The organism is Amycolatopsis australiensis (genome assembly GCF_900119165.1).
Taxonomy (GTDB): domain Bacteria; phylum Actinomycetota; class Actinomycetes; order Mycobacteriales; family Pseudonocardiaceae; genus Amycolatopsis; species Amycolatopsis australiensis.
In genome coordinates, this window is sequence record NZ_FPJG01000006.1 from 4,168,068 (window position 1) to 4,222,481 (window position 54,414).

58 protein-coding genes (2 of these 58 running past the window's edge) are annotated in these 54,414 nt (G+C 73.0%); 25 read left to right on the forward strand and 33 right to left on the reverse strand.

Annotated elements, in window-relative coordinates:
* Positions 1-1,350: the 3' portion of a vWA domain-containing protein gene (locus BT341_RS20810; RefSeq protein ID WP_072477881.1), read on the forward strand. 18 nt of this gene lie to the left of the window's left edge; 1,350 of the gene's 1,368 nt are visible here — the last part of the coding sequence; its start codon lies off the left edge, out of view; its stop codon occupies positions 1,348-1,350.
* On the opposite strand, the gene add is transcribed toward BT341_RS20810, so the two are convergent.
* Positions 1,328-2,299 carry an adenosine deaminase gene (gene add / locus BT341_RS20815; RefSeq protein ID WP_072477882.1) on the reverse strand — a complete coding sequence of 324 codons (972 nt, stop codon included), beginning with the start codon at positions 2,297-2,299 and terminating at the stop codon, positions 1,328-1,330. The genes BT341_RS20810 and add overlap by 23 nt on opposite strands.
* 162 nt (positions 2,300-2,461) lie before the next feature.
* On the opposite strand from add, the gene BT341_RS20820 reads away from it, so the two are divergent.
* Complete coding sequence (locus BT341_RS20820) at positions 2,462-2,668, forward strand: antitoxin (protein ID WP_425426394.1); 207 nt, start codon at positions 2,462-2,464, stop codon at positions 2,666-2,668.
* Positions 2,669-3,190: 522 nt separating this feature from the next.
* Here BT341_RS20820 and recQ read toward each other — a convergent pair.
* Positions 3,191-5,026, reverse strand: coding sequence for a DNA helicase RecQ (gene recQ, locus BT341_RS20825; RefSeq protein ID WP_072477884.1), 1,836 nt, complete (start codon positions 5,024-5,026; stop codon positions 3,191-3,193).
* Between the two features lie 67 nt (positions 5,027-5,093).
* Here recQ and BT341_RS20830 point away from each other — a divergent pair, with 67 nt between their 5' ends.
* Entirely contained in the window at positions 5,094-5,525 is a 432-nt protein-coding gene (locus BT341_RS20830; protein WP_072477885.1) for a DUF6314 family protein, read from the forward strand.
* Here the strand turns inward: BT341_RS20830 and BT341_RS20835 are convergent.
* Positions 5,522-6,262 carry an SDR family oxidoreductase gene (locus tag BT341_RS20835; RefSeq protein WP_072477886.1) on the reverse strand — a complete coding sequence of 247 codons (741 nt, stop codon included), beginning with the start codon at positions 6,260-6,262 and terminating at the stop codon, positions 5,522-5,524. The two genes, BT341_RS20830 and BT341_RS20835, sit on opposite strands and share 4 nt — an antisense overlap.
* 244 nt (positions 6,263-6,506) lie before the next feature.
* Between BT341_RS20835 and BT341_RS20840 the strand changes: the two genes are divergently transcribed.
* From BT341_RS20840 to BT341_RS20850, 3 genes are all read left to right on the forward strand, one after another.
* The gene (locus tag BT341_RS20840) at positions 6,507-7,187 is read left to right on the forward strand and encodes a hypothetical protein (protein ID WP_072477887.1); all 681 of its coding nucleotides are present in this window, start codon (positions 6,507-6,509) and stop codon (positions 7,185-7,187) included.
* Between the two features lies 1 nt (position 7,188).
* Complete coding sequence (locus BT341_RS20845; RefSeq protein WP_072477888.1) at positions 7,189-7,734, forward strand: hypothetical protein; 546 nt, start codon at positions 7,189-7,191, stop codon at positions 7,732-7,734.
* A 71-nt stretch (positions 7,735-7,805) separates the two neighbouring features.
* Positions 7,806-8,315, forward strand: a complete 510-nt coding sequence (locus tag BT341_RS20850; protein WP_072482086.1) for a mycothiol transferase — start codon at positions 7,806-7,808, stop codon at positions 8,313-8,315.
* A gap of 1 nt (position 8,316) precedes the next feature.
* On the opposite strand, the gene soxR is transcribed toward BT341_RS20850, so the two are convergent.
* Positions 8,317-8,796: a redox-sensitive transcriptional activator SoxR gene (soxR, locus tag BT341_RS20855; protein ID WP_177328867.1), complete on the reverse strand. Its 480-nt coding sequence runs from the start codon at positions 8,794-8,796 to the stop codon at positions 8,317-8,319.
* Positions 8,797-8,894: 98 nt separating this feature from the next.
* On the opposite strand from soxR, the gene BT341_RS20860 reads away from it, so the two are divergent.
* Positions 8,895-9,488 (forward strand): NADPH-dependent FMN reductase, encoded by a 594-nt coding sequence (locus tag BT341_RS20860; RefSeq protein WP_072477889.1) that lies wholly within the window; start codon positions 8,895-8,897, stop codon positions 9,486-9,488.
* A gap of 17 nt (positions 9,489-9,505) precedes the next feature.
* On the opposite strand, the gene BT341_RS20865 is transcribed toward BT341_RS20860, so the two are convergent.
* The 3 genes from BT341_RS20865 to BT341_RS20875 all read right to left on the reverse strand — a co-directional run bounded on the left by BT341_RS20865 (position 9,506) and on the right by BT341_RS20875 (position 12,077).
* The gene (locus BT341_RS20865; RefSeq protein WP_245805044.1) at positions 9,506-9,994 is read right to left on the reverse strand and encodes a hypothetical protein; all 489 of its coding nucleotides are present in this window, start codon (positions 9,992-9,994) and stop codon (positions 9,506-9,508) included.
* Positions 9,991-11,325, reverse strand: coding sequence for a sensor histidine kinase (locus BT341_RS20870; RefSeq protein ID WP_084743241.1), 1,335 nt, complete (start codon positions 11,323-11,325; stop codon positions 9,991-9,993). Before BT341_RS20870 ends, BT341_RS20865 begins: the two co-directional genes overlap by 4 nt.
* A 62-nt stretch (positions 11,326-11,387) precedes the next feature.
* On the reverse strand, positions 11,388-12,077 hold the full coding sequence (locus BT341_RS20875; protein WP_072477892.1) for a response regulator transcription factor: 690 nt from the start codon (positions 12,075-12,077) through the stop codon (positions 11,388-11,390).
* Positions 12,078-12,187: 110 nt separating this feature from the next.
* Here BT341_RS20875 and BT341_RS20880 point away from each other — a divergent pair, with 110 nt between their 5' ends.
* Both BT341_RS20880 and BT341_RS20885 read left to right on the forward strand, forming a co-directional pair.
* Positions 12,188-13,093 carry a phosphatase PAP2 family protein gene (locus BT341_RS20880; protein WP_425426395.1) on the forward strand — a complete coding sequence of 302 codons (906 nt, stop codon included), beginning with the start codon at positions 12,188-12,190 and terminating at the stop codon, positions 13,091-13,093.
* A gap of 90 nt (positions 13,094-13,183) precedes the next feature.
* Positions 13,184-14,569 carry a pyridoxal phosphate-dependent decarboxylase family protein gene (locus BT341_RS20885; protein ID WP_072477894.1) on the forward strand — a complete coding sequence of 462 codons (1,386 nt, stop codon included), beginning with the start codon at positions 13,184-13,186 and terminating at the stop codon, positions 14,567-14,569.
* Here BT341_RS20885 and BT341_RS20890 read toward each other — a convergent pair.
* The gene (locus tag BT341_RS20890) at positions 14,566-16,236 is read right to left on the reverse strand and encodes a thiamine pyrophosphate-dependent enzyme (RefSeq protein WP_177328868.1); all 1,671 of its coding nucleotides are present in this window, start codon (positions 16,234-16,236) and stop codon (positions 14,566-14,568) included. The genes BT341_RS20885 and BT341_RS20890 overlap by 4 nt on opposite strands.
* Positions 16,237-16,238: 2 nt before the next feature.
* Between BT341_RS20890 and BT341_RS20895 the strand changes: the two genes are divergently transcribed.
* Both BT341_RS20895 and BT341_RS20900 read left to right on the forward strand, forming a co-directional pair.
* On the forward strand, positions 16,239-16,913 hold the full coding sequence (locus tag BT341_RS20895; protein WP_072477895.1) for a GntR family transcriptional regulator: 675 nt from the start codon (positions 16,239-16,241) through the stop codon (positions 16,911-16,913).
* Between the two features lie 276 nt (positions 16,914-17,189).
* Positions 17,190-18,035, forward strand: a complete 846-nt coding sequence (locus BT341_RS20900; protein ID WP_072477896.1) for an alpha/beta fold hydrolase — start codon at positions 17,190-17,192, stop codon at positions 18,033-18,035.
* Here the strand turns inward: BT341_RS20900 and BT341_RS20905 are convergent.
* From BT341_RS20905 to BT341_RS20920, 4 genes are all read right to left on the reverse strand, one after another.
* A complete protein-coding gene (locus BT341_RS20905) occupies positions 18,009-19,019 on the reverse strand; it encodes a pirin family protein (protein ID WP_072482088.1) in 1,011 nt (336 codons plus the stop codon). The genes BT341_RS20900 and BT341_RS20905 overlap by 27 nt on opposite strands.
* A 431-nt stretch (positions 19,020-19,450) precedes the next feature.
* Positions 19,451-19,738, reverse strand: a complete 288-nt coding sequence (locus BT341_RS20910; RefSeq protein WP_072477897.1) for a hypothetical protein — start codon at positions 19,736-19,738, stop codon at positions 19,451-19,453.
* 130 nt (positions 19,739-19,868) lie between these two features.
* Complete coding sequence (locus tag BT341_RS20915) at positions 19,869-20,303, reverse strand: single-stranded DNA-binding protein (RefSeq protein WP_072477898.1); 435 nt, start codon at positions 20,301-20,303, stop codon at positions 19,869-19,871.
* Positions 20,304-20,604: 301 nt separating this feature from the next.
* Complete coding sequence (locus BT341_RS20920) at positions 20,605-20,967, reverse strand: zinc ribbon domain-containing protein (RefSeq protein WP_072477899.1); 363 nt, start codon at positions 20,965-20,967, stop codon at positions 20,605-20,607.
* Positions 20,968-21,068: 101 nt separating this feature from the next.
* Between BT341_RS20920 and BT341_RS20925 the strand changes: the two genes are divergently transcribed.
* Positions 21,069-21,494: a nitroreductase/quinone reductase family protein gene (locus BT341_RS20925; protein WP_072482089.1), complete on the forward strand. Its 426-nt coding sequence runs from the start codon at positions 21,069-21,071 to the stop codon at positions 21,492-21,494.
* Here the strand turns inward: BT341_RS20925 and BT341_RS20930 are convergent.
* From BT341_RS20930 to BT341_RS20945, 4 genes are all read right to left on the reverse strand, one after another.
* Positions 21,491-23,515 carry a transglycosylase domain-containing protein gene (locus tag BT341_RS20930; protein ID WP_245805333.1) on the reverse strand — a complete coding sequence of 675 codons (2,025 nt, stop codon included), beginning with the start codon at positions 23,513-23,515 and terminating at the stop codon, positions 21,491-21,493. The two genes, BT341_RS20925 and BT341_RS20930, sit on opposite strands and share 4 nt — an antisense overlap.
* A 126-nt stretch (positions 23,516-23,641) precedes the next feature.
* A complete protein-coding gene (locus BT341_RS20935; RefSeq protein WP_072477901.1) occupies positions 23,642-24,463 on the reverse strand; it encodes an ABC transporter permease in 822 nt (273 codons plus the stop codon).
* Positions 24,423-25,229 (reverse strand): ABC transporter ATP-binding protein, encoded by an 807-nt coding sequence (locus BT341_RS20940; RefSeq protein WP_072477902.1) that lies wholly within the window; start codon positions 25,227-25,229, stop codon positions 24,423-24,425. The genes BT341_RS20935 and BT341_RS20940 overlap by 41 nt, the downstream gene beginning before the upstream one ends.
* Entirely contained in the window at positions 25,226-25,666 is a 441-nt protein-coding gene (locus BT341_RS20945) for a MarR family winged helix-turn-helix transcriptional regulator (RefSeq protein ID WP_072482090.1), read from the reverse strand. Before BT341_RS20945 ends, BT341_RS20940 begins: the two co-directional genes overlap by 4 nt.
* Before the next feature lie 290 nt (positions 25,667-25,956).
* Here BT341_RS20945 and pspAB point away from each other — a divergent pair, with 290 nt between their 5' ends.
* From pspAB to BT341_RS20960, 3 genes are all read left to right on the forward strand, one after another.
* Positions 25,957-26,514, forward strand: coding sequence for a PspA-associated protein PspAB (gene pspAB, locus BT341_RS20950; protein WP_072477903.1), 558 nt, complete (start codon positions 25,957-25,959; stop codon positions 26,512-26,514).
* Between the two features lie 182 nt (positions 26,515-26,696).
* Positions 26,697-27,341 carry a hypothetical protein gene (locus BT341_RS20955; RefSeq protein WP_072477904.1) on the forward strand — a complete coding sequence of 215 codons (645 nt, stop codon included), beginning with the start codon at positions 26,697-26,699 and terminating at the stop codon, positions 27,339-27,341.
* A gap of 60 nt (positions 27,342-27,401) precedes the next feature.
* A complete protein-coding gene (locus BT341_RS20960) occupies positions 27,402-28,079 on the forward strand; it encodes a GNAT family N-acetyltransferase (RefSeq protein ID WP_072477905.1) in 678 nt (225 codons plus the stop codon).
* Here BT341_RS20960 and BT341_RS20965 read toward each other — a convergent pair.
* The gene (locus BT341_RS20965; protein ID WP_072477906.1) at positions 28,076-28,492 is read right to left on the reverse strand and encodes a DUF2269 family protein; all 417 of its coding nucleotides are present in this window, start codon (positions 28,490-28,492) and stop codon (positions 28,076-28,078) included. The genes BT341_RS20960 and BT341_RS20965 overlap by 4 nt on opposite strands.
* Before the next feature lie 125 nt (positions 28,493-28,617).
* Here BT341_RS20965 and BT341_RS20970 point away from each other — a divergent pair, with 125 nt between their 5' ends.
* Positions 28,618-28,980 (forward strand): hypothetical protein, encoded by a 363-nt coding sequence (locus tag BT341_RS20970; protein WP_072477907.1) that lies wholly within the window; start codon positions 28,618-28,620, stop codon positions 28,978-28,980.
* 531 nt (positions 28,981-29,511) lie between these two features.
* Here the strand turns inward: BT341_RS20970 and BT341_RS20975 are convergent.
* The 6 genes from BT341_RS20975 to BT341_RS21000 all read right to left on the reverse strand — a co-directional run bounded on the left by BT341_RS20975 (position 29,512) and on the right by BT341_RS21000 (position 37,580).
* Positions 29,512-30,942, reverse strand: a complete 1,431-nt coding sequence (locus tag BT341_RS20975; RefSeq protein ID WP_072477908.1) for an APC family permease — start codon at positions 30,940-30,942, stop codon at positions 29,512-29,514.
* A gap of 93 nt (positions 30,943-31,035) precedes the next feature.
* Complete coding sequence (locus tag BT341_RS20980; protein ID WP_072477909.1) at positions 31,036-32,313, reverse strand: sensor histidine kinase; 1,278 nt, start codon at positions 32,311-32,313, stop codon at positions 31,036-31,038.
* A gap of 104 nt (positions 32,314-32,417) precedes the next feature.
* Entirely contained in the window at positions 32,418-33,848 is a 1,431-nt protein-coding gene (locus BT341_RS20985; protein WP_072477910.1) for a carboxylesterase/lipase family protein, read from the reverse strand.
* A gap of 159 nt (positions 33,849-34,007) precedes the next feature.
* Positions 34,008-36,182, reverse strand: coding sequence for a xanthine dehydrogenase family protein molybdopterin-binding subunit (locus BT341_RS20990; RefSeq protein WP_072477911.1), 2,175 nt, complete (start codon positions 36,180-36,182; stop codon positions 34,008-34,010).
* Positions 36,179-37,141, reverse strand: coding sequence for an FAD binding domain-containing protein (locus tag BT341_RS20995; protein WP_072477912.1), 963 nt, complete (start codon positions 37,139-37,141; stop codon positions 36,179-36,181). The genes BT341_RS20990 and BT341_RS20995 overlap by 4 nt, the downstream gene beginning before the upstream one ends.
* Positions 37,128-37,580 carry a (2Fe-2S)-binding protein gene (locus tag BT341_RS21000; RefSeq protein WP_072477913.1) on the reverse strand — a complete coding sequence of 151 codons (453 nt, stop codon included), beginning with the start codon at positions 37,578-37,580 and terminating at the stop codon, positions 37,128-37,130. The genes BT341_RS20995 and BT341_RS21000 overlap by 14 nt, the downstream gene beginning before the upstream one ends.
* Before the next feature lie 189 nt (positions 37,581-37,769).
* Between BT341_RS21000 and BT341_RS21005 the strand changes: the two genes are divergently transcribed.
* Positions 37,770-38,336, forward strand: a complete 567-nt coding sequence (locus BT341_RS21005; protein WP_072477914.1) for a TetR/AcrR family transcriptional regulator — start codon at positions 37,770-37,772, stop codon at positions 38,334-38,336.
* On the opposite strand, the gene BT341_RS21010 is transcribed toward BT341_RS21005, so the two are convergent.
* From BT341_RS21010 to BT341_RS21020, 3 genes are all read right to left on the reverse strand, one after another.
* On the reverse strand, positions 38,333-38,683 hold the full coding sequence (locus BT341_RS21010) for a hypothetical protein (RefSeq protein ID WP_072477915.1): 351 nt from the start codon (positions 38,681-38,683) through the stop codon (positions 38,333-38,335). The genes BT341_RS21005 and BT341_RS21010 overlap by 4 nt on opposite strands.
* 77 nt (positions 38,684-38,760) lie before the next feature.
* A complete protein-coding gene (locus BT341_RS21015) occupies positions 38,761-40,254 on the reverse strand; it encodes a CoA-acylating methylmalonate-semialdehyde dehydrogenase (protein WP_072477916.1) in 1,494 nt (497 codons plus the stop codon).
* Between the two features lie 32 nt (positions 40,255-40,286).
* Positions 40,287-41,147 carry a Cgl0159 family (beta/alpha)8-fold protein gene (locus tag BT341_RS21020; protein ID WP_072482091.1) on the reverse strand — a complete coding sequence of 287 codons (861 nt, stop codon included), beginning with the start codon at positions 41,145-41,147 and terminating at the stop codon, positions 40,287-40,289.
* A gap of 133 nt (positions 41,148-41,280) precedes the next feature.
* Here BT341_RS21020 and BT341_RS21025 point away from each other — a divergent pair, with 133 nt between their 5' ends.
* Entirely contained in the window at positions 41,281-42,075 is a 795-nt protein-coding gene (locus BT341_RS21025; protein ID WP_072477917.1) for a GntR family transcriptional regulator, read from the forward strand.
* Positions 42,076-42,261: 186 nt separating this feature from the next.
* Entirely contained in the window at positions 42,262-42,759 is a 498-nt protein-coding gene (locus BT341_RS21030) for a flavin reductase family protein (RefSeq protein ID WP_072477918.1), read from the forward strand.
* Here the strand turns inward: BT341_RS21030 and BT341_RS21035 are convergent.
* Positions 42,720-43,904 (reverse strand): MFS transporter, encoded by a 1,185-nt coding sequence (locus BT341_RS21035; RefSeq protein WP_245805045.1) that lies wholly within the window; start codon positions 43,902-43,904, stop codon positions 42,720-42,722. The genes BT341_RS21030 and BT341_RS21035 overlap by 40 nt on opposite strands.
* A 79-nt stretch (positions 43,905-43,983) precedes the next feature.
* Between BT341_RS21035 and BT341_RS21040 the strand changes: the two genes are divergently transcribed.
* Entirely contained in the window at positions 43,984-44,391 is a 408-nt protein-coding gene (locus BT341_RS21040; RefSeq protein ID WP_072477919.1) for a MarR family winged helix-turn-helix transcriptional regulator, read from the forward strand.
* 13 nt (positions 44,392-44,404) lie between these two features.
* Here the strand turns inward: BT341_RS21040 and BT341_RS21045 are convergent, their stop codons facing one another.
* Complete coding sequence (locus tag BT341_RS21045; RefSeq protein WP_072477920.1) at positions 44,405-45,001, reverse strand: TetR family transcriptional regulator; 597 nt, start codon at positions 44,999-45,001, stop codon at positions 44,405-44,407.
* 91 nt (positions 45,002-45,092) lie between these two features.
* Here BT341_RS21045 and BT341_RS21050 point away from each other — a divergent pair, with 91 nt between their 5' ends.
* Positions 45,093-46,028 (forward strand): zinc-binding dehydrogenase, encoded by a 936-nt coding sequence (locus BT341_RS21050; RefSeq protein ID WP_072477921.1) that lies wholly within the window; start codon positions 45,093-45,095, stop codon positions 46,026-46,028.
* Between the two features lie 328 nt (positions 46,029-46,356).
* On the opposite strand, the gene BT341_RS21055 is transcribed toward BT341_RS21050, so the two are convergent.
* From BT341_RS21055 to BT341_RS21070, 4 genes are all read right to left on the reverse strand, one after another.
* On the reverse strand, positions 46,357-48,648 hold the full coding sequence (locus BT341_RS21055) for an FtsX-like permease family protein (RefSeq protein ID WP_072477922.1): 2,292 nt from the start codon (positions 48,646-48,648) through the stop codon (positions 46,357-46,359).
* Positions 48,645-49,334 carry an ABC transporter ATP-binding protein gene (locus BT341_RS21060; RefSeq protein ID WP_072477923.1) on the reverse strand — a complete coding sequence of 230 codons (690 nt, stop codon included), beginning with the start codon at positions 49,332-49,334 and terminating at the stop codon, positions 48,645-48,647. Before BT341_RS21060 ends, BT341_RS21055 begins: the two co-directional genes overlap by 4 nt.
* Positions 49,331-49,855, reverse strand: a complete 525-nt coding sequence (locus BT341_RS21065; RefSeq protein WP_072477924.1) for a PadR family transcriptional regulator — start codon at positions 49,853-49,855, stop codon at positions 49,331-49,333. The genes BT341_RS21060 and BT341_RS21065 overlap by 4 nt, the downstream gene beginning before the upstream one ends.
* A gap of 127 nt (positions 49,856-49,982) precedes the next feature.
* Positions 49,983-50,390: a winged helix-turn-helix transcriptional regulator gene (locus BT341_RS21070; RefSeq protein ID WP_072477925.1), complete on the reverse strand. Its 408-nt coding sequence runs from the start codon at positions 50,388-50,390 to the stop codon at positions 49,983-49,985.
* 134 nt (positions 50,391-50,524) lie between these two features.
* Here BT341_RS21070 and BT341_RS21075 point away from each other — a divergent pair, with 134 nt between their 5' ends.
* From BT341_RS21075 to BT341_RS45440, 3 genes are all read left to right on the forward strand, one after another.
* On the forward strand, positions 50,525-51,478 hold the full coding sequence (locus BT341_RS21075; RefSeq protein ID WP_072482093.1) for an NADP-dependent oxidoreductase: 954 nt from the start codon (positions 50,525-50,527) through the stop codon (positions 51,476-51,478).
* 18 nt (positions 51,479-51,496) lie between these two features.
* Entirely contained in the window at positions 51,497-51,745 is a 249-nt protein-coding gene (locus BT341_RS21080) for a putative quinol monooxygenase (protein WP_218177752.1), read from the forward strand.
* A 276-nt stretch (positions 51,746-52,021) separates the two neighbouring features.
* Entirely contained in the window at positions 52,022-52,168 is a 147-nt protein-coding gene (locus tag BT341_RS45440) for a hypothetical protein (protein WP_177328869.1), read from the forward strand.
* 73 nt (positions 52,169-52,241) lie between these two features.
* Here the strand turns inward: BT341_RS45440 and BT341_RS21085 are convergent, their stop codons facing one another.
* The gene (locus tag BT341_RS21085; protein WP_072477926.1) at positions 52,242-53,042 is read right to left on the reverse strand and encodes a lysozyme; all 801 of its coding nucleotides are present in this window, start codon (positions 53,040-53,042) and stop codon (positions 52,242-52,244) included.
* A gap of 213 nt (positions 53,043-53,255) precedes the next feature.
* Between BT341_RS21085 and ggt the strand changes: the two genes are divergently transcribed.
* Positions 53,256-54,414, forward strand: the 5' portion of a protein-coding gene (gene ggt / locus BT341_RS21090; RefSeq protein ID WP_072477927.1) for a gamma-glutamyltransferase. Its footprint extends 641 nt past the window's final position; 1,159 of the gene's 1,800 nt are visible here — the first part of the coding sequence; it begins with the start codon at positions 53,256-53,258; the stop codon falls past the right edge of the window.

Consider the following 54,414-nt stretch of genomic DNA (forward strand, 5'->3'; position numbering starts at 1 on the left):
GAGCGGCTCGCGGCGTTCGTCAAGGCGCTGCGGGCGCAGGGCATCCCGGCCGGCCCGAGCGAGACGGTCGACGCCGCGGCCGCGCTGGAGGTCCTCGGCCTCGACGACCGCTCGCTCGTCCGCGAAGGGCTGGCCGCGGCGCTGGTCCGCCGCGGCGGGCAGCGCGCGGTGTTCGACGCCGCCTTCGACCTCTACTTCCCGGCCGGGATCGGCGCGCCGGAACGGGCGCGCGAAGACCCGCCGTCCACACTGGACGAACTGCGGGACGAGCTGGCCGCCGCGTTGGCCGACGGCGACCGGGAGGCCCTGTCCCAGCTGGCCGGGCTCGCGGTCGAGATGCTGGGGCAGTACGGCTCGTCGTCGGGTCCCGGTGGCGGGTTCTCGGCCCACCAGACCCTGGAGCGGCTGCAGCCGCAGACCCTCATCGCCCGGGTGCTGGCCGCGGTCCGCGGCGGCGGCGCGCGCGGCGCGTTCACCGACCGGCTCGACCGCGACGAGATCCGCCGCCGGGTCGAGAGCTTCCGCGGGCAGGTCCGCACCGAGGCGCGCCGCCGGGCGGCCGAGGTCCGCGGCCGCGAGCGGGTCGCCCGGCACGCCATCGCGCCCGCGCCCGACCGCGTCGACTTCCTCATCGCCAGCCGCACTCAGCTCGCCGAGCTGCGGCGCACGATCCAGCCGTTGTCCCGCAAGCTCGCGACCCGGCTCGCCGCGCGCCGCAAGCGCACCACGCGCGGGCAGATCGACCTGCGCCGCACCCTGCGGCGGTCGTTGTCGACCGGCGGGGTGCCGTTGCGGCCCGCCTACCGCCACCGGCGGCCCGGCCGGCCGGAGATCGTGCTGCTGTGCGACCTTTCCGGGTCCGTGGCGGGGTTCGCGAACTTCACGATGCTGCTGGTCCAGGCGCTGCGCGACCAGTTCAGCAAGATCCGCGTGTTCGCCTTCGTCGACAGCGCCGACGAGGTCACCCACCTGGTCACGACCGGCGCGGCCGACCCCGAGCACCTCGGCGCGCGCATGCTGTCGGAGGCGGCGCTGGTGCGCTGGGACGGTCACAGCGACTACGGCGGCTCGCTGGCGCAGTTCACTTCGCGGTGGCTCGACGCGGTCGGCCCGCGCACGTCGGTGCTGATCCTCGGCGACGCCCGCACCAACGGCGGCGACCCGAACCTCGACGCCGTCCGCGAGATCAAGGCCCGCGCCCGGCACGTCCACTGGCTCAACCCGGAGCGGCGGTCGCTGTGGTCGACCGGCGACTCGGCGGCGCTGGAGTACGCCGAGGTCGTCCAGATGCACGAGTGCCGCACGGTGCAGCAGCTCAGTGCGCTGGTCACCCGCCTGCTGCCGGTGTGAGCCACGCGTCGATGCCGCGCAGCAGCCGTTGCTTGGTCTCCGCGGGCGCGAAGGACGCCCGGACACCGGCCCGCGCGAAGTCCGCCATCGCGGCGTCGTCGTAGCCGAAGGCCCGTTGGACGCGGGCGTATTCCTCGGCCAGGTTCGCACCGGTGACCGAGGGGACGTCGGTGTTCAGCGTGACCGTCAGCCCGGCGTCGACCAGCCGGGGGAGCGGGTGCCGGGGCAGCGACGGCACCAGCCCGAGCGTCACGTTCGACGACGGGCAGACTTCGAGGGCCAGGCCGCGCTCGCGGACCTCGGCGACGAGCGCCGGGTCCTCGAGGACGCGGATGCCGTGCCCGAGCCGTTCGGTGCAGCCGATCGCCAGTGCTTCGCGGATGCTGTCCGGGCCGGCGTCCTCACCGGTGTGGTGCAGCAGGTGGATGCCGGCCTCCCGGGCCCGGTCGAAGACCGTCGCGAATGGACGGAGAGAGTGGTTTTCCTCACCGGCCATGCCGATCGCGAAGACTTCGTCGTACTTCAGCGCGAGCTCGAGGGTCCGCTCGGCGCGCCCGACCGAGCGGCGCCGGGAGTGGTCGAGGACGACGCGCCGTTCGAGGTCGCTCGTGGACAGTCCCTCGAGGACGGAAGCGAGCGGCATCTCGAGGTCGCCGAGGCGTTCCCCGTGCGAGGCGGCGGTGAACGTGACTTCGGCGTAGCGCGTGCCTTGGGCGAGTTCGTCCTCGCAGTACTCGCGGGCGATGCGCTCGAAGTCCTCGGGACGTCGCAGACACGATCGGATGAGGGCGTTGTAGTCGGCGAAGGCGCGGAAGCCGTCGAACACCGGGGGCTCGCCCGGCACGTCGACGCCGTTGGCTTCGCCGAGTTCCCGCAGCGTGTCCGGCCGGATCGTGCTCTCCAGGTGGACGTGCAGGTGGGCTTTCGGCAGGGCGGCCAGGTCGCGCATGATCGCGAGCCTAAAGGGGCGCGGCGGCCGCTCGCGCGGCATTTTCGGACGTCGCTGGCGGCGCCGCCAGGTTTGGGTCCGGTCACACGGGGAACCTCCGGGTGGTTCGTCCGCGTTGTCAGGATGACCGGAACCCGATGAGGGAGGACCACCGTGCCGTTGATGCGCAAACTGACCGTGCTGGCCGGGGCCGCGGGCGCGGCCCGCGCCTACGCCAGGAAGAACCCCGAAAAGGTGAACCAGGTCGTCGGCAAGGCGGCCAAGTTCGTCGACGACAAGACCAAGGGCAAGTACCACCAGCAGATCGCGGGCGCGGTACGCAAGGTCAACTCGGTGACGGGCCAGCCGGGGCCGGCCGCCGGGCGGTAATTCGCCCGGTTGCTGGCTGGTGGCTCGCCTGGCTGGTGGCTCGCCTGGCTGCGGGCTACCGGCGTGCGGGCCACGGCCGGTGGCTCACCCGGCTGGTGGTCGCGAGCTGGCGGCCCCGGCCGGCTCGCCGGGCTGGCTCGCCCGGCCGCAGGCCCGGCCGGCGGCCCGGTGGCTCGCCCGGCTGCTGGTCGCTTACTCACCCCGCCTACTGGCGGGCCCGGCTGCTGGTCGCTGGCTCACCCCGCCTACTGGCGGGCCCGGCTGCTGGTCGCTGGCTCACCCCGGCCATTCGCGGCTGGCTCGCCCGGCGCCGGGTGCCAGCTCACCCGCCACCGGGCCGCTAACTGCCCGGCTGCGGGCTGCTGGCGCATCCGGGCCCGGGCCGTCGGCCGTTGGCTCACCCGGCGCTGACGGCCAGCTCGCCCCGGCTACCGGCTGCTGGCTCGCCTCGGCCGACCACCGCGGCTCGTCCCGGCCCGCCCCGGCTCATCCCGGCCCTGGCCCCGGGCCCGCGGCGCCGGCTCAGCCGGCCGCCAGTGCCTCGAGGACGCCCTCGCCGTACTTGGCGAGCTTGTTCTCGCCGACGCCGCTGACCGTGCCCAGCTCGGCCAGTGACGACGGTCGTTGCGTCGCGATCTGGCGCAGCGTGGCGTCGTGGAAAATGACGTACGCGGGCACCCCTTGTTCCTTCGCCACCCCGGCCCGCCAGGCACGCAAGCGCTCGAACAGCGGGGCCGCCTCCGCGGGCATGTCCGCCGCGGCCGCGGCGCGCTTGGCGCTGCGGGCCTTCGCGGCCGCCGGACGCTCGGGCTCCCGGCGCAGCATCACCTGGCGGTCGCCGCTCAGGACCTCCGCGCTGGCTTCGGTGAGCACCAGGGAGCCGTAGTCGCCTTCGACCGCCAGCAGGCCCTGGGCCAACAGCTGCCGCACGACCGCCCGCCACTCCGGCTCGCGCAGCTCGGTGCCGATGCCGAACGTCTTCAGCGTGTCGTGCTGGAACTGCGTCACCTTCGGTGTGGCCTTGCCGAGCAGGATGTCGATGACCTGCCCGGCGCCGAACTTCTGGCGCCGCTCGTTGCGCAGCCGGACGACCGTCGACAGCAGCTTCTGCGCCGGGATCGTGCCGTCCCACTTCTCCGGCGGGCTCAGGCACGTGTCGCAGTTGCCGCACGGCTCGCCCTGCTGGCCGAAGTAGTTGAGGATCTGCACGCGCCGGCATTCCACCGTCTCGCACAGTGCGAGCATCGCGTTGAGGTGCGCCGTCTGCCGCCGCCGGTGCGCTTCGTCGCCCTCCGACGTGTCGATCATCTTGCGCAGCTGCACGACGTCCTGCAGCCCGTACGCCAGCCAGGCGGTGGACGGCAGCCCGTCCCGGCCCGCGCGGCCCGTCTCCTGGTAGTAGCCCTCGACCGACTTCGGCAGGTCGAGGTGCGCCACGAACCGGACGTCCGGTTTGTCGATGCCCATCCCGAACGCGATCGTCGCCACCACGATCAGGCCGTCTTCGCGCAGGAACCGCGCCTGGTGCTTCGCGCGGGTCCGCGCGTCGAGCCCCGCGTGGTACGGCACCGCCGGAATCCCGTTCTGCACCAGGAACTCCGCGGTCTTCTCGACCGAGTTCCGGGACAGGCAGTAGACGATCCCCGCGTCGCCCTGGTGCTCGGTGCGCAGCAGTTCCAGCAGCTGGCGCTGCGGCGAGCTCTTCGCGACGATCCGGTACTGGATGTTCGGCCGGTCGAAGCTCGCGACGAAGTGGCGGGCGTCGTCGAGCCGCAGCCGCGCGGAGATCTCCTTGTGCGTGGCCTCGGTCGCGGTCGCGGTGAGCGCGATCCGCGGCACGTCCGGCCAGCGCTCGTGCAGCGCCGAGAGCTGGAGGTAGTCGGGCCGGAAGTCGTGGCCCCACTGGGCGACGCAGTGCGCCTCGTCGATCGCGAACAGCGAGATCTTGCCGCGGTCGAGCAGCCGCACGGTGGATTCGACCGAAAGCCGTTCCGGCGCCAGGTAGAGCAGGTCGAGCTCGCCGGACAGGAACGCCGATTCGACCTCCTGCCGGGCCGCGTAGTCCTGCGTCGAGTTGAGGAAACCGGCGCGGACACCGGCGTTGCGCAGCGCGTCGACCTGGTCCTGCATCAGCGCGATCAGCGGCGAGACCACCACGCCGACACCCGGGCGCACCAGCGCGGGAATCTGGTAGCACAACGACTTCCCGCCGCCGGTGGGCATCAGCACGAGCGCGTCGCCGCCGGCGATCACGTGCTCGACGATCGCCGCCTGGTCGCCGCGGAAGCTGTCGTAGCCGAACACGCGCCGGAGGGTCTCCAGCGCTTCGGACGCGGTTGTGAGGTCGGTCTCTGCCACCCGCCCGACTATAGAGCGGGGGTCCGACAGTCCCGGCCCGGCCCGGCGCGGATGGCACACTGGGCGGGTGGAGTACTGGCCGGTTCCCGATCTCACCGCCTATTTCGGCGGCCGGTGGCGGCTGGAGCGGGAAATCCGCACCGCGGACGGCGATCCGGCGGGCGAGGTCACCGGCACCGCCACCTTCACCGAAGCCGGCGGTGTCCTCGTCTACCGCGAAGAGGGTGAGCTGCGGCTCGGCGGCTACATCGGCCCGGTCACCCGCACCCTGCACTACCGCCCGGCGGGACCGGGCCGCGCGTCGGTGCACTTCGACCACGGCGGCTTCTTCCACGACCTCGACCTGCGCGAAGGCCACTGGACGGCGGACCACCCGTGCCGCGCCGACCACTACCGCGGGGAGTTCCGGGTGACCGGTGCGGCGCGCTGGCGGCAGGAGTGGGCGGTGCGCGGCCCGGCGAAGGACCACGTCATCGTCACGCGGTTCACCCGTGCTTAGACGATGCCGCCGTTGGCGCGCAGCACCTGGCCGTTGACCCAGCGGGCCGGTCCGGCGAGGAACGCGACGACCTCGGCGATGTCCTCGGGCCTGCCGAGCCGTTCGAGCGGCGGCTGCTTGGCCATCCGGTCGATCGTCTCCGCGTCCTTGCCGTCGAGGAACAGCGCGGTCGCGGTCGGGCCGGGCGCGACGGCGTTCACGGTGATGTCGCGGCCACGCAGCTCGCGCGCCAGGATCATGGTGATCGCCTCGACCGCGCCCTTGGTCGCGTTGTAGATGCCGTAGCCGGGCAGGTTCAGCCCGATCACCGACGTCGACGTCGTGATGATCGCGCCGCCCTCGCGCACCCGCCGCGCGGCCTGCTGGGCCACCGCGAACGTGCCGCGGACGTTGGTCCGGTGGACGCGGTCGAGGACCTCGAAGTCGGTGTCGGCGATCGGCATGGGCGGGTTCATCACCCCGGCCAGGTGGGCGACGACGTCCACGCCGCCGTAGGTGCGTTCCGCGGTGTCGAACAGCTCCGCGACCGCGACCGGGTCGGCGACGTCGGCACGGACGGCGATCGCCCGGCCACCCCGCGCGGTGATCGCGTCGACCGCGGCCTGCGCCTCCTTCTCGTTGCCCGCGTAGTTCACGACGACCGCCATGCCGTCGGCGGCCAGGCGCTCGGCGACCTGGCGGCCGATGCCGCGGGAGCCGCCGGTGACGATCGCGACGCGAGTCTCGGTGGTGCTCATCGGTCCTTCTTTCCGCTCGGGCGGTATCGCCGCCGCTGTTGTTCTGTTATCAACGATAGTACTTCGGTGGTAACAATGCTAGCGACCGAGTGTTATCGCCGTTACACTTTGACGGCATCCGGACGCATCCACGCCGCCGGTCGGCCGAATCGCGAGGTCAACGGCGTGCCCGCCGTTTTCGGGTGCCCGATGCGGGCACCCAAGCACGCATCGGGGGGCTCGACATCCGTGAAGGAGTTGTGCGATGCCCACATGGCTGATCGTCGTGATCGTCGTCGTGGCCGTCGCGGTGCTCGGCGCCGTGATCTGGCTGGTGACGCAGGAAATGCAGCGAAAACGGCTGCGGCAGCGGTTCGGCCCGGAGTACGACCGGGCGGTCCAGGAGAGCGACAACCCGCGCGCCGCGCAACGCGAGCTCGCCGAGCGGGAACGCCGGCACAAGGAGCTCGACATCCGCCCCCTGTCGGCGTCGGCGCGCGAGCGCTACACCCGGGAATGGGCGCAGGTACAGGAAAAGTTCGTCGACCAGCCGTCCGCCGCGGTCGCCGAGGCGGACCGGCTCCTCGTCGCGCTGATGGGCGAACGCGGTTACCCGACCGAGGGGTACGAACAGCAGGTGGCCGACCTTTCCGTGCGGCACGCCAAGACCCTGGAGCACTACCGCGCCGCGCACAACACGCAGCAGAAGCGTGACGGAGCGTCCACAGAGGACCTGCGGGACGCGATGGTGCGCTACCGGACCGTCTTCGAGGACCTGCTGACCGACGGTGCCGACGACGATTCCCACCACGACCGCCGCAACGGCCACGACCACAACACCGGGCCCGACGGGCACGACCGCGACCGCACCGGCCGGCACGCCGGCACCGAGCCCGAGCACCAGGCGTCCGCGCAGCCGCGGACCGAATGGAACGGAGGACGCTGACATGACCGAGCACCTGACCCGGCACGGCAGCGAGCAGGACGAAGAGCACACCGGCCGCGCGATCGCCGGCGAACCCGGCACCGCCGAGGTCCCCGGCCAGGACCGGGACGGCTTCCACGACTCGGCCGCCGCGGACGACCGCGACGACAACCGCGACGACGACCGGACGCTCAGCACGGCCGATCTCGCGTCCGCTTCGGCGCAGCAGCGCACCGAAAGCGGCAGCGACACCGCCGAGACCACCGGCGCCGCCCCGGACCGGTCGGGCGGGGACGTGGAGACGCCACAGCTGATCGACGAAGAGAAGATCACCGGTTTCCGCGACCGCTGGCAGAACGTGCAGACCGGGTTCGTCGACGACCCGAAGCAGGCGGTCCGCGAGGCCGACGAGCTGGTCGCGGCCGTCATCAGCGCGCTGGCCACCACGTTCGCCGAGCACAAGAGCGAGCTGGAAGCCCAGTGGCAGCAAGGGGAACCGGCCACCGAGGAGCTGCGGATCGCGCTGCGCCGCTACCGCTCGTTCTTCGACCAGCTGCTGCCGCGGTAGCGGGATCCGTTTGCCGGCGGGCATGATCGGGTAGCACGCCGGTGAACGGCTTCAGCAACGGGAGGCAGCCGATGAACGTGGCCGATCTGCTCGTCGACGGATTCAGCCGGGTCCGGGAAACGGTGCACGCGGCGGTGGACGGACTCACCGCCGAGCAGCTCCGGGCCCGGCTGGACGACGAGGCCAACTCGATCGCCTGGCTGGTCTGGCACCTGACCCGCGTCCAGGACGACCACGTCTCCGACGTCGCCGGGATCGAGCAGGTGTGGACCGGCCAGGACTGGCTGTCGCGGTTCGGCCTCCCGTTCCCGGCCGCCGACACCGGCTACGGTCACCGCCCGGCCGACGTCGAAGCCGTCCGCGTCGACAAGCCGGACCTGCTCACCGGCTACTACGACGCCGTGCACGAGCAGACTGTCCGGTTCGTCCGCGGCCTCGGCGGCCCGGACCTCGACCGGATCGTCGACGAGGCGTGGGACCCGCCGGTGTCGCTGGGCGTGCGGCTGATCAGCGTCCTCGACGACGACATCCAGCACGCCGGGCAGGCGATGTTCGTCCGCGGCGTGCTGGAACGCCGCTGACTCAGTCTTCGTAGCCCTCGCCGCGGTGGTCGGCCAGCCGCCGCGGGCCCGGGCCGTCGGCGCCGAGCCGGTCGGCCGGGTTGGCGAGCCGGCACTTCGCCAGTGACATGCAGCCGCAGCCGACGCAATCGGTGAGCTGGTCGCGCAGCTGTTCCAGCTGCCGGATCCGCGCGTTGAGATCCTCCTGCCAGCACTTCGAGATCCGCGCCCAGTCGGCGCGCGTGGGCGTGCGGTCGTCGGGCAGCAGGGCGAGCACTTCGCGGATGGTCGACAGCGGCATGCCGACCCGCTGGGACATCCGGATGAAAGTGACCCGCCGCAGCGCGTCGCGGCAGTAGCGGCGCTGGTTGCCGGCGGTGCGGCGGCTGCGGATGAGGCCTTCGTCCTCGTAGAACCGCAGGGCCGACGCGGGCACCCCGCTGCGCCGGGAAAGTTCGCCGACGGTGAGGTCGGGCAGCGTCCGGGCCGTGGCGTTCACCATGCCGCCCAGCCAACCACAGTCCCGCGCTTGACTTCAAGCGAACTTGAAGTCCCATCCTGACGCGGACGGCAACAACGCCGCTGTGCCGAGGAGGAAGCGTGTCCGAAGTTCCCGTGCGGGTCGCGGTGATCGTGGGAAGTGTCCGGGAAGGACGGTTCGGACCGGTGGTGGCGGACTGGCTGGCGAGCGTCGCGGCCGACCACGGCGGGTTCCAGGTCGACGTCGTCGACCTGGCCGAGCCCGAGCTGCCGATGGCGTTGCCGGCGTTCGGGACCACCCCGCGGGCGGAGGTGCTCGCCGAGGCCGGAAAGGTGACCCCGCGGCTCGCGGCCGCCGACGCGTTCGTCGTGGTCACCCCGGAGTACAACCACAGCTTCCCGGCCTCGCTGAAGAACGCGATCGACTGGCACCGGACGGAGTGGATCGCCAAGCCGGTCGCGTTCGTGTCCTACGGCGGCATGTCGGGCGGCCTGCGCGCGGTCGAACACCTGCGTGCGGTCTTCGCCGAGCTGCACGCCGTCACGGTCCGCGAGACGGTCAGCTTCCACGGCGCCCACACGCGCTTCGGCCCCGACGGCCTGCCGAAGGACGACGCCGCGGCCGTCGCGGCGAAGGCGATGCTGGACCAGCTGGGCTGGTGGGCCCGGTCGCTGGCGGAGGCCAAGGCGGTCCGGCCCTACCCCGTCGCCTGACGCGGTGACGGGGCGCCTCAAATGGCCTGGCAGCTCTGCCCGGGCAGCTTCGTGTCGGTCCCGACGAGCGTGATGGCGCCGTCGACGACGGGCGAGCCCACGGCGGCCAGCGCCGCGAACGCGGTGCAGACCAGCTGGTTGACCGCCAGCGCGTTGAGGTCCCGCAGCGGGAACGAGAACGTGATCTCGGCGGGTGAGCCGGGGGCCAGGGCTACCTGCCCGCCGCCGGGCGGCAGCATCGTCGTGTAGCCGTCGGCCGCCTCGGCGTAGGACGGGCCGCCCAGCAGCAGCGCGAGCGCGGTGTTGACGCCGGCCGACGAGCCGGTCGGCCGCGTCACGGGCGCCAGCCGGCCGTCCAGGACGAAGTAGAGGATCACGTCGGCGCCGCGGCCGCCCGGCGCCGGGTTCCGCAACGTCGGCGCCGGGCCGGCGGCCACCACCGGGGTCGGCTGGATCCCGCAGGCGCTCACCAGCAGCAGCACGGCCAGGACGAGGAGCCTCTTCACCACGCCTCCCGGGGCAGTCGCAGCTCGAAGCGGGCACCGGTGCCGGTATTGGCCGCGACGATGTCGCCGCCGTGCAGCCGGGCGTTCTCGCGGGCGATCGACAGGCCGAGCCCGCTGCCTTCGGACCGGGCGCGGGCGGTGTCGGCCTTCGTGAACCGGTCGAACACCGTGGGCAGCACCGCGTCGGGGATCCCGGGCCCGTGGTCGGTGACGGTCAGCACGACGTCACCGCCCTCGGCCCGCAGCGTCACTTCGACCGGCGGCGCGCCGTGCCGCAGCGCGTTGCCGACCAGGTTCGCCACGACGATGTCGAGCCGCCGCCGGTCGAGCGCCGCCGTGACGTCCGGCGGCAGGTCCGTGACGATGCCGGCACCGGGCGCCCAGCCCCGCGCGGCGAGGCTGCCGGCGACCGCCGCGCCGACGTCCAGGTCCTCCCGCCGCAGCTCCGCGCGCCCGGCGTCGAACCGGGAGATCTCGATGAGGTCCTGCACCAGCCGGGTCAGCCGCTTGGTCTCGGCCGACACGAGCCGCGCGGCGACCGCGGTGTCGGCGGGCAGCTGGCCGGCGTCCTCGTCCAGCACGTCGGTGACGGCGTTCATCGCGGCGAGCGGGGTGCGCAGCTCGTGCGAGACGTCGGCGACGAACCGCCGCGCGTCGGCCTCCATCGCGCGCAGCGTGCCGACCGTGCGCTCGAGCTCCGCCGCGGTGTTGTTGAACGTCGTGACCAGCTGCGCCAGCTCGTCGGAACCCTTGACGCGCAGCCGCACGTCCAGCCGGCCCCGGCCGAGCTGGCTGGCCGCGGTGTTGAGCGCGCGCACCGGCCGCAGCACCTGCCGGGCGGCCAGCAGCGCCACCGCCACCGCGACCGGCAGGGTCAGCGCGGCGTAAAGCCAGGCCCGGCGCGCCAGCTCGTCGATCGCCTCCTGCTGCTGGTTGAGCGGCACCATCGCGTAGACCTCGAGCCCGCTCGGCTCGTTGCCCGCCTGCACCGGGATCCCGACGAAGAAGAGCGGGAAGCCGTGGTCATCGACCCGCTCGAACATGATGTTCGTGCTGGTGGCCACGGCTTGGCGCAGGGCGGCGGGCACGTCGTCCACCGACATGCCGGTCGTCGAGTGCCGGCCGTGGTAGACGACGAGCGCGCCGCTGGACTTGAGCGCGGCCGCGAACGCGTCGAGCGTGGCCTGCGTCGGCGGCAGCGACACGGTCGGCAGGTAGGCGGCGACCTGGTCGCGCAGCTTGAGCATCGTCTGGTCCTGGATGCCGCCGAGGATGGCGTTGCGCGCGGAGACGTAACTCGCGCCGGCCGCGGCGGTGGCGCCGAGGATCATGATCACCGCGAAGGCCGCCACCAGCCGGAACCGCAGCCCGGCCAGCCACGACCGCAGCCGGCTCACGACCGGCCGAACCGGTAGCCGAACCCGCGGACGGTCTGCACGTACTCCGGCTTCGCCGGCACGTCTTCGATCTTCGCGCGCAGCCGCTGCACGCAGGCGTCGACCAGCCGCGAGTCGCCGAGGTAGTCGTGGTCCCACACGGCGGCGAGGATCTGCCGGCGGCTGTACACCTGCCCGGGCGTGCGGGACAGCTCCAGCAGCAGCTTCAGCTCGGTGGGCGTCAATGAGACGGGGGTGCCGCGCTTGGTGACTTCGAGCCCGGCCCGGTCGATGACGAGGTCGCCGTGGCGCTCGACGGGCTCCGGCTGCCCGCCCGGCCGCTCGGCGACGGTCCGGCGCAGCACCGCCCGGATCCGCGCGTCGAGCACCCGCGGTTCGACCGGTTTGGCGACGTAGTCGTCGGCGCCCGCTTCGAGGCCCGCGACGACGTCGAAGTCGTCGCTGCGCGCGGTGAGCATGATGATCGGGATCGGCCCGGCGGCCCGCATCCGGCGGCAGGTCTCGAAGCCGTCCATGCCGGGCAGCATGAGGTCGAGCACGACGAGGTCGGGCCGGTGCAGCACGAGCGCCTCGATGCCGCGCTCGCCCGACTCCGCGGTGCGCACCACGTGTCCCTGCCGGCGCAGGGCCAGTTCGAGTCCTTCCCGCACCGCCGCGTCGTCTTCCACCACCAGTACCTCGGCCACGGCGCCATTATTCGGAAAAGCGCACGTCGTGGCGACCCGGGCGGATCTTGTAGCAAAACCATGACATCGCGCTGACGGGATCCCGAAGAGCCTCGCCCAGACTCGGGGACATGGCAGTGATCACCTCCGAGTCAAGGACCGCCACCCCGCCGTCCGGCCGCCACGCGCTCGTGACGCGGGCCGCGTCCCGCACCGCCGTGCTGGCGGCGGCCGCGGCCGGGTTCGCGCTCGCGTTCGTCGCGGCCTACCTGCTCTTCGTCCGGACGGAGGCGGGCCGCGGCGTCGAGAACGGCGTGGTCCGCAGCGCCCAATCGGCGGGGACCACAGTGGACTGGGCGGCCCCGCTGCGGGAGACCGACCTGGTGGTCGTGCTGGGCGGCGTCGCGGTGCTGCTGGTGGTGATCGCCCTGGCCCGGCGCCGGTTCACCCTCGGCGTGACGGCGCTGACCCTGCTCGCCGCGCCACTGGTGGTGGCCCAGCTGCTCAAGCTGTACGTCCTGGACCGGCCGGCGACGGGCGACCGGTTCGGCGTGGCAAGCCACAACAGCTTCCCGAGCGGGCACGTCAGCGCGGCGATGGCCGTGCTGGTGGCGCTCGCGATCGTCCTGCCCCGCCGGTTCCGTAGGCTGACGTTCGTCGCGGGCGGATTCGGCGTCGCCTGGGTCTCGGCGGCCGCCGTGGCGCTGGGCTGGCACCGGTTGAGCGACACCGTCGGCGGCTGCTTGCTGGTCGCGGCGGTCACCTGCGCCGGGGCGGCGGTGGTGTCCGCCCGCCGCCCCGACGGTGACCGCGTGCCGCTGGTGCCGGTGCTCTGCGCCCTGCTGGCCCCGGCAGCGGTGGTGTCGGCGGGCTTCCTGGTCCTGGCCACGGCGACATCGGGAGCGGCCCAGTTCGTGGCGGCGATGGTCCTGGCGACGCTGTCGGCCATGGCGGTGGTGCTGCTGCTGGCGGGACCGCTGCGCAGGGTGACGTTCGACCCGGCGGAGGCGCGGGTCCGGCGGCGCCGGCTTCGCTGAGCGGGCTGGTCCGCGTTGGCGTCCACCGGCGGGCCAGTTTCCGGGAATTGGCCCGCGACAGCGCTGCCCGCGGCACTTAGCGTCGGGCGGGTGCATCCGAGGCTTGCCGAAGACCTGAACTCCCTGCCCGATCTTCTCGACGCCGCGCGGAAACTCGCCGGTGAGGCGCTCGCCGGGATGCCGGACCGCGCTGCCGCCGTGCCGCCCGGTGATGTCGTCCGCGCTCCGCTGCCGCTCGACGGCGTCGGAGCCCGCGCAGCGCTGGAGGCGTTCTCGCAACGTTGGGAAGCCGGCTTCGCGGCCAGCGCTGGGCCTCGCTATCTCGGGTTCGTCACCGGTGGCGCCACTCCGGCGGCGCTGGCCGGCGACTGGCTCACCGCCACCTTCGACCAGAATCCCGCCAGCGGCATGGACTCCTCCGCGCAGGACCTGGAGCGCGAGACCGTCGGCTGGCTGGCCGAGCTGTTCGGGCTCGGCGCGGGGTTCTCCGGCGCTTTCGTCACCGGAGCCACCATGTCGACTGTGACCGGACTCGCCATCGCCCGCGAGTGGCTCGGCGAGCGCGCCGGCGTGTCGGTGTCCGAGGAAGGCGCCGCCGCGCTCGGGCCCGTCACCGTCCTGTCCGGCTCCCCGCATTCCAGCGTCTTCAAGGCGCTGTCCTTCCTCGGCATGGGACGTTCCGCGCTGCTGAAGGTGCCGACCCTGCCTGATCGCGAAGCCGTCGACGTCGCGAAGCTGGCCGAGGTGCTCGGCGGCCTCGACGGCCCGGCCGTCGTCGTCGCGAACGCGGGCACCGTGAACACCGTCGACTTCGACGACCTGCGCGCCATCGCCGCGCTGAAGCGGCGGTACGAGTTCTGGCTGCACGTCGACGCCGCGTTCGGCGGGTTCGCCGCGCTCGCGCCACAGCACGCCGCCTTGACCGCCGGGCTCGACCAGGCCGATTCGGTGGTCGTCGACCTGCACAAGTGGCTCAACGTGCCCTACGACTCCGCCGTCCAGTTCACCCGCCGCCGGGACCTGCAGCTGCGCGTGTTCAGCAACAACGCGGCCTACCTCGGCGAGATCGGCGAAACCCCGGACTTCCTGCACCTCACGCCGGAGAACTCGCGACGGCTGCGCGCCCTCCCGGCCTGGTTTTCGCTCGTGGCCTACGGCCGGGAAGGCCACCGCGAGATCGTCGAGCGCTGCGTCGCGCTCGCCCGCGACCTCGGCGCGCGGCTCGACGGCTCGCCCCGCTGGCGGCTGCTCGCGCCGGTGCGGCTCAACGTCGTCTGCTTCACCCCGGCCGGGCACGTCACCCAGGACCGGATCGACGCCCTCGTCCGCGCCATCGCCGAAGACGGGACGACGTTCCTGACCCCGACGGTGTACGACGGTCGTCCGGCGTTGCGAGCCGCGTTCAGCAGCTGGCGGACGACCCCGGCCGACGTCGAACGGGTTTTCGCCGCGCTCGAGCGCGTGGCGGCGGGCTAGCTGCGGTCCGACTTCGGCATCAGGTACTTCCACGGCGAAGCGCCGACGCCCAGCTCGCACGGCACGTGCACGAGCGAAGGCCGTCCCGCTGCGAAGGCCTTGTCCAGCGCGCCGCGCAGGTCTTCGGGTGTGCGCGCGGTCAGGCCGAGCGCGCCGAACGTTTCGGCGAGCCGGGCGAAGTCCGGGTTCCGCAGCCGCCCGCCCAGCGTGCGGCCCTCGAACAGCCGCTCCTGATCCAGGTGGACGTTGCCGTAGTGGCCGTTGTCGAACACGACCGCCACCACGTTGAGTCCATATTGGACGGCCGTGGCGAGTTCCTGTGCGGCGAACATGAACCCGCCGTCGCCGGCCACCGACACGACCGGACGGCCGGGAAAGGCCGCCTGCACGCCGAGCGCCGTCGGGTAGCCGAAGCCGAGCGTGCCCTGGTGGCCGCACGTGATGAACGTGCGCGGCGAGTAGACCTCGAAACCGAAGTAGGACGCGAAACCGACCTGGCAGATCTCCTCGACGAAGAAGCCGTCGCGCGGCAGCACGTCCCGGATCGCCCGCAGGTACTCCAGCTCCGGACCGACGTCGGTGACCCGCTGCGTCACATTCGCCTTCAGGTCGGCGAATTCGGCGGACCGATCCGTCCGTTGTGGACCGACGGCCTCGGTCAGCGCCGCCGTGGCGTCGGCGGCGTCCGCGACGATCGCGACGTCCGCCGCCAGCCGGGTCGCTTGCCGCGGGTCGATGTCGAGCAGGATCGTCTTCGGGCCCGCGGGCCGGTCCGGCCACCGGAACCACGCCAGTTCCATGCGGGAGCCGATGCCGATCACGACGTCCGTCTCGGCCCACCGTTCGAAACCGGAAACGCAGGTGAAGCCCAGCGGGTGGTCGTCGCCGACGATGCCGCGTCCGCCGCGGAAAGGCACCACCGGTGCCTGCAGCCGCTCGGCCAGCGCCCGGACCTCGGCGGCCGCGTGCCGGGCGCCGCCGCCCACCATGATCATCGGGTTCTTCGCGGCCGCCAGGAGATCCGCCGCCCGCGCGACGGCGTCGGGATCGACAGCCGGGCGGGGCAGCGGCAGCGGGCCGATCACCTGCGCGGGCGTCCGCAGCCCGAGCACGTCCCACGGCACCGCCAGCGAAACCGGCCGCGGCCGCCCGCCCGCGGCCTCGCGGAAGGCCGTCGCGAGCGCGTCCGGGATCCCGGACGGGTGCTCGACCAGCGCCGACCACTTGGTCAGCGTCCGCAGGGTGGCCAGCTGGTCGGGCATTTCGTGCAGGTGCCCCAGCCCGCGGCCGAGGTAGGCGCGCGGGATCTCGCTCGTCAGGCACAGCACGGGCGCGCCGGCACCGTGCGCCGAGAGGAGCGCGGCCGAGGCGTTGAGGACGCCGGGGCCGGGCACCACGGTGCAGACGCCGGTGCGGCCGGTCGCCTGCGCGTACCCGAACGCCATGTAGGCCACGGTCTGCTCGTGCCGGGCGCCGATCACCCGGATGTCGCCGCTCGCGCGGGCGAGGCTGTCGAACAGGTCGTAGGTCTGGACGCCGGGCAGGCCGAAAACGGTGTCCACGCCGTGGGCCCGCAGCCCGTCGACGAGCAGGTCGGCCGCGGTGGGGGCGGGCGCGGAACTCGGCATCGGCACGGCCTCCTGGGCGTCGTCCGTCGGCAGGACCATATATGGTTTCCTACATGATCAGCGCGTCGTCGGGAAGACCGGTCACGAAGTCCCAGCTGGCCTACGAGACGATCAAGGCCAGGATCCTCGACGGCCGCTACGGGCCCGGCTACCGGCTGGTGCTCGACCAGATCGGCCGCGAGCTGGACGTCAGCGCGGTGCCGGTCCGCGAGGCCCTGCGCCGGCTCGAAGCCGAAGAGCTGATCCAGTTCGAGCGGAACGTCGGCGCCCGCGTGGTGGCGATCGACCCCACGGCGTACGAGCACGCGATGCAGACGGTGGCGATCGTCGAAGGCGCGGCGACCGGCCTGGCCGCGCCGCTGCTCACGCCCGAGGCGCTGGCACGCGCCCGTGCGCTGAACGAACGGATGCGCCGCAGCCTCGCCGAGTTCGACCCGCTGGCGTTCACGGCGCTGAACGCCGAGTTCCACGAGGTGCTGTTCAGCGCCTGCCCCAACCCGAACCTGGTCGACCTGGTGCAGCGCTGCTGGACGCGGCTGGCGGCGGTCCGCGACAGCACGTTCGCCTCGGTACCGGGTCGGGCCCCGCAGTCGGTGGAGGAACACGAGCGGCTGCTGACCCTGATCGAGGACGGCAGCGACCCGGCGGAGGTGGAGCAGTTCGCCCGGGCGCACCGGCTGGCGACGCTGGAGGCCTACCAGGCCCGGGACCGCTGACTGCTGCGCCGGGAGCGGGGAGTGCGGTCCGGCGAGGCAGCCGTGGTGGATGGGTTCGCCCGGCCCACGGCCGGTCGGGGCGTTGGTCCGGAAGGCTCGCGTGGCGCGGGTGCGGTCGGAGCTGTGCGGCCACGGGCTTGCCGGTCGGGAGGCGGGTCCGGTGAGTGCTCGGCCGTGGGTGGCTCGCCGGGATACGGCCGAGGCAGTGCGGGCGAGAGCTGCCCGGCCGGCGTTCCGAGGTTGCCCGGCGTGCCGGGGAGGTGTCAGGGTCCGGGGATGCCGATCTTTTCCGCGCCGGACGGGACGGCGCTCTCCTGCCGTCTTCTCGGCTCCGGTGCCGAGCCGCCCGTTGCCTGCCTGCCCGGCGGCCCCATGCGGGCCGGGGCCTATCTCGGGGAACTCGGTGGCCTGAGCGCGCGGCGGCGGCTCGGTGTGCTCGATCTGCGGGGGACCGGGGACTCCGGAACTCCCGCCGACCCCGCCACCTACCGGTGTGACCGGCAGGTAGAGGACGTCGAGGCCGTGCGCAAGCACCTCGGTCTCGAACGGTTCGACCTGCTCGGGCACTCCGCCGGGGCCAGTCTCGCCGTCCATTACGCCGCCCGGTATCCCACCCGGCTGCGCCGGCTTGTGCTCGTCACGCCGAGTCCCCGGGCCGTCGGCTTGGTGCCGTCCGTCGCCGAACGGCGGGCCGTCATGGCCCGGCGGGCGGGTGCGCCCTGGTTCGACGCCGCGGCCGCCGCCTACGACGCCATCGCCGCCAAGACCGCCACCAGCGCCGACTGGGCCGCCGTGGCGCCGATGTACTACGGCCGCTGGGACGACGCCGCCCGGCGGCACCAGGCCGCCGAGGCCGGTCAGCGCAACGGTGCCGCCGCGCGCGTCTACAACTCCGAAGGCGCTTTCGAGCCCGGCGCCACCCGTGCCGCTCTCCGCGCCGTCGAGGCGCCCGTGCTGGTCGTGGCCGGTGAACTGGACTGGATCATCAGCCCGGCCGTCGCCGCCGAGTTCGCCGCACTGTTCGCCGATGGCCGGGTCGCCGTCATACCCGGTGCCGCCCACTATCCCTGGCTGGACGACGCGCCCGCGTTCGTGTCAGCCGTGGCGGGCTTCCTGGCCTGATGCCGGGTTGCGGCGCGGCTTGATGCGGACCGACGGCAGCTCCGGCGCCGGGAGCCGTTCCGGCGTGCCCGGGTAGCCGGTGACGCGGCCGAACTGGTCGGACTCCGCTTGCCAGGCTTCTCGGTAGGCCGCGATCTCTTCGTGGCTGCGGCCGACGAAGTTCCACCACATCAGGATCTCTTCGTCGAACGGCGTCCCGCCGAGCAGGAGGAACCTGGCCGGCGCCGTGCCGCGGTTGCTGAGCGTCAGGGATCGGACGCCGGTGCCGACGTAGCCCAGCTCCGCCGCGCGGACGCGGGTGCCCGCGACGACGACGTCGCCGGTGTCGACCAGGACGCCGTGCTCGAAACGCGGGTCGACGCCGAGGGACATGTGGGCGTCCGGGCCCAGGACGATCTCCGCGCCGAGCAGCGGGGTGAACGTCGGGATCGGGGACGTCCGCCCGGCCAGCGACCCGAGGAACACCCGGATCTCGGCGCCCTCGATCCGGTTCACCGACGGCACGTAGTGGTCGAACGCGCGGGCCGTGTGCCGGTGCCGGTCGGGCAGGGCCACCCAGAGCTGGACGCCGTGGAGGGTCTTCGTGGCCGCGGTCGAGACCTCCGAGTGGCAGATGCCGTGGCCGCCGGTCATCAGGTTCAGCTCGCCGGGGCGGACCATCGCGTGCGTGCCGAGGCTGTCGCGGTGCTCGATCTCGCCGGCGAAGAGCCAGCTGACCGTCTGGAGGCCGGTGTGCGGGTGCGGGGCCACGTCCATCGCGCCGGGGCCGGTGACCTCGTCCGGGCCGTAGTGGTCGGCGAAGCACCAGGCGCCGATCAGCGACCGGGACCGCTGGGGGAGAGTCCGGCGGACCCGCATCGCCCGCGGGCCGCCGAGGGGCACCTCACGCGGGGTGAGGATCTCGACGGCGGGCCGCACGGGGTCGGCGGCCGTGGGCCGGTCGCCACAGGCGAGCTCGGCGGGGGCGGCCTCGGTGTTGCTCATGTCCGCCACGGTAGTCGCGTTTCGCGCCGGGGCCTGGGCGGAGGGATGGGCGCCACCTCGGCGATGGGCGCGTTGGGTGGGGCTGGCGCGCGGGGGTGGGGGCTCTGACCGGCACTGGCGCGCGGGCTTGGGCCGCGCGGTCGGGGCTTGTGTGAGGCGGCTCTGCCGCGCGGGGCTGGATCGCGTTGGCGCGCGCGGGCTTGGGCCGCGCGGTCGGGGCTTGTGTGAGGCGGCTCTGCCGCGCGGGGCTGGATCGCGTTGGCGCGCGCGGGCTTGGGCCGCGCGGTCGGGCTTGCCTGAGGCGGCTCTGCCGCGCGGGCTGGACCGCGTCGGCGCAGAGGCGCAGGCGGCCCGGGTCGTGCCTTGCCGCCTCGGTGGGCGGGGACACCGGCCGTGGTTGCTTTGTGGAGTTGTCAAACGTCAACCGCGTGTCAGGCGGCGTTGGGGTGTTCCTCTGCTGCCACCACTGCCTGGCCCTCCGGGGTCAGGACTGCCGGGACCAGCTCGCCCGGGCGGCCCGGGCGGCCCGGGCGGGCGGCGCGCAGCAGGCCCTGGTGCGCCAGCTCGTGGGCCGCGAACTGGTCTCCGCACGAGAGGCCGTCGATGAACAAGTCCGGCTCGCTGCTGCAGGACACCCGGCCGCGGCCCGCCGCCACCGCGCGCAGCATGGCCAGCATCCGGTGGTTCGGCACCGCCGGCTTTGCCGTCTGCTCGGTCATCTCGGTCCCTCCCGCTCCTGGTTCGGCTGGTTCTGCTCATGCGTCGAACCAGCTGACGGGAATTCGACAGCACCTCCGGAAAACGGTCCGGACGTCCATCGTCACCGGCGCCGGTCGAGCCTGGGTCGACTCAGAACGGAGTCGACACCGGCGACACCGGTTCCGACGTCCACGAACTGCCCGCCTCCCCGGCCGTGGCGCGGCTGACCTTCGTCACCTTCGCCGTCGCGTACCTCAGCGCCGGGCCCACCTCGTCGACGTCCAGCTCCGTCACCGTGCGCTTCTCACCCTCCTTCGTGTCGTACGACCGCTGTCTCAGCCGGCCGTGGACGACCACGCGCGCGCCGCGGCCCAGAGACTCCGCCACGTTCTCCGCGTACTGCCGCCACACGTTGCAGCGCAGGAACATCGGCTCGCCGTCGCGCCAGGCGCCGGACTCGCGGTCGAACGTGCGGGGTGTCGACGCCACCGTGAAGTTCGCGACCGCCGCGCCGGCCGGGGTGAAGCGCAGCTCCGGGTCGGTCGTCAGGTTGCCGACCACCGTCACCGTCGTTTCGCCTGCCATCGGTCTCCTCCTCGTGCTCCGGGTGCGGGGTGCACCGCTGTCACCGACGAGGAGAGCACGGGGGACCGACAATTCCGGCCCGGGCGACGAGCCGGCGGCACCCGTCCGGGTGATTCCCCGCCGCCATGCCGGCGGCGTTTCGGAAAGCGCTGGACACGCCCGGCCGGCGGCCCCCTCGCTCAGGGCCACCTGCGAGGATCACGCGTGCGCGCTGCCGGCGCTCCATGCGCCGCGGAAGACGGAGGAGAAGGCGCTCGGCGCCGCCGATGTCACCCGGATGGGCGGTCTCGCGGGAGTCGTTTCAGTGGCCCTGGTGCGGGAACTGCCCCGGCTGCTGGTACCCCTGCGACGGGTGCTGCGGCTGCGGGAACCCCTGCGGCTGGGACGGGTGCGGCGACTGCTGGAAGCCCTGCTGCTGCGCCTGGCCCTGCTCCTCCTGCGCCTGCAGCCGGACGGCGTCCTCCTTCGAGATCCGGTTCTCGATCCCGCAGAACGTGCACTGCGCGGAGTACTTGACGCCGATCGGGAACAGCGGGATGAAGAACAGCGTGAACTTCGTGACCGCCTTGCGGACCGCGTGCGACGCGGGGTTGCCGCACCGGCCGCACAGGAACGTCGTCATCGCCAGCACGTAGACGCGTGTGCGCCAGCCCCAGATCAGCATCGGTACTTCCTTCTCCCGTGTCTCGTGTCCGCCGGGCAGCCTCGCACACCGGCCCGCCGCCGCGTGGCGGATTCCCCGAACTCGGGGACTAGATTGTGATCATGCCGAGCGACTTCGTCCTCAAGACCATGAACGCCGTGCACCGCGGCCTGATCAAGCTCACCGGCGGGCGGGTCGGCTGGCAGGCCGCGATGCCGGTGCTGGAGCTGACCACGACCGGCCGCAAGAGCGGGCAGAAGCGGTCGGTGCTGCTGACCTCTCCGCACCAGGAAGGCGACACGCTGGTCGTGGTGGCGTCGCGCGGCGGCGACGACACGCACCCCGCCTGGTTTCTCAACCTGCGCGACAACCCGGAGGTGGAGGTCTCGCTGAAGGGCGCCCCGAAGCGGCCGATGCGCGCGCGGATCGCGAACGCCGAAGAGCGCGCGAGGCTGTGGCCGAAGATCTCCGGCGAGTTCAAGAACTACGCGCAGTACCAGACGAAGACCGAGCGCGAGATCCCGCTCGTCTTCCTCGAGCCGCGCTAGCCGCGCGCCGTCAGGTACGCCGGGTCCGGCGCGGGGATCGGCTTGTCCGGCACGCCGGCCAGCAGCTCGCTCATCGCGTGGAAGTACGGCGGCGCGGCGACCGTGCCGCCGAACGCGCCGTGCCCGCAGTCGCCGAGGTGCACCGGCGTGCCCGGGCAGATCTCGCGCGGGTGCGGGCCGTCGGCGAAGACCATGGACGACACCGCGTAGTCGTTCACGCCGCCGACGAACGCGACGGACTCGCTCTGCTGGGTCGTGCCCGTCTTGCCGATGTCGGGCCGGTTCCAGCCCGCCGCGCGCGCCGCCTCGGCCGACGTGCCGCTGGTCGTGTCCTTGCTCAGGCCCGCTTCCAGCGTGTTCGCCACGCCCGCCGGGATGACCTGTTCGCAGGCCTGCTGCGGCACGGGAACGGCGTTGCCGTTGCGGTCGGTCACCGACAGGATCGGGTTCGGCGGGCACCAGACGCCGCCACTCATCAGCGTCGCCGAAACGTTCGCCATTTCGAGTGGACTGACCGGGCTGTTGCCGAGGGTGAACGACAGCAGGTTCCGGAAGTACTGCGACTGCGGCTGGTTGTACTGCGGGTTCGGCGACTTCGGGTCGGGCGTGCCGCCGGCGTCGTTGGTCGCCAGGGTGTTCCGCAGGCCCAGCTTGTACGCCATGTCCAGGACGGCGGGCATCCCGACCTGGCTTTCCAGCCCGACGAACGCGACGTTCGGCGACGTCGCCAGCCCGTCGGCGAGCGTGATCGGGTCCGCGTAGTGGCCGTCGTTGTGGACGGTGTAGCAGGACGCGTGCGCGTCCGGCACCGGGAAGCACTGGCTGTCCGGGTTCGGCAGCGGCGTCTCCAGCCCCGCCTTGCCGGTGACGAGCGCCGCGGCCGAGGTGAAGATCTTGAACGACGAGCCCGCACCGAACTCGTTGCTCGCGCCGGCGACGATGTCCGTCGACGTCTCGCCCCGCGCCGGGTCGGTGCCGTAGTTCCGGTTGGCCACCATGGCGAGCACCTGGTGGCCCGTCGGGCCCGGCTGCACGACGGCGAAGGTGTTGGCGACGCCGTCCTGGGTGGTCGGCACGTTCGCGTCGACGGCGTCCTTCGTCACCTGCGAGACGCGTGGGTCGAGCGTGGTCTTGATCGTGTACCCGCCGGTGGCCAGCCGGTCGGCGGTGAACCCGGCGCGCACGAGGTAGCTTTCGGCGTAGGCGCAGAAGAATCCCGCGTCCGGCGCCGCTCCCATGCAGGTGCCCGGTGGCGTCACGGGGCCGTCCGGCAGCACGCCGAGCGGGGCGGCCTTGGCCGTCGCGGCGTAGGACGCCGGGAGCGAGCCGTTGGTCACCATGTCGTCGATGACCAGGTTGCGCCGCTGCAGCGCCCGGCCGGGGTGCGTGTACGGGTTGTAGACGCTCGGGTTGTTCACCATTCCGGCGAGCAACGCCGCCTGCGGCACGGTCAGTTTGTCCGCTGTCGTCCCGAAATAGGCTTTCGCCGCCGCGCCGACCCCGTACACCGTCCCGCTGAATTCCACGACGTTCAGGTAGTCGGCGAGAATGTCGTCCTTGCTCATCGTGTCGTTGAGCTGGACGGCCATTTTCGCCTCACGCAGCTTGCGCGCCACCGAGTCCTCGCGGTCGGCCTGCTGCGCCGCCGGGTCGTTCCGGTCGACGACGTTCACGAGGTAGTTCTTGACGTACTGCTGGGTGATCGTCGACGCGCCCTGCAGCGCGCCGCCGGTGCTGTCGTTGACCGCCGCGCGGAGCATTCCCTGCAGGTCGACGCCGCCTTCGGTGTAGAACCGGCGGTCCTCGACCGCGATGATCGCGGCCTTCATCGTCGTCGCGATCCCGGCCGCGGTCACCGGGAGGCGGTACTGCGCGTACAGCGTCGCGATCGGGGTGCCGTCGCGGTCGGTCACCGTCGTGGTGAGCGGCGGCTCGGCCGCGGCCAGCTGCGCGGAAATGGCGTCCACCGAATCGCTGACCTGATTCGACAACAGGCCCGCCCCGATGGCGGCGGGTGCCATGGTGCCCGCGACGAGAATTCCGGCGAGCACGCACAATCCGGTCAGCGGGAGAAGGCGTGGACGACCATTCACGAAACCGAGATTAGGCATCGCCGCATAAGGCTTCCGTTCGATGAGAGATGCGCCTCACCGGGCCAACCTGCCGAGCAGGGCCGAAGCGACGGCGATCGCGCCCGCCGTCGCCACCGCCAGCACGCCGAAGTCGAGCGCCAGGTGGGCCGGGGCGCCGATGAGCAGGCCGCGCAGCGCGTCGACCTGGTAGCTCAGCGGGTTGACGTGGCTGAGCACCTTGAGCCACGACGGCATCAGGTCCACCGGGTACAGCGCGTTCGAGCCGAAGAACAGCGGCATCGTGATCGCCTGCCCGATGCCCATCAGCCGTTCCCGCGACAGCACGACCCCGGCGATCACGATGGACAGGCAGCAGAAGAACGCCGACCCGAGCACCAGCACCACGGCCATGGCGAGCAGCTTCAGCGGGTTCACCGTCAGCCCGACGCCGAGGACCGCGGCCAGTACCAGGACGATCAGCGCCTGGACGAGCGCCCGGACGCCGGCGGCGAACGCCTTCCCCGCGACGAGCGCGGCCCGCGGGGTCGGCGTCACCAGCAGCTTGGCCAGCACGCCCGCGTCGCGCTCCCAGATGATCTGGATGCCGTAGAAGATCGAGATGAACAACGCCGACTGCGCGAGGATGCCGGGCGCGAGGTAGTCGAGGTACGGCGTCGAGCCGGTCGGGATCGCCCGCAGCCGGGTGAACGTCTCCCCGAAGATCAGCAGCCACAGCGCGGGCTGGATCGCCCGGGTGAGCAGTTCGGTCTGGTCGCGGCGCAGCTTCTGCAGCTCCACCAGGCACATCGCGCCGACGCGGGCGGCGAGCACGCGCAGCCGGCCGAGCGGTCCCGGGTCAGCCGAGACGGCGGGCGGTGCGGCGAGTGGCACGGACACTGCGGATCCCTCCTTCGTCGCTGTCGAGCCGGTCACCGGTGACCGCGCGGAACACGTCATCCAATGTGGACCCGGGACCGAGGCCGGCTTCCAGCTCGGCCGGCGTGCCGAGCGCGCGGATCCGGCCGGCGTGCATCAGCGCGACGCGGTCGCAGTACTGCTCGGCTTCGTCCATGTAGTGCGTGGTGACGAGCACGGTCATCCCGGTCGCCGCGCGGATCTCGGTGACGCGGTCCCACACCGACGAGCGGGCGACCGGGTCCAGCCCGATCGTCGGCTCGTCGAGGACGAGCAGGCGCGGCGAGCTGACCAGCGCCTGGGCCAGCTCGAGGCGGCGGATCATGCCGCCGGAGTACGTCTTGGCCGTGCGGTCGGCGTCGCGTTCCAGCCCGACCAGCTCCAGCGCGCCCCGCACCTGCTGCGCCCGCCGGGCCCGCGGGACGTCGAAGAGCCGCGCGAACAACGCGACGTTCTCCCGGCCGGTCAGCGCGCCGTCGGCGGACAGCTGCTGCGGGACGTAGCCGATCAGCCGCCGCACGGCCATCCGGCGGCGCGCGACGTCGACGCCGAACACCGTGATCCGACCGGCGGCGACGGGCAGCAGCGTGGTGATCATCCGCAGCGTGGTCGTCTTGCCGGCGCCGTTCGGGCCGAGCAGGCCGAACACGTCGCCGGGGTGGATCTCCAGGTCGACGCCGTCGACCGCGCGGGTCGGGCCGAACGAGTGGCTGACGCCGGTGCACTGCACCGCCGCGGGTCCGGTCATGGCTGCTCCTTCAGGATCCCCATGAGTTTCTCCAGTGCCGGCAATGCCTGCTCGATCGCCGCGGTGTCCTCTTCGGACAGTCCGCTCAGCGCGTCGGCGACGAGCCCGGTGCGGGCGCGCCGCAACGCCGCTATCCGGTCGCGTGCCGCGCCGGTGAGCTCGAGCCGGGTCGCGCGCCGGTCGGCGGGGTCGGCCTCGCGGCGCAGCAGGCCGGCCTCGACGAGCTGGTTCACCAGCGTGCTGACCGAGTTGGCCGCGAGGTGCAGTTCGCGCGCGGCCGCGGCGACGCCGATGCCGGGGTGGTCGGCCACCACGCGCAGGACCTCGACCTGCGCGCCGGGCAGCGGGGCGCCCGGCACGTCCGCGCGCACGCGCCGGCGCACCACGCGGCGGATGCCCTGCACGGCCCCCAGCAGCCGTTCGGCGAGTTCACTCATGCCCGCCAAGGTAGCTCTGACCCAGAACTATTAGCAACGCTAAATGTCTGGTGCGACCGAAACGCCTTGTTCGGCCTGCCGCTGATCGGCCGGGCCTGACCGGGCGTGACCGTTCGGCGGCGAAGTGCCGCCGTTCGCCGCGCCGTCGCCGTGTCGCGCGCCGGAACCGGGGCCCGGAGGCGCATGCTGTCCTTTCCGGCCCCCGCGTCCCCGCGCCTGACGTCCACTGTGGACACTGCCAGCGCGCCCGGCCCGGCGGCCCTTCTCGACCCGAGATAGGACACATCGTCGTGACCCTGCTGGACAGCAAGCTCGTCCGGTGCCGGACGTCCCGCCCGCACCTGCAGTCCCTCTACACCCTCGCCGCGGCCGCCCCGCGGATGCGCGTCGCGCTCGGCCTCGCGCCCACCGGCGGCGGCACGGTCGGCTTCAAGGTCGACGGGGACGCACTGGCCCGCACCGAAGCCGAGCTGATCGCCGCGACGTCGGCCCGGCTCCCGGTGCACCCGCTGGTCACGCAGGACCTCCACGGCCGCTCGACGGTCCGGTGCTGGCGGCGCGACCGCGACCTGCGCGTGCTGACCGCGGACCTGGTGGACGTCGCGGACCGGCTGGCCAGGGCCGGCTACGGCGGCTGCCTGCGGTCCGCGGCCGTCGAGTTCGCCGAGCCGGACGGGCGCCGGGAGCGGAAGCTCGCGCTGGTCTACCTGTTCGGCCGGGGCACGTTCCACACCGCGGCGGCCCCGGGATGCGGCCCCTTGGACCGCGCGCTGGAACTGCGCGCCCGCGCCGCGCTGCACGGGGCGCTGCCGCTGGAACCGCACGCGCACCGCCGGTTCGTCGTCTGAAAATCCGCGTTTCGCTCATGGCGTCCGACCCGCTACTGGGATTCGGCGCCTGCATCGGCAGGTTCGGCATCCCGTGGGTGGTCGACGTCGTCCATCAGGCGTAACGAGCCGTTGCGGGGAGCGCCCTCGTCGGTGACGATGAGGTGGCCGGCGTGCGGTGACGCCGGGCCGAAGGAGGCCCGATGGCGGGTTCCCCGTGGACGTGTGCGCAGTGCGGCGCGGTCAACGACGGCGCGGCCGGGCGGTGCGGCACCTGCGCGAGCCCGGCCCCCGGCCGGGTCCGGCGGCGGGCGCTGGGGGTGCTGCTCACGCTGATGCTGGTCGCCGGGGCCGCGGTCACCGGCGTCCTGCTCTTCGCCGGCCGCCCGAAGCCCGCGCCGGCCGCGTCCGGGCCCTTCCCGGCGTACACCACCCCGTCGCTGCCGACGACCAAGACCGTCGTCACGACCGCCGACGCCTTCGCCCCGCCGTCCACGACGACACCGTCCACGTCCACGACGACGCCGGCCACCCCGGCCGACAAGCCGTGCCCCGGCGACGCCGCCCGGTACCTGCCCGGCGGCGACGGAACCGCGCTGCTGGTGGCGCAGACGGCGAAGTCGCTGGTCACGGTGTGCCGCGTCCCGGACGGCCGGATCTTCTACGACGGCCAAGCCCGCGGACAGGCGGCCTCGGACGCGACCCACATCGTGCTGCCCGCCCAGGAGTCGGGAGACGGTTTTGTGGCGAAGAACGGCGACTACCGCTACACCATCGCCGGCGGCAGGCTCGTCGTCTCCGACGGCGACCGGGTGCTCTCCGACGAGGAGTTGACGACGGTCGGCTGAGCGCGGCTCAGGATGTGGGAGCCGCGACGCGGCCCCGGCCGCACCCAGCATCCTGGCGGCATGGCATCTCCGCTCGACAACCCGGCTTGGGCGTCACTGGCCGGTCCGCACGCCCGCTTCGCGGAACGACGGGGGCGCGTGCTGCGCTACCCCGAGGACGTCGCGCCGTTCCTGGCCCTGCCGGACGACCCGGGCGAGCAGGACTGGCTCGACGTCGCCGGGCTCGCCGGGCCGGGGGCGACCGTCGTGCTCGCCGCCCCCACCGGGCGGCCGCCGTCCGGCTGGGACGTGCTCGACGAGATCCCGGGCGTCCAGCTCGTCGACGACGGGGTCGCGGCCGCGCCGGACACGGAAGCCGTGCGGCTGGGGCTCGCGGACGTGCCGGAGATGCTGGACCTCGTCGAGCGGACGAAGCCCGGGCCGTTCCGCAAGCGGACCGTCGAACTCGGGACGTACCTGGGGATCCGGCGTGAGGGCGCGCTGGTCGCGATGGCCGGGGAGCGCCTGCACCCGCCCGGCCACACGGAGATCAGCGCCGTCTGCACGGACCCGGCCTTCCGCGGGCAGGGCCTCGCGACGCGGCTGGTGCTCGCCGTCGCGGCGGGCATCCGCGAGCGCGGCGAGACGCCGATGTTGCACGCCGCGGCGAGCAACACCTCCGCGATCCGGCTCTACCTGTCACTCGGGTTCGCGCTGCGCCACCGGCCGGACTTCGTCGCGGTGCGGGTGCCGGGCTAGGCGCCGGTCGAGGAGCCGGGCCGGACGATCATCAGCACCGTCACCGCCGCCCACAGCAGGTTGAACACCCCGGTCGTCATGGCCAGGCTGCCGGGAGCGCCTTCGCCGGTCAGGACGCGTTTCTGCCGCGGCAGCACCAGCAGCGCGAGCACCGCGGCCGCGACGGCGGTCAGCCCGATCGACGTCAGCAGCCACGGGTCGCCCATGACGTGCATCGTGCCCGCGACGCCGAAGCCGAACACGGGCACCGCGATGGCGGCGTAGGCGTAGACGCGGCAGATCCGGTGCAGCGCGGTCGCGACCTTGACGTCCCCTTTCCGGATGGCGGCGGGGAACATGCTGGCCGCGACGGCGACCGGGCCGACGGCGAGGACCGCCGCCAGGACGTGGATCGAGAGCAGGATTTTCGACACGCGCCGAACCTACTGGGCCGGGCCCGGACCGGGGAGTGGCGGAAATGCCACGAACCACCGGGTTCCCGCCAGCCGTCGAATCCGCCGGTTCCCTTTCGACGTACCAGTAGCGAAAGGGGACCACGATGACCGCCACGACCTGCTCCGCCGGCCCGGCCCGCGTCCGCAGCCTGCCGGTGCTGCTCGCCACCGAGGACGACGCCGAGGACATGGGCCTGCTGGCGCCCGACGACCGCCTGACCTGTCACGTCCACGGCCGGTGGATCCACCAGTGCGTCGCCTCACCGGCCCACGTCAGCCCGGTCACCCGGCACCGCTGGTGCCGCGGCTGCCGCACCGAGCTGGCCGTCGCGGTCGACGAGCTGACCCTGCGCGTGACGATGACTTGCCCCCGCTGCGGGCACGGCAGCAGCCCGGCCACCACGCGGCTGACGGCGGCCTGCCGGGCGAGCCTCGCCGCCGAGCGCGCGGCCCGTCGCGCGGCTTAGGGGTCGCGGGTCCGGCGTGCGGCTGCGGTGGTCGGGCCGGTGCAGGCGCCCGGTTGCCGTGCGAGTCTCGTTGCCGAGGGCGGGCTTAGGGGACCGCGGGTCCGGCGGGCGGCTGCGGTGGTCGGGCCGGTGCAGGCGCCCGGTTGCCGCGCGAGTCTCGTTGCCGAGGGCGGGCTTAGGGGTCGCGGGTCCGGCGGGCGGCTGCGGTGGTCGGGCCGGTGCAGGCGCCCGGTTGCCGCGCGAGTCTCGTTGCCGAGGGCGGGCTTAGGGGATCGCGGGTCCGGCGGGCGGCTGCGGTGGTCGGGCCGGTGCAGGCGCCCGGTTGCCGCGCGAGTCTCGTTGCCGAGGGCGGGCTTAGGGGTCGCGGGTCCGGCGGGCGGCTGCGGTGGTCGGGCCGGTGCAGGCGCCCGGTTGCCGTGCGAGTCTCGTTGCCGAGGGCGGGCTTAGGGGTCGCGGGTCCGGCGTGCGGCTGCGGTGGTCGGGCCGGTGCAGGCGCCCGGTTGCCGCGCGAGTCCCGCTGCCGATCGCGGCTCAGGGGACAGCGGGTTCGGCGTCGAGGCCGAGTTCGTCCAGGCCCGCGTAGACCTCCGGCCGGCGAGCCCGCAGCCACGCGGCCAGCCCCAGGCCACCCGCCACCGCCACGGCCAGCAGCCAGGGGAGCAGCGCGATGGCCGGGGCGTCCGACCCCGCCAGCGTCGGGAAGTTGAAGACGGCCAGCGCCGTCACCGTGATCAGGCCCAGCCCGCCGAGGCCGGGAGCCACCGCGGTGCGCCAGAGCCTCGGGTCGCGCCGGCGGCGGAAGAACGCCACGACCGCGATTCCGGCCAGGGCCTGCAGGCTGATCACGCCGAGCGTTCCGATGCCGGTCATGCTGGCCGTGAGGTCGGCGAGCGGGTCCAGCCCCGCCAGCGCGTAGACCGCCGCGACGAGGGTGGCGAACCCGATCTGCGTCCCGCTGGCGACGTACGGCGCCCCGTTCGCCGCGTTCGTCCGGCCGAGGACCGCGGGCAGCACCCGGGACCGGCCGAGCGCGAACAGGTACCGCGTCGCCGAGTTGTGCAGCGCCAGCAGGGCCGCGAACAGGCTGACGACCAGCAGCAGCATCATCACGTCGGTGAGGAACGAGCCCAGGTGGGCCCGGCTGATCGAGAAGACGAGATCGCCGGCGGCGAGATGGTCCCGGGCGCTCGCGCCGGCCGCGTCGACGCTCGTCGCGCTGACGATCGCCCACGTCGTGAAGGCCGCGAAGACGCCGATGAGCACGATCGCCGTGTACGTCGCGCGGGAGATCGTCCGGTGCGGGTCGCGGGCCTCTTCGCTGAACAGCCCCGTGGCTTCGAAGCCGACGAAGGCGTTGAAGGCGAACAGGAACGCGATGCCGACCGAGCCCGAGAAGACCACGCCGGGCGCGAACGCGTGCACGTCGAGGCCGGTCCGGAGCGCGACCGCGACGTCGAGGACGAGCAGGATCGACACCTCCAGGACCAGCGAGACCCCGAGCACCTTCGCGCTGACGTCGACCCCGCGCCGGCCGAGCGCGAACACCGCCACGGCGGACAGCAGGCTCCACAGCGGCCACGGCGTGTGCCACCCGAAGACCTGCTCGACGACGTTCGCCGTGAAGAACCCGCTCGTCCCCACCGCCCCGGCGACGAAGCAGTTGTAGCCCAGCAGCGCGATCAGCGCCGCGACCAGGCCGAGCGGCCGCCCGAGACCTTTCGTGACGTAGACGTAGAACCCGCCCGCGCCGGTGACGACCTTGCTCATCTGCGCGTACCCGACGCCGAAGAGCACGAGGATCACCGCCGAGAGCAGGAACGCGCCGGGCATACCGCCGCCGTTGCCGAGCGCGATGCCCAGCGCGGCGATGACGACGATGCCGGTCAGCGGCGCGACGGCGGCCAAGACGAGGAAGACGACACCCGGCGTGCCCAGTGCGTCGCGGCGCAGCGCGTCGGCCATGGGTTCTCCTCCCGCGGTGGCTGGTCCGGGGATGGTGCGCCCCGCGGGCGGCCGCGGTCTTGTGCCGCAGCGCAGGACTGTTGACGGACGGCGCTAGCTCGGCACCCACATCGTCACGCGGGTGCCGCGGCCCGGCTGCGAGTCGACCGTGCCGTGCCCGCCGACCTCGGCCAGGCGCGCCACGATCGACTGGCTGATGCCGAAGCCCGGCGGCCGCTCGCGGACGTCGAAGCCCTGTCCCTGGTCGCGGGCGACGACCGCGATCCCGCCGTCGCGTTCCTCCACGCGCAGCACGACCTGGTTCGTGCCCGAGTGCTTCACCGTGTTGCGCAATGCCTCGCGCACCGCGTCACACATCGCGGTACGCCGGTCCTGGGACAGCTTGTGGTCGTCGGCGAAGTCGGCGGCGACGAGCTGGGTGCGCAGGCCGTCGCGGGCCATTTCGGTCGCGACGCCGGCGAGGTCGACGGCGAACCCGCGCGTGGACCCGGTCGGCACCGGCTCGGTGATCCGGCGGCGCAGCTCCGCCGCCTCGGCCTTGGCGACCGAACGCACCTCCGCCAGGCGGGTGACGGCGTCGGCGTCGTCCCCCGGTGCCGAGATGGCCAGCGCTTCCAGGGTCTGCAGCACGTTGTCGTGCATGATGCGCCGCGTCCGGCGGCGCTCGGCCTCGCGGCCGCGGCGGATCCCGATGTCGACGGCGAACCGCGTGCCCGCCCCGAGCAGGATGAGGATGCCCGCGGCCAGCACGATCGCCACCGCCAGCGCGACCATGCAGCCGATCGAGCGCGTCACGGCCAGCTGGTCGGTCAGCGGCAGCCCGCCGGCCAGGGTGAGCGCCGCGCGGAGCGGGACGGCTCCGGCCAGCAGCCACAGCGCCGAGGGCAGCCCGGACGTGCCCGCCCACATGGCGACCGCGCCCACCAGCCAGGTCCACGACACGTCGACGGCGAACGGCTGCACCGCCGCGGGAGCCGTCGCCGCGACGGCGAAGTTGAGCGCCACCCCGACGGCCAGGTCGAGGGCGAGCGCGCGGCCGGTGACACGGGCGCGGAGCCCGCCGGACCGCAGCACCCAGGCCACCGCGGCGGTGTTGGCGGCGACGGCGAACACGGTGGCCGCGAGCACCGGCCCGAGCCCGAGCCCGCCGTTCGCCGCGGTGAACCCGATGAAGACCTTGACGAACGCCGCGATCCGGTAGGCCAGCGGCACGACGACCCAGTAGCGCGCGGCGCGGGCGAGCGTCGCGTCCCCGACGGCGGTGAGATCGCCGTCGCCGGACGGCGGCTCGGCGGGTTCCGCGGGTGTGCCGCTGCGCAACAGCGTGCGAACGAGCGCGCGCGGCGGTGCGGCAGAGCCCGCCTCGGGCATCGGTGGTCCCCAATCATCCGGCCGTCCGGGCTGCCTGAGCCTGGCAGCGCGGCGGGGCCGCAGTCAACCGCCCGCGCCCGGGTCCAGCCCGGTGGAGCAGTGGATCAGTACGCGTGGAACAGCGTGTCCTCGCCGGTGTACTCCGCCCAGCCGGGCGAACCGGTGGCGGCGAAGCGGTACCAGGCGCTGTTCAGGTCGCGGGCCAGCTCTCGCGGCGCGTGGTCGCCGACCAGGCCCCGCGGTCCGGACAGCGGGCCGAGGGCGTCGAACACGAAGGGCAGTTCGAGCCCGTGGCACGCCCCCAGGCTGCCTTCGAGCAGCGGCGAGCCCCATTCGAACTCGTACCGGAAGGTCCGGCCGGTGTGGTGCTCGGCCAGGTCCCGCACGCCGTCGCGGAAGACCAGGTCGGTCAGGGCGGCCACGAGGACCTCGCCCGCCGGGCGGTCCGAGCCGAGGCCGTACCGGTGCAGGACGCCGGCCGGGTCGGGATGGGAGACCGCCAGCGACGCCACGGCCTGGTCGTCGGTGACGGCCTCCAGCGCTCCGGTGGGCACCAGGTACAGCCGCATCTCCTCGCTGCAGCTGCCGGCGAGCAGGTCGACGTCGCGGCCCGCGCCGGCGCGGATCGCCTTGGCCGGGTGCTGCGGCAGGACGTCGTCGCCGACCACCGGCAGGAACGGGCTGAGCCCGTAGCCGCGGTCGTAGCCCAGCGCGTCCCGCAGGTCGGGCGCGCCACCCGGCCGCAAGACGGCGTCCTGCGCGTCGAGCAGCTGCTCGGTCGACACCTTGCGGAACGCCTCGGCGGTCGGTTCGGCCTTCAGCTCGTCGGCGATCACCCGGGCCAGCCGGCGGGCCTGCACGCCGTCGCGCACCATCTCCGGATGTCCACTCTGGACGATCGCCCGGTGGAAGAGGCCTTGCGAGAGCGGGGAAGCGAGGAGGCAGGCGACACTGACGGCGCCGGACGCGTGGCCGGCGAACGTGACGTTCGCCGGGTCGCCGCCGAACCCGGCGATGTTCTCCCGGACCCACCGCAGGGCCGCGAGCAGGTCGCGCAGGCCGAGGTTGGTCGCGCCGCCGTCGAGGGGGAGGAAGCCGTCGGCGCCGAGCCGGTACTGCACGGTCACCAGCACCGCGCCGGCGTGGTTGAACGCCGTGCCGTCGTGGACCGGCGCCGATCCCGTGCCGCCGAGGAACGCGCCGCCGTGGGCGAACACCAGCACCGGCAGCCCGGCCGGGCCGAGCCGCGGGGTCCAGACGTCGGCGGTGAGGTACTCCGGGCCCGGCCGCCACCCGGTGCCGGTGATCGGCGACAGGTCGAGCCCGGGCACGTCGTGGCGGCGTTGCGGCGCGGTCGGCCCGGGTCTTCTCGTGTCGCGGACCCCTTCCCACGGCTGCGCCGGGACGGGTTCGGCGAACCGCAGGTCGCCCTCCGGCGCGGCGGCGTAGGGGATGCCGCGGAACAGCGCGAAGCCGGCGGCGGTGACCTGGCCGCGGACCGCGCCGGACGTGGTGGGGACGACGGGGTCGGTCATGCCGGGAGGTCCCTTCGTGGAAGAGCGGGGGAGCGCCCGTCAGCCTAGGACCGGGGACCGGCCGCCGTCATGGCCGAACCGTCGCGGGAGTTGTCGCGGATGGATAACGGCGTGGGCGGAGCACGCTCGCACGCCCCGCCCACGCCGTTCGGTCTTCATTCAGTCTTCGAGGAGGTCCTCGATGGTGATCGGGATGTGCCGGACCCGGATGCCGGTGGCATTGTGCACGGCGTTGGCGACCGCGGCCGCCATGCCGACCGCGCCGATCTCGCCGACGCCGCGCGCGCCGACCGCGTTGTGCAGCGTGTCCGGGTACTCGACCAGCTGGACGTCGACCTCCGGGATGTCCGCGTTCACCGGCAGCAGGTAGCTCGCGAAGTCGCCGTTGGCGAGCCGGCCGCCGGCCTCGATCTCCAGGCCCTCGTGCAACGCGGCCGACACGCCCCAGATCATGCCGCCCATGAGCTGGCTGCGGGCCGCCTTGTCGTTGATGATCCGGCCCGCGTCGAACACGCCGAGCATCCGCGACACCCGGGCCTCGCGCGTCCACTTGTGCACCCGCACCTCGCAGAACTGGGCGCCCCACGAGCTGAACGAGTGCTTGGTGACCTCCTCGCCGGGTGCCGACGAGCCGGTCACCTCGAGCGACTCGCGGCCCACGGCGCGCAGCAGCTCGCCGAAGGTCATGGTCCGGCCGTGGGCGAAGACGCGGCCGTCGGCGTAGGTGACTTCGTGGCCTTCGAACGGTGCGCCGGGATCGGCCGCGAGCGCGACCAGCTCGTCGATCGCCTTGGTCGCGGCGATCATGATGGCCGTACCCGCGCTCGCCGTCGCCGTCGAGCCGCCGGAGAGGCCGCCCGGCGGGAGGAGCGAGTCGCCGAGGCGCGGCGTGATCCGCTCGGCCGGGATGTCCAGCGACTCCGCGCCCACCAAGGAAAGCACGGTCAGCAGGCCGGTGCCCGGGTCCGCGCCGCTCGTCGCGACGACGGCGGTGTCGTCCGCCTTGAGCGTGATGCCGACCGTCGCCGGGAACCGCAGCGCGGGGAACATCGCGGTCGCGGCGCCCATGCCGACGAGCCAGTCGCCGTCGGTGTGCCCGCCCGGCCGCCGGTGCTGCCAGCCGAAGCGGGCCGCGCCGACGCGGAAGCACTCGTCGAGGTGCTTGCTCGACCACTGCAGGTCCTTGCCGGGCGGGGCGGTCGAGTTGTTGCGGATGCGCAGCTCGATCGGGTCCATGCCGAGCGCCTCGGCGAGCTCGTCGATCGCGCTTTCCAGGGCGAACGAGCCGGGTGCCTCGCCGGGCGCGCGCATGAACGTCGTCGGCGGGACGTTCAGCGGCACGATCTTCTGGCTGATGGCCAGGTTCCGCGTCGCGTACCACTCGCGCGAGGTGCCGTGCGAGGTCGGTTCGACGAACGACCGCGCGGTGTCGGTGCTGCACCACGAGTCGTGGCTGACGGCGACGAGTGTGCCGTCGCGTTCCGCGCCGAGCTTGATGGTCTGGACCGTCGCGGCCCGGCCGGCGGTCGCGGTGAAGACCTGCTCGCGGGTGAGGGCGGCCTTCACCGGGCGCCCGAGGTCGCGGGCCGCGGCCGCGGCGAGGAACGCCGGCGCCGACGTCCGTCCCTTGCCGCCGAACGCGCCGCCGACGAACGGGTTCACGCAGTGCACGGCCTCCAGCGGCACGTCGAGCGCGCTGGCGAGCTCCATCGCCTGCAGGTTCGACGCCTGGTTCCCGCTGTAGACGGTCACCTCGCCGCCGTCCCACACGGCCACCGCGGAATGCGGCTCCATCGCGGCGTGGTTCTGCGTCGCGGTCGTGTAGGTGGCCTCGACGACGACCGGGCTGGCCGCGAACGCGTCCTCGATGGACTCGATCCCGTCTTCGAGGACTTCGAGGGTCGGCGGCGCGCCGTCGCGGGCCGGCGGCGCGTCCTCGGCGTCGGCGAGGCCTTCGGCCAGCGACGTCCTGGCCGGCAGCTCGCGGTAGCCGACCTCGACGAGCGCCGCCGCGTCCCGCGCCTGCTCGAACGTCTCCGCGACGACGAAGCCGATCGGCTGGCCGTAGTAGGTGACTTCCTTGCTCTGCAAGGGAACCGCTGTCTCGCCGAACAGTGGCGAGGTCGCGGTGCGCAGCTTCAGCGGGTCGAACGGCGAGTACACGCCGACCACGCCGGGGGCGCTCCGGGCGGCGGAGAAGTCGACGGCCTCGAGTTCGCCGTGGGCGATCGTGCTGAGCACGACGTAGCCGTAGACCATGCCGGGGAAGGTGTGGTCGGCGCCGTACTTGGCTCCGCCGGTGACCTTCAGCGGCGCGTCGAGCCGGGTGATCATCGGGGGCTCCCCTCGGTCAGTTCGAGCAGCGCGCGGACGATGGTCCGCTTCAGCAGCGGCACCTTGAAAGCGTTGCCCGCCAGCGGCCGGGCCCCTTCGGCGGCCACGGCCGCGGCGGCTTCGAACGAAGCCTGCGTCGCCGCGGCGCCGCGCAACGCGTCCTCGACGGCGGGCAGGTGCCAGGGCACGGTCCCGACGCCGCCGGCCGCGACCCGCGCGTCGGCGATGACGCCGTCCCGGACGTCGAGCGCCACGGCGGCCGAGCACAGCGCGAACTCGTAGGACTGCCGGTCGCGCACCTTGACGTAGGTGGAGTTCGCCGCCCAGTCCAGCCGCGGGACGACCACCTCGGTGATCAGCTCGCCGGGGCGCAGGTCGTTCTCGAGCGCGGGCGTGTCGCGGGGCAGCTGGTAGAAGTCGCGCAGGGCGACCTCGCGGGTGCCGGCGGCGTCCGCGAGCCGCAGCCGGGCGTCGAGCGCGACCAGGGCGACGGCGAGGTCGCTGGCGTGCGTCGCCACGCACGCGTCGCTGGTGCCGAGGATCGCGTGCATCCGGTTGGCGCCTTCGATCGCGGAGCACCCGCTGCCGGGCTCGCGCTTGTTGCACGGCGTCGCGACGTCACGGAAGTACGAGCAGCGCGTGCGCTGCAGCAGGTTCCCGCCGATGCTGGCCATGTTCCTCAGCTGCTGGGACGCGCTGAGCAGCAGGGCACGCGAGATCGCCGGGTAGACGTCCGGGTGCGCGGCGACGGCGCTCATCCGCTCCAGGGCGCCGATCCGCAGGCCGTCGGCGGTGTCGATGCCGCGCAGCGGGACGGCGTTGATGTCCAGGACGTGCTGCGGCGTCAGGACGTCGAGTTTCATGAGGTCGACCAGGGTCGTCCCGCCGGCGAGGAACGTGCCGGGTGTCGCGAGGGCCGCTTCGACGGTGGCGGGTGCGGTCAGCTCAAACGGACGCATCGGCCCGCCTCGCCTGCTCGACCGCCTTGACGATGTTCGGGTAGGCCGCGCACCGGCAGAGGTTGCCGGACATGAACTCCCGCACGTCTTCGACGTCCTGCTCGACGGCGGCGACCGCCGACATGATCTGCCCGGCGGTGCAGAACCCGCACTGCAGGGCGTCCTGGTCGACGAACGCCTGCTGCACGGGGTGCAGGCTGTCCTCAGTGGACAGTCCTTCGACGGTGGTCACCGGCTCCCGCACGGTGGCGGCGAGGGTGAGGCACGAGAGCACGGGCCGGCCGCCGACGTGCACGGTGCACGCGCCGCACTGGCCGCGGTCGCAGCCCTTCTTCGGCCCGGTGATCGCGAGGCGCTCCCGCAGCGCGTCCAGGAGCGTGACGCCGGGATCGACGTCCAGGTGTTCGGTACTGCCGTTGACTTCGAGTGAGATGTCCACTGGTCTCTTTTCGCAGCTCGTCGGGGTCCGACGGTGGTGGTGGCGGCGAACGAGGGAGCGGATAGTCATCCGCTTCACCCGGTGGCGAGGCTAGCGGATTACAATCCGCTTCGCAATGAAGTGGTGACGCTGGAGTTGCTCCAGGTCTGGGTTAGATTCGGCGGGACGGCACGAGCGGCGGGAGAGGCGATGACGACGGGATCGGTCAGTCCCCGGCGCGCGGACACCCGCCGCAACCACGAGCGCATCCTCGCCGCGGCCGCGGAGTCGCTGGCCAAGGCGGGCGAGGTCTCGTTCAATGCGATCGCGAAGCAGGCCGAGGTCGGTGTCGGCACGGTGTACCGGCACTTCCCGACCCCGGAGGCGCTGATCCTGGCGGTCTACCAGCGCGAGGTCCGGCATCTCGTGGACGTCGTGCCGGTGCTGCTGGACAAGCACGCGCCGGACGCGGCGTTCCGGGCGTGGGTGACCGACCACCTGGCCCACTACATGATGACGAAGAAGGGGCTGGCCGACGCCTTGCGCCGCGCGACGGCGTCCCGCGGCGAGCTGCCGGCCAACGCCTACGAGGCGATGGTCGGCGCGATGGCGCGGCTGCTCGAAGCCAACGCCGAGGCCGGAACGGTGCGGCCGGACCTGGACCCGGTGGTGGTGCTGCGCGGGCTCGCCGGGCTGCTGATGCTCGACCCGAACGGCGAGTGGCGCGCCGACGCGGCCGCGCTCGCCGCCCTGCTCTGGCACGGGATGGCCCGTTAGCCGGCTTCGCCGAGCCGGACGGTGACCGTGACCCGGCCCCGGGCGTCGCGGCGGGCCACCGCGTGGCCGGTGCGCTCGACGTCGTCGAGTTCGAGGGTCAGCGGGCCGCCGTCGCCGGTGAAGTTGCGCCACCACGACTTCGCACCGGGCAGGCGCACGCCGATGGTGACGACGTCGCCCGCCCGCCGGTAGCCGACGGGAATGCTGAACGTGCGCCCCGACCGGCGACCGGTGTAGGTGACCTGGGTCAGGTGACGGCGGACGAGCCCGCCCCAGCGCGGCGACGTCCGGAGTGAGCCGACGCAGCTGTTGAAGCGGTTCACGGCGTTCTTCGGGAGTGGCCCCACGGCAGCCTCCTTCACGGGTGCTGCCGTTCACCGTACCGGAAACCGGAGACGAGCGTTCCGGTTATCCGGTGCGTTGCTCAGCCGGAAGTCGGAAAGGTGAACGCCGCGGCCGACGCGCGGGTGTGCGGCCATCGCGTCGTGACGACCTTCGCGCGGGTGTAGAAGCGGACACCCGCCGGGCCGTGGATGGGGCTGTCGCCGATGAGGGAGTCCTTCCAGCCGCCGAAGGAGTAGTACGACATCGGCACGGGGATCGGCACGTTGACGCCGATCATGCCGACCTTGACTTCGCGCTGGAACTTGCGGGCCGCTTCGCCGCTGCCGGTGAAGATCGCGGTGCCGTTGCCGTACGGGTTGGCGTTGATGATCGCGATCGCCTCGTCGACGGTCTCCGCGCGCACGACCGCGAGCACCGGCCCGAAGATCTCGTCCCGGTAGGCGTCCATTTCGGTCGTGACGTGGTCCAGCAGGGACGGCCCCACGAAGAAGCCGCCGTCGTGGCCTTCGACCTTCAGGTCACGGCCGTCGACGACCACCGACGCGCCTTGCTCGGCGCCCCGCGCGACGGCGTCCACGATGCGCCGGCGGGCGGCTTCGGTGACGACCGGGCCCATGTCGCTGGCCGGGTCGGTGCCCGGGCCGACCCGCACCGCGCGGGCCTTGCGCTCGAGGATCTCGACGAGCCGGTCGCCGGCCGGCCCGACGGCGACCGCGACCGAGACCGCCATGCAGCGCTGCCCGGCCGAGCCGAAGGCCGCCGCGGTCAGGTGGTCGGCGGCGTACTCCAGGTCGGCGTCCGGCAGGACCACCGCGTGGTTCTTCGCCCCGCCGAGGGCCTGGACGCGCTTGCCGGCCGCGGTCGCGCGCTCGTGCACGTACTTGGCGACCGGCGTCGAGCCGACGAACGACACCGCCGCGATGTCCGGGTGGTCCAGGATCGCGTCGACCGCGGCTTTGTCGCCGTGCACGACGTTGAACACGCCATCGGGCAGCCCGGCTTCGGCGTACAGCTCGGCGACCAGGTTGGCCGCCGACGGGTCGCGCTCGCTCGGCTTGAGGACGAAGGTGTTGCCGGTGGCGATCGCGATCGGGTGCATCCACAGCGGCACCATGACCGGGAAGTTGAACGGGGTGATCCCGGCGACCACGCCGAGCGGCTGCCGGAAGTCGTGCACGTCGACGTCCCGGGAGACCTGGTCGGAGAAGCTGCCCTTGAGCGCGTCGGCGATGCCGCAGGCGTACTCGACGACCTCGCGGCCGCGCACGATCTCGCCGCGGGCGTCCTCGACGACCTTGCCGTGCTCGCTCGAGATGACCCGGGCCAGCTCGTCCTCGTGACGTACCAGCAGCTCGCGGAAGGCGAACAGCACCTTGGTCCGCTGGGACAGCGAAGAGTCGCCCCACGCCGCGAAGGCCTTGCTCGCGGCTGCAACTGCGCTGTCCACATCGGACGGTTCGGCGAGCAGCACCGAAGCCTGCTGCCGTCCCGTTGCCGGGTCGTGGACCGGCGCCGTGCGAGTCGACGCCGCGGCGGTGGTGGTGCCGCCGATCCGGTGTTCGATCGTCTTCACGGGTGCTTCCTCCGGGTTGTGCGGCGCGGGGTTCACAGCAGTCCCACCGCGGTGTCGACGGCCTTGGCGACGTCCCCGTCGCGCGGGTACAGCAGGGATCGGCCGACCACCAGGCCCTGCACGGTCGGCTGGGCCAGCGCCTGCTGCCAGGCGGCGAAGGCCGCGTCGGGGTCGGTGACCTCACCACCGAGCAGGACCACCGGCAGGGTCGAGGACGCGAGCACGCGTTCCATGTCGGCCACCACGGGCAGCTTGAGCCACGTGTAGGCCGACGTGCGGCCGAGCCCGGCGGCGATCGTGATCGACTTGATCACGGCGTCGGGGGAGAGGTTGTTCTTGACCCGGCCGTCCGACCGGACCGACAGGAACGGCTCGACGAGGGCGATCAGCTTGCGGTCGGCCAGCTCGTTCACCGCCCGCGCGGTGTTTTCCAGGACGCTCGGCGTGGCCGGGTCGTCGAGGCAGATCCGGGTGAGGGTCTTGCCGCCGTCGAACCGCATCCGGGCGAGGGTTTCCGCGTCGTAGCAGGCGAACCGGTCGTCGATTTCGAAACTGGACCCGGCGAGGCCGGTCCGGTTCATCGAGCCGAGCACCGTCTTGCCGTCGAGCACGCCGAGCAGCAGCAGGTCGTCGAGGACGTCCGCGGTGGCCAGCACGCCGGTGACGCCCGGGCGTTCCAGTGCCAGGCACAGCCGTTCGAGCAGTTCGCCGCGATCGGCCATCGCCATGGGGTCACCGCCCGCCGCGAGGGCGCCGCGGGCGGGGTGGTCCGCGGCGATGACCATCACCCGGCCCTGGTCGTTGAACGGCGACTCGGGCCGCACCCGGCCGGCGGCCGCCTCGGCGATCGCTTCCGGGGCGCGCACCCGCCTGGCGACGAGGTGTCGCAGCATGTCGGTCACGGTCTTCCTCCCGGAGAGCTTCGGCTGGTCCGAGATCGACTTTGCCAGCGGACAGAGACTTTGTCAAGACATATGGACATTCGGTCATCCCTACCGCACCGCCGAGGGCGGTAGGCTTCCGGCGATGAGCACTCCTCCGCCGCCGTCCGGCCCGGACGTCACCTATCCGGCCTGGGATCCCGGCCGGGAGATCGAGCTGGATCCGGGCAGCCCCGAGCCGCTGTATTTCCAGGTCTCGCGGCAGCTGCACGCCGCGATCGAGGACGGCAGGCTGCCGGCGGGGGCCCGGCTGGGCAACGAGGTGGACCTGGCGGCCCGCCTGCGGCTGTCGCGCCCGACGGTCCGCCAGGCGATCCAGACCCTGGTCAACCAGGGGCTGCTGGTGCGGCGGCGGGGCGTCGGCACCCAGGTCGTCCGGACGAAGGTGGCGCGGCCGCTGCGGCTGAGCAGCCTGTTCGACGACCTCGCCGGGCTCGGCGGCGAACCGGAGTCGAAAGTGCTGGTCAACCGGGTCGAGGACGCCGACGCCGACGTCGCCGGGCTGCTGGAGGCGCCGGACCTGACGCGGGTGCGGCGGCTCGAGCGGGTCCGCTCGGCCGGCGGCGAGCCGCTCGCGCTGATGAACAACTACCTGCCCGACGGCGTCATCGACCCGACCGACGACGAGCTGCGCGAGCGAGGGCTCTACCAGCTGCTGCGGTCGGCGGGGGTCCGCCTCCACGCCGCCGAGCAGAACATCGGCGCCCGGCTGGCGACGGAGGAGGACGCGGAGCTGCTGGGCGAGCAGCCGGGCGCCGCGCTGCTGACGATGCAGCGCACGACGTACGACGACACCGGCCGCGTGGTCGAGTACGGCTGGCACGTCTACCGGGCGTCGCGGTACACGTTCAATCTTTCGCTGACGAACGGTCCACAGTAGACGGCGTGACGGCGATCGGCGTGCCGGGCGGCCGGTGAGCGCGCGGAGGTCGCCGGTGGTTTCGGCGAGCAGGCCGACTCGGGGCGCGACGGATTCGTGCACCGGGCACCGGCCTGATGCACCGGACCGGCCGCGACACTATCGTCTCCGTGACGGCAGCCGGGCAGAACGCGGGAAGGAGCGGACGTGCCGAACGGTGACGACCTCGCCGGACGCTTCGATGATCTGGTGGGACGGCTGGACTACCCGATGTACGTCGTGACGTGCGCCGACGGTGATCGGTGGGCCGGCTGCCTCGTCGGGTTCGCCGCTCAGTGCAGCATCTCGCCGCCGCGGTTCATGGTGTGGTTGTCCAAGGCCAACCACACCACCGAGGTCGCCGCGGCCGCACCGGCGCTCGGTGTCCACCGGCTGACGCGGGACCACGCCGGACTCGCGCGCTTGTTCGGCTCGCACAGCGGGTCCGACGTGGACAAGTTCGCGCGCACCCCGGCGCGTCCCGGTCCGCTCGGGGTGCCCGTCATCGACGCGTGCGCGGACTGGTTCGTCGGCGAGATCCTGTCCCGGCACGACACCGGCGACCACATCGGGTTCCTGCTCCGGCCGGTCGCCGCGACGGCGGCCGGTGGGCCGCAGCTGGGCTTTCAGGACGTTCGGGACCTGCCACCGGGCAACGATCCCTGAGCCGATGATTCCCGGCGGTCGCGGCGCAGCGAGTACAGCGCGATGCCCAGCCCGGCGACGGTCAGGGCCGCGGCGACCGGGTAGATCGCGCGGAGCCCGGCGCCGCTGTCGACGACCTGGCCGCCCAGCCAGCCGGCGAACGCCGCGGCCAGCTGGTAGCCGGACGCGTTGACCGCCACGGCCAGCGTCGGCGCGGCACCCGCAGCCGTGATCACCCGCGTCTGCATTCCGGGCACGATCGCGAACGCCAGCGCGCCCAGCAGAACCGTCGACACCACCGTCGCGACCGGGTGGCCGCCGCCCAGCCAGGCCAGGCCGAGCACGACGACGAGCGTCGCGAGCAGCCCGGCCAGCGACGGCAGCAGCGCCCGGTCCGCCAGCCGCCCGCCGACCGCGTTGCCGAGCACCGCGCCGGCGCCGTAGCCGAGGAGAAGCACCGGGACGGCGCCGGGCGGGAAGCCGCCGACTTCGGTCAGCAGCGGGGCGAGGTAGGTGAAGACCGTCAGGACGCCGGTGTTCCCGACGGCGGTCAGCGCGATCGCCAGCTGGACGCGGCGGTCCGCGAAGACCCGCAGCTCCCCGGCCACCGGGCCCGTCGTCGCCGACGGCCGGTCCGGGACGAACCGCAGGACCGTGAGCAAGGCCAGTGCGGCGGCGGCCGCGACCGACCAGAACGTCGCTCGCCAGCCCAGGTGCTGGCCGACGAACGTGCCCAGCGGGGCGCCGAGGACGATGCCGAGGTTGAGGCCCAGCACCACCTTGCCGACGGTGGAGGCCTGCTTGCCCGGCCGCGCCGTCGACGCGGCGGTGGCGATCGCGACGGCGAAGAACGTCGCCACGACCAGCCCCGCGAGCATCCGCGAAACGAGCAGGACGGCGTAACCCGGCGCGATCGCCGACGCCGCGTTCGCCAGCACGGACGTCGCGACCAGCCCGATGATCAGCGGTTTACGGGAAACCCGGGCGGTCAGGAGCGTGACGACCGGGCCGCCGACGATCATCCCCGCCGCGTAGGCGGTCGTCAGCAACCCGGCCGCCGACAGCGGCACGCCCAGGCCGGCGGCCAGGTCGGGGAGGATGCCCGACACCACGAATTCGCCGGTCGTGAGGCTGAACACGACGAGCATCAGGGAAAAGACGGCCACGGAACCCCCAGTTGGTTCGAGTTAGTATCATTTGAACTAGAACTATCATAGTTCGAACCGTGACCGCTAGAGTCGGGGTATGGCGAGCGAGGACATCGACCGGGACGTGTGCAAGCTGGTCCACGGGCTCGCGCGGACGCTCGACGGCCACGTCCGCCGGGTCGCGGACGAACTGGGCCTCACGCCGAGTCAGGTGGTGGCGCTGCGCGAGCTGTCGGAGCCGATCACCGCTCGCGAGCTGGCCGCGCGGATGGCGTGCGAGGCGTCGAACGCGACGTTCGTGCTGGACCGCCTCGAGGAACGCGGCCTGCTCAACCGCCACCCGCACCCGACCGACCGCCGGGCCAAGCAGATCGTTCTCACCGCCGAAGGGCTCCGGCGCCGGGAGCAGGCGTTGAAGCTGCTGGGCGACACCTCGCCGCTGGGTTCACTGCGGGCGGACCAGCAGGAAGCGTTGCGGGACCTGCTGAAGGCCTTGACCGCCTGAGCGCGACGTCGGCTCAGGCTTCGAGCCGCAGGCTGTCGGTCATCCTGGCGAAGGCGTGGCGTACGTGCCCGGGCAGTTCGCCGGGGACGCACGCGGGCAGCCAGTCGTCCAGCGCGCACCGCCAGGTCGCCACGCAGAACTCGATCAGCAGCCGCAGTTCGAGGCGGCGCGGGTCGCCGAGCCGCCGCGCGATCTCGTCCTGGACCTCCGCGCAGTGCCGCAGTGAATGGCCGTCCAGCGACGGCGACTGCTCGATCAGCCGGAGCGTGGCGGCGAAGCGCCGGTACCAGTCCTGGTCCATGCGCTCGAGGGTGGCCAGGAGCGCGTCGCGGAAGACGTCGGCCAGCGGGCCGGTCTTCTCGGTCTCGTCGAGCACGTCGAGGTAGGCGCGCCAGAGCTGCTTGACGGCGGTGAGCGCGACGTCTTCCTTCGACCGGTAGTTGCGGAAGAACGTCCGCCTCGACACCTCCACCGCTTCGAGCAACGCGTCGAGTGGCGTGGCGTCGAAACCGCGCTCGCTGAACAGCGTGACCGCGGTGCTGGCCAGGGCCTGCCGGGTGCGCAGCTTCTTTCGTTCGCGCAGCGTGGCGGGCTGTCCGGGAGTCGTCATCACCGGCAGTGTAGCCGGTGCGCGCTCAAGGCGCATATGCTCTACTGAAGCAAACGCCACACTGTGGCAGTTACGCCGAAGGGATCTCACTGTGCGCGCACTCGTTGTCGATCACGCCGCCACGGCACACCTCTCGCTGGCCGAGGTCGCCGACCCGGTACCCGGACCGGGCGACGCGCTCGTCCGGGTCGAGGCGGTTTCGCTCAACCACGGCGAGGTCCGGGGCGCCACCGATCCGGGCACGCCGGCGGGCACCGTCATCGGGTGGGACGCGGCGGGCGTCGTGGTCGAGGCCGCGGCGGACGGGTCGGGCCCGGCCGTGGGAACCCCGGTGGTCACCCTCGGCGCGGGTGGTGGCTGGGCCGAGCTGCGCGCGGTCCCGGTCACGATGCTCGGCGTCGTGCCGGACGGCGCCGACCTCGGTGCGGTGAGCACGGTTCCGGTCGCCGGCCTGAGCGCCCTGCACGTGCTGCGCCGCATGGGCCAGCTCCTCGGCCGGCGCGTGATGATCACCGGTGCCTCCGGCGGTGTCGGCCGCTACGCGGTGCAGCTCGCCGCCCGTGCGGGCGCCGAAGTCGTGGCGGTCAGCGGAAACCCCGCCCAGGAGGACGGCCTGCGGAAGCTGGGCGCGCACGAGGTGGTCGCGGATCCGGCGCACGTGGAGCGGCCCGTGTTCGGCGTGCTGGACAACGTCGGCGGCCGGCAGCTGGTGGATGCCTTCGCCGCCGTGCAGGCGGGTGGCATGGTGGTGAGCGTGGGCCGTTCGTCCGGCGCGGACGCGGTGTTCCCGCCCGGGGCGTTGCTGGCCACCGCGGGACGGCACGACCGATCGATCCACACGTTCTTCCTGCTCGCCGACCCGGCCGCCGGCTTTTCCGGAGACCTGGCCTGGCTCGCCGCCGAACTGGCCGCCGGCCGCCTCGACCCGGGCATCAGCCGGCGCGGCCCGTGGACGCGCTACGCCGAAGCGGCCCAAGCCCTGCTCGACCGCCGGCTGCACGGCAAGGCGGTCCTGGAAATCGGTTGAGCGCCACTGCGACAGGCCGTGCCGCGCGTGGCGTCTTGTGGGTGTGCGGGGGACGGTGCGTCGAAGGCAGGGAGAGTGTGTGGACGAGGTGCCGGTGGTGGCCGCTCGGCGGCGTCGGACGGTCAGCGTCGCCGCGGTGGCTGCCGGGACGTTCGCGCTGGTGGGTCGGGGGAGTACGGCCGCTCCCGGGACGCGACGAGCACCGATACGGCGCCACCGTGTGCGCGGCCGTCGCCCAGCAGCTGTCCGGCCGGACCAACACGGGGCTCACGTCGAGGTGACGCCGCGGCTGGGCGTGGCGCCCGCACGCCACGCCCGGCCGGCCGCGTCACTCCGAGCGCAGCGTGTCCAACCGGGTCACCTGCCGCAGCAACGGCATCGTCAGCCCCGTCACCAGCAGAACCGCCGCCACCGTGGCGCCCGCCAGCGCGAGCAGCACCGGGACGTCGACGATCATCGGCCGGTCGGCCAGCCGCAGGATCGGCGCGGTCAGGCCGAGCCCCGCCGCGACCGCCAGCACGACGCCGACCACGACGGGGATCCCGGTCTGCCACAGCGCTCCGCGGGCCAGCACCCCGATCGGCACGCCGGCCGCCGACAACGCCGCCAGTGGCCGCCGCCGTTCGCTGATCTGCTCGATCGACAGCATCAGCAGGCTCATCGCGGCCACCGCGAGCACGAACAGCGACGCGGTGATCAGCACCGCGCGGAAACTCTCCACCAGCTGCCGGTCGCGGGCGCGGAAGTCCTCGAGGTAGTCGGTCTTGCCGGCCGAGGCGTTCCACGCGAGCGGGCTGACCGCCCTCGCGACGTTGTCGGTCAGCGCCTGCACGTCGCCGGTGCCCGACACGTAGACCGCGACCGACGAGTCCGGGAGGGCGAGGCCGCCGAGCGCGCCGGGGGTGACCAGCAGGCTGTCGCCCATCGCGGTCCCCGCGTAGGCCGCCGGCACGACCTTGACACCCGCCGGGACCGTCCACTCCGGACCGTTCACTTCCCGGCCGCGGGAGTAACCCTGCAGCTGCAGCTTGCCTGCCGGCGCCGCGCCGCCGCTGTCCGACGCCAGGGAGAACACGTCGCCGTCGGAGCAGTCGCCGATGTTCGCCTGCGCCCGGAGCGCCACGCAATCGCCGACCACGCCGTAGCTCCGCTCCTGGCCGGACCGGAACGTCAGGTTCCTGGCCGGGTGCACGCCGGTCACCCCGGGCACGGCCGACACGAGCTTGCCCACCTCGGCCTCGTGCGCGACGGTGGTGTCGACCCGCACCGGGGCGGCGGCGACGCCGTCCGGCGTGGCCTGCCGGGCGGTGCCGCTGTCGAGCGACGTGATCACGCCCTGGATCAGGATGGTGCCGGCCAGCACGACGACCAGGCCGGACACCACGCGGCTGGCGGTGCCGCTGTCCAGCTGCAGCCGCCGGATCGCGAGCTGCCACGACGGCGGACCGCCGTGCAGCCGCTCCACGAGCCGCTCGACCAGCCACGGAAGCAGAGCCGCGACGCCCACCAGCAGGAACACGCTGCCCGCCGCGAGCGTCAGCCCGGCGGCGGCGTGGCCGTTGCCCCGGCCGAACGCCAGGGTGGCGGCCAGCAGCAGCGCGCCGACCGCGGTGAGCGCCCAGCGCCACCACATCCGCCGTCGCACCGGCTTGCCCTGGCGGACCACGCCGAGCGGTTCCACGATCGTGCGGCGCAGCCCGAACAGCGCCGAGCCGACCGCGAGCCCGGGTACCAGCAGCACGATCACCACGACCAGCGGCCACGACGGGACGAAGTCCTCCGGGAAGATCCGCAGGCCGAACGGCAGGACGTCGGCGACGAACGTGCGCAGCACGGCGAAGAACCCGATGCCGGCCGCCAGCCCGAGCACCGCGCCGACCAGCGACTCCGCCGCCGCGACCCGCTTGACCTGCCGCGAGTCGAGGCCGATCAGCCGCAGGGCGGCGAGCCGGCGTTCCCGTTGCGCCGCGCCCATCCGCGACGCGGTGGTCACGAAGATCAGCAACGGCAGCAGCAGCACCGCCGCGATCGGCAGGATGACGCCCAGGACGATCGCCGACAGCCCGAGCCCGGTGTAAGGCAGGCCGAACGCGTAGACCTTGCGGCCGTCGGCCTCGGCCTCGATCTGCGCGGCCGGCACCCCGTAGAACGCGCTGAGGTCGCCCGCGCCGGCGACGCCTTCCCGCGAGATCCGGCCGGCCACGTGCCCCGGCAGCTGCGCTTTCAGCGAACTGCCGCCCGGCGCGGCCAGCTTCGCGGCGAGCTCCGGCGACACGGCGAGCTCGCCCGGCGCGGGCAGCCTGCCGAGCCCCGGCGGCACCGGCGAGTTCGCCCCGGTCGCCGCGACCGCGGTGATCTTCACGAAGTCGTCGCCGGCCGACGCGTACCAGTTGTAGGCCAGCAGCGGGGCGACGCCCGCACGAGGCTCGGTGACCTGCGAGATCGCCGCCCTGCGCTCCGCCTGCACGCCCATCAGGTGGTGGACCGCCGCGGCGGGCAGCAGCACGGCGACCGCGAGCGCGATCCCCAGTGTGGTCATCGCCAGGCGCAGCAGCGCCGCGCCGGACATCCGGCCGCCCCCGACGGCCAGCCGGAGGCCCAGCGCCAGATCCCGCATCATGCGACCAGCTCCCGGTCGACCGTGCGCCCGTCGCGCACCATGATCTCCCGGTCCGAGTAGGCCGCGACCCGCGGCTCGTGGGTCACCAGCACCACCGCGGCGTGCGTTTCCCGTGCCGCCTCGGTGAGCATCCGCATGACCTTCTCGCCGTTGAGCGAGTCGAGCGCGCCGGTCGGCTCGTCGGCGAAGACCACCTTCGGGCCGGTCACCAGCGCCCGCGCCACCGCGACCCGCTGCGCCTGCCCGCCGGAGACGTCGCCGGGACGGCGCTTCGCCACCGCGTCGACCTCCAGCCGGGCGAGCCAGCCGGCCGCCTTGGCCTCGGCCTCCTTCCGCCCGGCCCCGGTCAGCCGCAGCGGGAGCGCGACGTTCTCGAGGCAGGACAGCTCGGGCACGAGCTGGCCGAACTGGAACACGAAGCCGAACTCGGTGCGCCGCAACGCACTCCGTCGCTTGTCGTCCATCGCGACCAGGTCGGCGCCGCGGTAGGTGATGGTGCCCGAGTCCGGCCGGACGATGCCGGCGAGGCAGTGCAGCAGAGTGGACTTGCCGGAGCCCGACGCCCCCATGATCGCGAGCACTTCTCCCGCCGAGACGGACAGCGCGGCCCCGTCGAGCGCCCGCGTCTGGCCGAACGACTTGTGCAGCCCGCTGCCGGCGAGCAACGGCGTTCCCGGCCCGGTCATGAGCGCACCGCCTTCTCGAGTTCACCGAGGCGCGCGGCGGTGAGCTCCAGCCACCGCAGGTCCGCCTCGAGGTGGAAGAGCGCGTGGTCGCAGATCAGCTGATCGGCGAGGTCGCCCCCGTGCTTGCGTTTGGTGAGCGAGCGCATCACCTTCAGGTGCTCGCCGCGCTGGACGTCGAGCACGTCGGCGGCGCTGCGCCCGGACAGCAGCGCGAGCACCACCTTGGTGTAGAGCGTGTTCTGCAGGTACGGCTGCGGGTTTTCCGGTGTGCGCAGCCAGGTTTCGACGTCGGTGATCCCCGCGTCGGTGATCGTGTAGCGCTTGCGCTCCGGTCCTTCGCCTGCTTCGACGCCCGCCACCTCGACCATCCCGTGGCGCAGCAGCCGGGACAACGTCGAGTAGACCTGGCCGTACGCGAGCGGACGGTCCTGCCCGAACTGCTCGTCATACGCCCGTTTCAGGTCGTAGCCGTGCCTCGGGCCGGACTCGAGCAGTGCGAGCAACGTATGCGATACCGACATACCCCTGTCCCTCCTTGGCCCCGGGAATCCGGGGATGTCGATCACTATACGGCATGTGTATACCCGCCGTGTATACCACCATAGAATAGACTGTTTGCGCAGGTAGGCGCGATTCCGGTGCGGCCGGTCAGCGGCCGGCCGCGGTCTCCTCCGCGCACGAGGCCGCCGACGCTCCCGCGCGCGCCGCGTTGTCGATGTTGTCCTCGACCCAGCTGCGCAGCATCCGCAGCGGCACAGCCGCACTGTGCCCCAGCTCGGTGAGCGAGTACTCGACGTGCAGGGGCACCGCGGGGTAGACCGTGCGATCGACGAGGCCGAAGTCCTGCAGGCGCCGCAACGTCTGGGTCAGCACCTTCGGGCTGACGCCTTGCAGGTGCCGCTGCAGCTCCCCGAACCGCCGCGGGCCGTCCTCGAGCGCGCCGATGGCCAGCGCGGACCACTTGTTCGCCAGCAGGTCCAGCATCGCCCGGCACGGGCACTGCGCGGCGTAGACGTCGTGGTCGGAATGCTGCCCGGTCAGGCACACGGTCGTCATGGCAAGCCTCTCACCTCGATACTTCCCGTTGGGAAGTTCTGGTCCTTGCGGGTAACTATATCCCTGGGGATACGTTGCCGGGGTCCAGGAAAGCCCACCTGATCCAGGGAGTGAACCCCGTGTCCGACACATCGATGCGCGCCGTCGTCCAGCACGCTCTCGGCGGTCCCGACGTGCTTTCGGTGCAGCGAGTGCCGCGCCCCGAACCGCTGCCGACCGAGGTCCGGGTGAAGGTGCACGCGGCCGGCGTCAACCCGGTGGACTGGAAGACCCGCGCCGGCGGCGGCATGGCGGGCGTGCTCGGCGAGCCGCCGTTCATCCTGGGCTGGGACGTCTCCGGCGTCGTGGAGCAGGCCGGGTTCGGCGTGACGACCCTGCGCGAGGGCGACGAGGTCTACGGCATGCCCTGGTTCCCGCGGGCGGCAGGCGGCTACGCGGAATACGTCACCGCGCCGGCGCGGCAGTTCGCCCGCAAGCCCTCCAGTGTCAGCCACGAGCAGGCCGCGGCGGTGCCGCTGGCCGCGCTCACCGCGTGGCAGGCCCTGGTCGATACCGCGTACGTGCGGCCCGGGCAGCGCGTGCTGATCCACGCCGCCGCCGGCGGTGTCGGGCACCTCGCGGTCCAGTTCGCCAAGCACCTCGGCGCGCACGTGCTCGGCACCGCACGGGCCGGCCGCCACGACTGGCTCACCAAGCTCGGCGCGGACGAGCTGATCGACTACACCGCCGTCCGGTTCGAGGACGCGGCCTCCGACGTCGACGTCGTGCTCGACCTGGTCGGCGACCGCCACGACGACACCGGCGCACGCTCGCTGGACGTGCTGCGCCCCGGCGGGCTCCTCGTCGCCGTCCCGGCCGGCGTGTCACCCGAACTGGCCGCCGCGGCCGAGGCGAAGGGCCGGCGGGTGACACCGTTCCTGGTCGAGCCGGACGGACCCGCGCTGGCCACCATCGGGGCCCTCATCGACTCCGGCGAGGTGACGGTCGAGGTCGAAGAGGTGTTCCCGCTGGAGCAGGCCGCCGAGGCGCACCGCCGTGGGGAATCCAACCGCACCCGCGGCAAGCTCGTCCTGCGCGTCGCTTCCTGACCCCCTGGAGACGCGCCGATGTTCGACGAGATCGGCCGCTACCAGGTCCGGCCCGGCCGCCGGGACGAATGGGTCCGCTACATGGAAGATGCCGTCATCCCATTCCAGGCCGAGCGCGGAATGACGATCATCGCGTCCTTCGTGGACGAAGAAGACCCGGACGGCTACGTATGGATCCGCCGGTTCGAAAACGAACAGGAACGGGACACCCGCTACGCCGAGGTCTACCAAGCGACCGCTGGCGAAACGAGTTCCAACCGAAGGTGAAAAGCTTCCTGCTCGTCGACCGCACCCACGTCACCAGGGTCGTCCCCACCCCGAATCCGGGGTTGGAATGAGCGTGCCCGGGAACGTGCCACTCGTGCCCGAGATCGTGCCACGCTTCGGGAAGGGTTCGTGAACGGCGGCACACCCGGCGGGGTGCCGGCCCACAGGTCGGCCGCTCGCTGCTGCGGCGGAACTCGGCGTTGCTGCGCCGGGGACCGGCCGGGGTCGAGCTCACTGCGGCCGGAGAGGTGTTGTTCCGGGAGGCCAAGGGCATCGATGAAAGCGCTTCCGCGGCGCTCACGCGGGCGCGCCGGACGGCGGCTGCCCGTCGACCCGCAGGTGCTGCTCCTGCCGGCCGGCCACCGCCTGGCGGCCCGCGAGCCGGTCGAGCCCGGGGAGCTGGCCGGTGAGGAGGCAGCCTGACTCCATCTGGCCTGGGCCCAGGCCGTGGGTGACGCGGCCGGCTCGCTCGCCGGCCGCGCCACCCTCGATGCGCTCAGCCCGTCGCGAGCACCTTCAGCCGGGTGATGTCCGCGCTGAACGTGTCCTGGTCGATCGGTGAGGAGCTGTACTGCCAGAACGTGTAGAAGCCCCAGTTGTACGGCAGCGTGCCGACCGTCGACGCGTAGCGCGCCACCCACAGCGGGTTCGTCGAGCTGAAGTCGCCCGTGTTGCCCGTGCACTGGCTCCACCAGCTCGTCGCCGTGTAGATCACCGGCCAGCGGGTCGTCTTCGCGTGGTACTCGTCGCTGAACGCCTTGATCCACGCCACCATCTGCGACGGCGTCTTGCCGTAGCAGGCGTTGTTCGGGCCCCACTCGATGTCCAGCGTGCCCGGCAGCGTCTTGCCGTCCTTCGACCAGCCGCCGCCGTGGGCGACGAAGTAGTCCGCCTGTGCCGCGCCGCCCGAGAGGTCCGGGCGGCCATAGTGGTAGGCCCCGCGGATCATGCCGACGTTGTACGAGCCCGTGTACTGCTGGCTGAAGTACGCGTTCTGGTAGCCGGTGCCCTCGGTCGCCTTGACGTAGGCGAACTTCTTGCCCGCGCTCCAGTACGACGCCCAGTTCACGTTGCCCTGGTAGGAGCTGACGTCGATGCCGGGGACGCTCGCGTCCACCGACGCCGGCGCCAGGCCCGCGGGTGCCGCCCCGTCGTGGGCGCGGATCGACGCGCCCATTTCGTGGTTGCCGATGTCCGCCGGCGCCGCTTCGGCGCCGGCGGCGGTCACGACCAGCAGGGAGGTCGAGACCGCGATGGCGGCGCCGAGCAGGCGGCGCCACCGTCGTTGTGCTGTCATCTTCGGTTGTCCTTCCGGTTGCCCTCGCGGTGCGCGGTGTGCAGGCCGCGCCGCATGATTCTGTTACAGCGGATACGGCAACGTCACTGCTCCATGTGAAGCAATTTCGAAGTCTGGGGAAACACGCAAGAAGTTGACGAACCGGGTGAATCGGCGCGGTCCACGCCCTTTGGCGTCTTGAACGGGCCTGGCCCGAGGGGCAGACTCGCCCGCATGCCCGCGCACAGCTGCCGCCGAGTCCTCGTCCTCGCCGCCACGGCCGCGCTCGCGACCACCGTCGCGGCCGGTCCCGCCTCCGCCGCCACGCCCACGCCGAAGTCGCCGGTCGCCGTCGGGTTCGGGGGTGCCGTGGCCAGCATCGACGCTGACGCCACGGCGATCGGCACGCAGGTGCTGCGCGACGGCGGGAACGCCGTCGACGCGGCCGTCGCGGTCGCCGCCGCGCTCGGCGTCACCGACCCGTTCTCCGCCGGTGTCGGCGGCGGCGGGTTCTTCGTCTACTACGACGCGAAGACCCACCGCGTCCACACCCTGGACGGCCGCGAAACCGCGCCCCAGGCGGCCGACGCGAACCTGTTCGTCGAAAACGGCCGGCCGCTGCCGTTCGCCGATGCGGTCACGAGCGGGCTCAGCGTCGGCGTACCCGGCACGCCCGCGACGTGGTCCGAGGCCCTGCGCAAGTGGGGGACGCGGTCGCTGGCGAAGTCGCTGAAGCCCGCGGAAGAGCTGGCGCGCCGCGGGTTCGTCGTCGACTCGACGTTCCAGACCCAGGTCGCGAACAACGCCGCCCGGTTCGCGGCGTTCCCGTCGACGCGGTCGCTGTACCTGCCCGGCGGCGCGCCGCCGGTGCCCGGCAGCGTCTTCCGCAACCCCGACCTCGCGAACACCTACGCGCAGCTCGAGCGCCAGGGTGTCGAGGCGCTGTACCAGGGTCCGATCGGCGAGGACATCGCCAAGACCGTCCAGCAGCCGCCGAAGGACCCGGCCTCGACGCTGAACGTGCGGCCCGGGAAGCTCACCACCGCCGACATCGCCGGCTACCGCGCCATCGAGCGCACCCCGACGCACGCGACCTACGAAGGTCTCGACGTCTACGGCATGCCGGCGCCGTCCTCGGGCGGGCTCACGGTCGGGGAGGCGCTCAACATCCTCGAGAACTTCGACCTGAAGCACGCGAGCAAGGCCGACTACCTGCAGTACTTCCTGGAGTCGACGCGGTTCGCCTTCGCCGACCGCAACCGCTGGATCGGCGACCCGGCGTTCGTCGACGTCCCGGCCCGGCAGCTGCTGAGCCAGCGCTTCGCCGACTCGCGGGCGTGCCTGATCTCGAAGGACAAGGCGGCGACCAGCCCGGTCGCCCCCGCCGACCCCC

What these genes read in the sequence shown, in the direction of transcription:
- add (WP_072477882.1), bottom strand. Translation starts at nt 2,299, where the DNA reads ATGCGCGACCTGGCCGCCCTGCCGAAAGCCCACCTGCACGTCCACCTG.
- BT341_RS20820 (WP_425426394.1), top strand. Translation starts at nt 2,462, where the DNA reads ATGCGCAAACTGACCGTGCTGGCCGGGGCCGCGGGCGCGGCCCGCGCC.
- BT341_RS20835 (WP_072477886.1), bottom strand. Translation starts at nt 6,262, where the DNA reads ATGAGCACCACCGAGACTCGCGTCGCGATCGTCACCGGCGGCTCCCGC.
- BT341_RS20840 (WP_072477887.1), top strand. Translation starts at nt 6,507, where the DNA reads ATGCCCACATGGCTGATCGTCGTGATCGTCGTCGTGGCCGTCGCGGTG.
- BT341_RS20845 (WP_072477888.1), top strand. Translation starts at nt 7,189, where the DNA reads ATGACCGAGCACCTGACCCGGCACGGCAGCGAGCAGGACGAAGAGCAC.
- BT341_RS20850 (WP_072482086.1), top strand. Translation starts at nt 7,806, where the DNA reads ATGAACGTGGCCGATCTGCTCGTCGACGGATTCAGCCGGGTCCGGGAA.
- soxR (WP_177328867.1), bottom strand. Translation starts at nt 8,796, where the DNA reads ATGGTGAACGCCACGGCCCGGACGCTGCCCGACCTCACCGTCGGCGAA.
- BT341_RS20870 (WP_084743241.1), bottom strand. Translation starts at nt 11,325, where the DNA reads ATGATCCTCGGCGCCACCGCCGCGGCCGGCGCGAGTTACGTCTCCGCG.
- BT341_RS20880 (WP_425426395.1), top strand. Translation starts at nt 12,188, where the DNA reads ATGGCAGTGATCACCTCCGAGTCAAGGACCGCCACCCCGCCGTCCGGC.
- BT341_RS20890 (WP_177328868.1), bottom strand. Translation starts at nt 16,236, where the DNA reads ATGGTCCTGCCGACGGACGACGCCCAGGAGGCCGTGCCGATGCCGAGT.
- BT341_RS20895 (WP_072477895.1), top strand. Translation starts at nt 16,239, where the DNA reads ATGGTTTCCTACATGATCAGCGCGTCGTCGGGAAGACCGGTCACGAAG.
- BT341_RS20900 (WP_072477896.1), top strand. Translation starts at nt 17,190, where the DNA reads ATGCCGATCTTTTCCGCGCCGGACGGGACGGCGCTCTCCTGCCGTCTT.
- BT341_RS20905 (WP_072482088.1), bottom strand. Translation starts at nt 19,019, where the DNA reads ATGAGCAACACCGAGGCCGCCCCCGCCGAGCTCGCCTGTGGCGACCGG.
- BT341_RS20910 (WP_072477897.1), bottom strand. Translation starts at nt 19,738, where the DNA reads ATGACCGAGCAGACGGCAAAGCCGGCGGTGCCGAACCACCGGATGCTG.
- BT341_RS20915 (WP_072477898.1), bottom strand. Translation starts at nt 20,303, where the DNA reads ATGGCAGGCGAAACGACGGTGACGGTGGTCGGCAACCTGACGACCGAC.
- BT341_RS20920 (WP_072477899.1), bottom strand. Translation starts at nt 20,967, where the DNA reads ATGCTGATCTGGGGCTGGCGCACACGCGTCTACGTGCTGGCGATGACG.
- BT341_RS20925 (WP_072482089.1), top strand. Translation starts at nt 21,069, where the DNA reads ATGCCGAGCGACTTCGTCCTCAAGACCATGAACGCCGTGCACCGCGGC.
- BT341_RS20930 (WP_245805333.1), bottom strand. Translation starts at nt 23,515, where the DNA reads ATGGCACCCGCCGCCATCGGGGCGGGCCTGTTGTCGAATCAGGTCAGC.
- BT341_RS20940 (WP_072477902.1), bottom strand. Translation starts at nt 25,229, where the DNA reads ATGACCGGACCCGCGGCGGTGCAGTGCACCGGCGTCAGCCACTCGTTC.
- BT341_RS20945 (WP_072482090.1), bottom strand. Translation starts at nt 25,666, where the DNA reads ATGAGTGAACTCGCCGAACGGCTGCTGGGGGCCGTGCAGGGCATCCGC.
- BT341_RS20955 (WP_072477904.1), top strand. Translation starts at nt 26,697, where the DNA reads ATGGCGGGTTCCCCGTGGACGTGTGCGCAGTGCGGCGCGGTCAACGAC.
- BT341_RS20960 (WP_072477905.1), top strand. Translation starts at nt 27,402, where the DNA reads ATGGCATCTCCGCTCGACAACCCGGCTTGGGCGTCACTGGCCGGTCCG.
- BT341_RS20970 (WP_072477907.1), top strand. Translation starts at nt 28,618, where the DNA reads ATGACCGCCACGACCTGCTCCGCCGGCCCGGCCCGCGTCCGCAGCCTG.
- BT341_RS20975 (WP_072477908.1), bottom strand. Translation starts at nt 30,942, where the DNA reads ATGGCCGACGCGCTGCGCCGCGACGCACTGGGCACGCCGGGTGTCGTC.
- BT341_RS20980 (WP_072477909.1), bottom strand. Translation starts at nt 32,313, where the DNA reads ATGCCCGAGGCGGGCTCTGCCGCACCGCCGCGCGCGCTCGTTCGCACG.
- BT341_RS20985 (WP_072477910.1), bottom strand. Translation starts at nt 33,848, where the DNA reads ATGACCGACCCCGTCGTCCCCACCACGTCCGGCGCGGTCCGCGGCCAG.
- BT341_RS20990 (WP_072477911.1), bottom strand. Translation starts at nt 36,182, where the DNA reads ATGATCACCCGGCTCGACGCGCCGCTGAAGGTCACCGGCGGAGCCAAG.
- BT341_RS20995 (WP_072477912.1), bottom strand. Translation starts at nt 37,141, where the DNA reads ATGCGTCCGTTTGAGCTGACCGCACCCGCCACCGTCGAAGCGGCCCTC.
- BT341_RS21005 (WP_072477914.1), top strand. Translation starts at nt 37,770, where the DNA reads ATGACGACGGGATCGGTCAGTCCCCGGCGCGCGGACACCCGCCGCAAC.
- BT341_RS21020 (WP_072482091.1), bottom strand. Translation starts at nt 41,147, where the DNA reads ATGCTGCGACACCTCGTCGCCAGGCGGGTGCGCGCCCCGGAAGCGATC.
- BT341_RS21025 (WP_072477917.1), top strand. Translation starts at nt 41,281, where the DNA reads ATGAGCACTCCTCCGCCGCCGTCCGGCCCGGACGTCACCTATCCGGCC.
- BT341_RS21040 (WP_072477919.1), top strand. Translation starts at nt 43,984, where the DNA reads ATGGCGAGCGAGGACATCGACCGGGACGTGTGCAAGCTGGTCCACGGG.
- BT341_RS21045 (WP_072477920.1), bottom strand. Translation starts at nt 45,001, where the DNA reads ATGACGACTCCCGGACAGCCCGCCACGCTGCGCGAACGAAAGAAGCTG.
- BT341_RS21055 (WP_072477922.1), bottom strand. Translation starts at nt 48,648, where the DNA reads ATGATGCGGGATCTGGCGCTGGGCCTCCGGCTGGCCGTCGGGGGCGGC.
- BT341_RS21060 (WP_072477923.1), bottom strand. Translation starts at nt 49,334, where the DNA reads ATGACCGGGCCGGGAACGCCGTTGCTCGCCGGCAGCGGGCTGCACAAG.
- BT341_RS21065 (WP_072477924.1), bottom strand. Translation starts at nt 49,855, where the DNA reads ATGTCGGTATCGCATACGTTGCTCGCACTGCTCGAGTCCGGCCCGAGG.
- BT341_RS21070 (WP_072477925.1), bottom strand. Translation starts at nt 50,390, where the DNA reads ATGACGACCGTGTGCCTGACCGGGCAGCATTCCGACCACGACGTCTAC.
- BT341_RS21075 (WP_072482093.1), top strand. Translation starts at nt 50,525, where the DNA reads ATGCGCGCCGTCGTCCAGCACGCTCTCGGCGGTCCCGACGTGCTTTCG.
- BT341_RS21080 (WP_218177752.1), top strand. Translation starts at nt 51,497, where the DNA reads ATGTTCGACGAGATCGGCCGCTACCAGGTCCGGCCCGGCCGCCGGGAC.
- BT341_RS45440 (WP_177328869.1), top strand. Translation starts at nt 52,022, where the DNA reads ATGAAAGCGCTTCCGCGGCGCTCACGCGGGCGCGCCGGACGGCGGCTG.
- BT341_RS21085 (WP_072477926.1), bottom strand. Translation starts at nt 53,042, where the DNA reads ATGACAGCACAACGACGGTGGCGCCGCCTGCTCGGCGCCGCCATCGCG.